The organism is Pseudomonas sp. ABa2, from assembly GCF_056676075.1.
This window is the reverse complement of the sequence record NZ_CM155239.1, coordinates 1998423-2053245: the sequence shown is the minus strand read 5'-3', so window position 1 is coordinate 2053245 and position 54823 is coordinate 1998423. Positions and strand designations below refer to the sequence as shown.

At 67.5% G+C, this 54823-nt stretch carries 55 protein-coding genes and 1 tRNA gene (2 of these 56 only partly in view); 25 read left to right on the top strand and 31 right to left on the bottom strand.

The annotated features are described in order from the left end of the window. The 3 genes in view from sdhA to sdhC are tightly spaced (at most 3 nt apart) and all read right to left on the bottom strand, a layout consistent with a single transcriptional unit that may run on beyond the window. Positions 1-1293 carry the 5' portion of a succinate dehydrogenase flavoprotein subunit gene (gene sdhA, locus AC1G9C_RS10135; RefSeq protein ID WP_480410088.1) on the bottom strand. It extends 480 nt beyond the left edge of the window, so only the first 1293 of its 1773 coding nucleotides appear in the window; the start codon lies at positions 1291-1293; its stop codon lies beyond the left edge, outside the window. 3 nt (positions 1294-1296) lie between these two features. Further along, positions 1297-1665: a succinate dehydrogenase, hydrophobic membrane anchor protein gene (gene sdhD, locus AC1G9C_RS10130; protein WP_024308045.1), complete on the bottom strand. Its 369-nt coding sequence runs from the start codon at positions 1663-1665 to the stop codon at positions 1297-1299. Beyond that, positions 1659-2045, bottom strand: a complete 387-nt coding sequence (gene sdhC / locus AC1G9C_RS10125; RefSeq protein WP_177342876.1) for a succinate dehydrogenase, cytochrome b556 subunit — start codon at positions 2043-2045, stop codon at positions 1659-1661. The genes sdhD and sdhC overlap by 7 nt, the downstream gene beginning before the upstream one ends. 350 nt (positions 2046-2395) lie before the next feature. Between sdhC and gltA the strand changes: the two genes are divergently transcribed. Continuing rightward, positions 2396-3676: a citrate synthase gene (gene gltA / locus AC1G9C_RS10120; RefSeq protein ID WP_021442749.1), complete on the top strand. Its 1281-nt coding sequence runs from the start codon at positions 2396-2398 to the stop codon at positions 3674-3676. A gap of 116 nt (positions 3677-3792) precedes the next feature. Here gltA and AC1G9C_RS10115 read toward each other — a convergent pair whose 3' ends face one another. The 3 genes from AC1G9C_RS10115 to AC1G9C_RS10105 all read right to left on the bottom strand — a co-directional run bounded on the left by AC1G9C_RS10115 (position 3793) and on the right by AC1G9C_RS10105 (position 5630). Next, complete coding sequence (locus tag AC1G9C_RS10115; RefSeq protein ID WP_480410087.1) at positions 3793-4410, bottom strand: START domain-containing protein; 618 nt, start codon at positions 4408-4410, stop codon at positions 3793-3795. A gap of 15 nt (positions 4411-4425) precedes the next feature. Then, positions 4426-4683: a YkgJ family cysteine cluster protein gene (locus AC1G9C_RS10110; RefSeq protein ID WP_031303652.1), complete on the bottom strand. Its 258-nt coding sequence runs from the start codon at positions 4681-4683 to the stop codon at positions 4426-4428. A 74-nt stretch (positions 4684-4757) separates the two neighbouring features. Then, positions 4758-5630, bottom strand: coding sequence for an NAD(P)-dependent oxidoreductase (locus AC1G9C_RS10105; RefSeq protein ID WP_480410086.1), 873 nt, complete (start codon positions 5628-5630; stop codon positions 4758-4760). Positions 5631-5726: 96 nt separating this feature from the next. On the opposite strand from AC1G9C_RS10105, the gene AC1G9C_RS10100 reads away from it, so the two are divergent. The 3 genes from AC1G9C_RS10100 to rhtA all read left to right on the top strand — a co-directional run bounded on the left by AC1G9C_RS10100 (position 5727) and on the right by rhtA (position 7611). Continuing rightward, positions 5727-6275 carry a 3'-5' exonuclease gene (locus AC1G9C_RS10100; RefSeq protein WP_480410085.1) on the top strand — a complete coding sequence of 183 codons (549 nt, stop codon included), beginning with the start codon at positions 5727-5729 and terminating at the stop codon, positions 6273-6275. 64 nt (positions 6276-6339) lie between these two features. Beyond that, positions 6340-6621, top strand: coding sequence for a pyrimidine/purine nucleoside phosphorylase (gene ppnP / locus AC1G9C_RS10095; protein ID WP_003240864.1), 282 nt, complete (start codon positions 6340-6342; stop codon positions 6619-6621). 138 nt (positions 6622-6759) lie between these two features. Beyond that, entirely contained in the window at positions 6760-7611 is an 852-nt protein-coding gene (gene rhtA / locus AC1G9C_RS10090; protein ID WP_480410084.1) for a threonine/homoserine exporter RhtA, read from the top strand. Here the strand turns inward: rhtA and AC1G9C_RS10085 are convergent. The 4 genes from AC1G9C_RS10085 to AC1G9C_RS10070 all read right to left on the bottom strand — a co-directional run bounded on the left by AC1G9C_RS10085 (position 7608) and on the right by AC1G9C_RS10070 (position 11589). Beyond that, the gene (locus AC1G9C_RS10085; RefSeq protein WP_480410083.1) at positions 7608-9374 is read right to left on the bottom strand and encodes an ABC transporter transmembrane domain-containing protein; all 1767 of its coding nucleotides are present in this window, start codon (positions 9372-9374) and stop codon (positions 7608-7610) included. The genes rhtA and AC1G9C_RS10085 overlap by 4 nt on opposite strands. Positions 9375-9442: 68 nt before the next feature. Further along, entirely contained in the window at positions 9443-9877 is a 435-nt protein-coding gene (locus AC1G9C_RS10080) for a thiol-disulfide oxidoreductase DCC family protein (protein WP_480410082.1), read from the bottom strand. After that, a complete protein-coding gene (locus AC1G9C_RS10075; protein WP_480410081.1) occupies positions 9874-10464 on the bottom strand; it encodes a DUF1287 domain-containing protein in 591 nt (196 codons plus the stop codon). The genes AC1G9C_RS10080 and AC1G9C_RS10075 overlap by 4 nt, the downstream gene beginning before the upstream one ends. A gap of 9 nt (positions 10465-10473) precedes the next feature. Next, the gene (locus tag AC1G9C_RS10070) at positions 10474-11589 is read right to left on the bottom strand and encodes an ATP-NAD kinase family protein (RefSeq protein ID WP_480410080.1); all 1116 of its coding nucleotides are present in this window, start codon (positions 11587-11589) and stop codon (positions 10474-10476) included. A 147-nt stretch (positions 11590-11736) separates the two neighbouring features. On the opposite strand from AC1G9C_RS10070, the gene AC1G9C_RS10065 reads away from it, so the two are divergent. After that, positions 11737-11916 (top strand): PA1571 family protein, encoded by a 180-nt coding sequence (locus tag AC1G9C_RS10065; RefSeq protein ID WP_480410079.1) that lies wholly within the window; start codon positions 11737-11739, stop codon positions 11914-11916. 40 nt (positions 11917-11956) lie between these two features. Here AC1G9C_RS10065 and msrB read toward each other — a convergent pair whose 3' ends face one another. After that, positions 11957-12352: a peptide-methionine (R)-S-oxide reductase MsrB gene (gene msrB, locus AC1G9C_RS10060; protein WP_021442892.1), complete on the bottom strand. Its 396-nt coding sequence runs from the start codon at positions 12350-12352 to the stop codon at positions 11957-11959. A gap of 278 nt (positions 12353-12630) precedes the next feature. Between msrB and AC1G9C_RS10055 the strand changes: the two genes are divergently transcribed. The 3 genes from AC1G9C_RS10055 to htpX all read left to right on the top strand — a co-directional run bounded on the left by AC1G9C_RS10055 (position 12631) and on the right by htpX (position 15263). Next, complete coding sequence (locus tag AC1G9C_RS10055; protein WP_021442893.1) at positions 12631-13842, top strand: pyridoxal phosphate-dependent aminotransferase; 1212 nt, start codon at positions 12631-12633, stop codon at positions 13840-13842. 6 nt (positions 13843-13848) lie between these two features. Further along, on the top strand, positions 13849-14301 hold the full coding sequence (locus tag AC1G9C_RS10050) for a hypothetical protein (protein ID WP_480410078.1): 453 nt from the start codon (positions 13849-13851) through the stop codon (positions 14299-14301). Between the two features lie 89 nt (positions 14302-14390). After that, complete coding sequence (gene htpX / locus AC1G9C_RS10045) at positions 14391-15263, top strand: protease HtpX (RefSeq protein ID WP_021442895.1); 873 nt, start codon at positions 14391-14393, stop codon at positions 15261-15263. Positions 15264-15352: 89 nt separating this feature from the next. Here htpX and AC1G9C_RS10040 read toward each other — a convergent pair whose 3' ends face one another. Beyond that, a complete protein-coding gene (locus AC1G9C_RS10040; protein WP_457787109.1) occupies positions 15353-16012 on the bottom strand; it encodes a thiopurine S-methyltransferase in 660 nt (219 codons plus the stop codon). A gap of 103 nt (positions 16013-16115) precedes the next feature. Here AC1G9C_RS10040 and AC1G9C_RS10035 point away from each other — a divergent pair, with 103 nt between their 5' ends. Further along, positions 16116-16883, top strand: coding sequence for a DODA-type extradiol aromatic ring-opening family dioxygenase (locus tag AC1G9C_RS10035; RefSeq protein ID WP_480410077.1), 768 nt, complete (start codon positions 16116-16118; stop codon positions 16881-16883). 147 nt (positions 16884-17030) lie between these two features. On the opposite strand, the gene AC1G9C_RS10030 is transcribed toward AC1G9C_RS10035, so the two are convergent. Next, positions 17031-18713, bottom strand: a complete 1683-nt coding sequence (locus AC1G9C_RS10030) for a DEAD/DEAH box helicase (protein WP_122107727.1) — start codon at positions 18711-18713, stop codon at positions 17031-17033. 359 nt (positions 18714-19072) lie between these two features. Between AC1G9C_RS10030 and AC1G9C_RS10025 the strand changes: the two genes are divergently transcribed. Then, on the top strand, positions 19073-19864 hold the full coding sequence (locus AC1G9C_RS10025) for a crotonase/enoyl-CoA hydratase family protein (protein ID WP_480410076.1): 792 nt from the start codon (positions 19073-19075) through the stop codon (positions 19862-19864). Between the two features lie 116 nt (positions 19865-19980). On the opposite strand, the gene AC1G9C_RS10020 is transcribed toward AC1G9C_RS10025, so the two are convergent. Further along, positions 19981-20760 carry a spermidine synthase gene (locus AC1G9C_RS10020; RefSeq protein ID WP_021444507.1) on the bottom strand — a complete coding sequence of 260 codons (780 nt, stop codon included), beginning with the start codon at positions 20758-20760 and terminating at the stop codon, positions 19981-19983. A 137-nt stretch (positions 20761-20897) separates the two neighbouring features. Between AC1G9C_RS10020 and AC1G9C_RS10015 the strand changes: the two genes are divergently transcribed. From AC1G9C_RS10015 to AC1G9C_RS09990, 6 genes are all read left to right on the top strand, one after another. Further along, positions 20898-22226, top strand: a complete 1329-nt coding sequence (locus AC1G9C_RS10015) for a flavin-containing monooxygenase (RefSeq protein ID WP_480410075.1) — start codon at positions 20898-20900, stop codon at positions 22224-22226. Between the two features lie 2 nt (positions 22227-22228). Then, on the top strand, positions 22229-23155 hold the full coding sequence (locus AC1G9C_RS10010) for a bile acid:sodium symporter family protein (protein ID WP_480410074.1): 927 nt from the start codon (positions 22229-22231) through the stop codon (positions 23153-23155). Next, on the top strand, positions 23155-23937 hold the full coding sequence (locus AC1G9C_RS10005; RefSeq protein ID WP_480410073.1) for an SDR family NAD(P)-dependent oxidoreductase: 783 nt from the start codon (positions 23155-23157) through the stop codon (positions 23935-23937). Before AC1G9C_RS10010 ends, AC1G9C_RS10005 begins: the two co-directional genes overlap by 1 nt. Next, the gene (locus tag AC1G9C_RS10000) at positions 23937-24677 is read left to right on the top strand and encodes a sulfite exporter TauE/SafE family protein (protein WP_480410072.1); all 741 of its coding nucleotides are present in this window, start codon (positions 23937-23939) and stop codon (positions 24675-24677) included. Before AC1G9C_RS10005 ends, AC1G9C_RS10000 begins: the two co-directional genes overlap by 1 nt. Next, complete coding sequence (locus AC1G9C_RS09995) at positions 24674-26461, top strand: N-acyl-D-amino-acid deacylase family protein (protein WP_480410071.1); 1788 nt, start codon at positions 24674-24676, stop codon at positions 26459-26461. The genes AC1G9C_RS10000 and AC1G9C_RS09995 overlap by 4 nt, the downstream gene beginning before the upstream one ends. A gap of 121 nt (positions 26462-26582) precedes the next feature. Beyond that, positions 26583-27929: a class II 3-deoxy-7-phosphoheptulonate synthase gene (locus AC1G9C_RS09990; RefSeq protein WP_480410070.1), complete on the top strand. Its 1347-nt coding sequence runs from the start codon at positions 26583-26585 to the stop codon at positions 27927-27929. Positions 27930-27964: 35 nt separating this feature from the next. On the opposite strand, the gene AC1G9C_RS09985 is transcribed toward AC1G9C_RS09990, so the two are convergent. From AC1G9C_RS09985 to AC1G9C_RS09975, 3 genes are all read right to left on the bottom strand, one after another. Further along, positions 27965-29176 (bottom strand): winged helix-turn-helix domain-containing protein, encoded by a 1212-nt coding sequence (locus AC1G9C_RS09985; protein ID WP_480410069.1) that lies wholly within the window; start codon positions 29174-29176, stop codon positions 27965-27967. A 32-nt stretch (positions 29177-29208) separates the two neighbouring features. After that, entirely contained in the window at positions 29209-29691 is a 483-nt protein-coding gene (locus AC1G9C_RS09980; protein ID WP_480410068.1) for a DUF3291 domain-containing protein, read from the bottom strand. Positions 29692-29943: 252 nt separating this feature from the next. Continuing rightward, positions 29944-30177 carry a DUF1127 domain-containing protein gene (locus tag AC1G9C_RS09975; RefSeq protein ID WP_122107716.1) on the bottom strand — a complete coding sequence of 78 codons (234 nt, stop codon included), beginning with the start codon at positions 30175-30177 and terminating at the stop codon, positions 29944-29946. A 97-nt stretch (positions 30178-30274) separates the two neighbouring features. Here AC1G9C_RS09975 and AC1G9C_RS09970 point away from each other — a divergent pair, with 97 nt between their 5' ends. Next, a complete protein-coding gene (locus AC1G9C_RS09970) occupies positions 30275-31129 on the top strand; it encodes a LysR substrate-binding domain-containing protein (protein WP_021444561.1) in 855 nt (284 codons plus the stop codon). 30 nt (positions 31130-31159) lie between these two features. Here AC1G9C_RS09970 and AC1G9C_RS09965 read toward each other — a convergent pair whose 3' ends face one another. After that, positions 31160-31912 carry a sulfite exporter TauE/SafE family protein gene (locus tag AC1G9C_RS09965; RefSeq protein ID WP_397497273.1) on the bottom strand — a complete coding sequence of 251 codons (753 nt, stop codon included), beginning with the start codon at positions 31910-31912 and terminating at the stop codon, positions 31160-31162. Positions 31913-32012: 100 nt separating this feature from the next. On the opposite strand from AC1G9C_RS09965, the gene AC1G9C_RS09960 reads away from it, so the two are divergent. Then, positions 32013-32975, top strand: a complete 963-nt coding sequence (locus tag AC1G9C_RS09960; RefSeq protein WP_480410067.1) for a LysR family transcriptional regulator — start codon at positions 32013-32015, stop codon at positions 32973-32975. A 120-nt stretch (positions 32976-33095) separates the two neighbouring features. Here the strand turns inward: AC1G9C_RS09960 and efp are convergent, their stop codons facing one another. The 5 genes from efp to AC1G9C_RS09935 all read right to left on the bottom strand — a co-directional run bounded on the left by efp (position 33096) and on the right by AC1G9C_RS09935 (position 36169). Further along, positions 33096-33671: an elongation factor P gene (efp, locus tag AC1G9C_RS09955; protein WP_031303472.1), complete on the bottom strand. Its 576-nt coding sequence runs from the start codon at positions 33669-33671 to the stop codon at positions 33096-33098. Positions 33672-33705: 34 nt separating this feature from the next. Then, positions 33706-34848: an elongation factor P maturation arginine rhamnosyltransferase EarP gene (gene earP, locus AC1G9C_RS09950; protein ID WP_480410066.1), complete on the bottom strand. Its 1143-nt coding sequence runs from the start codon at positions 34846-34848 to the stop codon at positions 33706-33708. Positions 34849-34955: 107 nt separating this feature from the next. After that, the gene (locus AC1G9C_RS09945) at positions 34956-35162 is read right to left on the bottom strand and encodes a hypothetical protein (RefSeq protein ID WP_122107712.1); all 207 of its coding nucleotides are present in this window, start codon (positions 35160-35162) and stop codon (positions 34956-34958) included. Positions 35163-35766: 604 nt separating this feature from the next. Beyond that, a tRNA-Ser gene (locus AC1G9C_RS09940) sits at positions 35767-35856 on the bottom strand. A 94-nt stretch (positions 35857-35950) separates the two neighbouring features. Continuing rightward, complete coding sequence (locus AC1G9C_RS09935; RefSeq protein WP_480410065.1) at positions 35951-36169, bottom strand: hypothetical protein; 219 nt, start codon at positions 36167-36169, stop codon at positions 35951-35953. Positions 36170-36354: 185 nt separating this feature from the next. Between AC1G9C_RS09935 and AC1G9C_RS09930 the strand changes: the two genes are divergently transcribed. Continuing rightward, the gene (locus AC1G9C_RS09930; RefSeq protein WP_122107709.1) at positions 36355-37044 is read left to right on the top strand and encodes a crotonase/enoyl-CoA hydratase family protein; all 690 of its coding nucleotides are present in this window, start codon (positions 36355-36357) and stop codon (positions 37042-37044) included. A 120-nt stretch (positions 37045-37164) separates the two neighbouring features. Here the strand turns inward: AC1G9C_RS09930 and nahK are convergent, their stop codons facing one another. From nahK to AC1G9C_RS09890, 8 genes are all read right to left on the bottom strand, one after another. Beyond that, positions 37165-39810, bottom strand: coding sequence for a hybrid sensor histidine kinase/response regulator NahK/ErcS' (gene nahK, locus AC1G9C_RS09925; protein ID WP_480410064.1), 2646 nt, complete (start codon positions 39808-39810; stop codon positions 37165-37167). Further along, positions 39749-40903 carry a nitric oxide-sensing protein NosP gene (gene nosP, locus AC1G9C_RS09920; RefSeq protein ID WP_480410063.1) on the bottom strand — a complete coding sequence of 385 codons (1155 nt, stop codon included), beginning with the start codon at positions 40901-40903 and terminating at the stop codon, positions 39749-39751. The genes nahK and nosP overlap by 62 nt, the downstream gene beginning before the upstream one ends. A 231-nt stretch (positions 40904-41134) precedes the next feature. After that, a complete protein-coding gene (locus tag AC1G9C_RS09915) occupies positions 41135-42319 on the bottom strand; it encodes a porin (protein ID WP_480410062.1) in 1185 nt (394 codons plus the stop codon). 457 nt (positions 42320-42776) lie between these two features. Further along, on the bottom strand, positions 42777-45179 hold the full coding sequence (gene pqqF, locus AC1G9C_RS09910; RefSeq protein ID WP_480410061.1) for a pyrroloquinoline quinone biosynthesis protein PqqF: 2403 nt from the start codon (positions 45177-45179) through the stop codon (positions 42777-42779). A 118-nt stretch (positions 45180-45297) separates the two neighbouring features. Then, positions 45298-46095, bottom strand: a complete 798-nt coding sequence (locus AC1G9C_RS09905; RefSeq protein ID WP_021442849.1) for a transglutaminase family protein — start codon at positions 46093-46095, stop codon at positions 45298-45300. Continuing rightward, positions 46092-47042 (bottom strand): alpha-E domain-containing protein, encoded by a 951-nt coding sequence (locus tag AC1G9C_RS09900; protein ID WP_480410060.1) that lies wholly within the window; start codon positions 47040-47042, stop codon positions 46092-46094. Before AC1G9C_RS09900 ends, AC1G9C_RS09905 begins: the two co-directional genes overlap by 4 nt. A gap of 2 nt (positions 47043-47044) precedes the next feature. Next, a complete protein-coding gene (locus tag AC1G9C_RS09895; RefSeq protein ID WP_021442851.1) occupies positions 47045-48454 on the bottom strand; it encodes a circularly permuted type 2 ATP-grasp protein in 1410 nt (469 codons plus the stop codon). A gap of 443 nt (positions 48455-48897) precedes the next feature. Beyond that, complete coding sequence (locus tag AC1G9C_RS09890) at positions 48898-49587, bottom strand: alpha/beta family hydrolase (RefSeq protein WP_480410059.1); 690 nt, start codon at positions 49585-49587, stop codon at positions 48898-48900. A gap of 101 nt (positions 49588-49688) precedes the next feature. On the opposite strand from AC1G9C_RS09890, the gene ccoN (AC1G9C_RS09885) reads away from it, so the two are divergent. The 6 genes from ccoN (AC1G9C_RS09885) to ccoO (AC1G9C_RS09860) all read left to right on the top strand — a co-directional run. Further along, positions 49689-51128 carry a cytochrome-c oxidase, cbb3-type subunit I gene (gene ccoN, locus AC1G9C_RS09885; protein WP_397497297.1) on the top strand — a complete coding sequence of 480 codons (1440 nt, stop codon included), beginning with the start codon at positions 49689-49691 and terminating at the stop codon, positions 51126-51128. Further along, a complete protein-coding gene (gene ccoO, locus AC1G9C_RS09880) occupies positions 51128-51736 on the top strand; it encodes a cytochrome-c oxidase, cbb3-type subunit II (protein ID WP_397497298.1) in 609 nt (202 codons plus the stop codon). Before ccoN (AC1G9C_RS09885) ends, ccoO (AC1G9C_RS09880) begins: the two co-directional genes overlap by 1 nt. 5 nt (positions 51737-51741) lie before the next feature. Beyond that, positions 51742-51921 (top strand): cbb3-type cytochrome oxidase subunit 3, encoded by a 180-nt coding sequence (locus AC1G9C_RS09875; protein ID WP_021442855.1) that lies wholly within the window; start codon positions 51742-51744, stop codon positions 51919-51921. After that, positions 51918-52844 carry a cytochrome-c oxidase, cbb3-type subunit III gene (gene ccoP / locus AC1G9C_RS09870; protein WP_480410058.1) on the top strand — a complete coding sequence of 309 codons (927 nt, stop codon included), beginning with the start codon at positions 51918-51920 and terminating at the stop codon, positions 52842-52844. Before AC1G9C_RS09875 ends, ccoP begins: the two co-directional genes overlap by 4 nt. Positions 52845-53188: 344 nt before the next feature. Continuing rightward, the gene (ccoN, locus tag AC1G9C_RS09865; protein ID WP_031302835.1) at positions 53189-54631 is read left to right on the top strand and encodes a cytochrome-c oxidase, cbb3-type subunit I; all 1443 of its coding nucleotides are present in this window, start codon (positions 53189-53191) and stop codon (positions 54629-54631) included. After that, positions 54631-54823 carry the start of a cytochrome-c oxidase, cbb3-type subunit II gene (gene ccoO, locus AC1G9C_RS09860; RefSeq protein WP_021442858.1) on the top strand. 416 nt of this gene lie beyond the right edge of the window, so 193 of the gene's 609 nt are visible here — the first part of the coding sequence; its start codon is at positions 54631-54633; its stop codon lies beyond the right edge, outside the window. Before ccoN (AC1G9C_RS09865) ends, ccoO (AC1G9C_RS09860) begins: the two co-directional genes overlap by 1 nt.

The following is a 54823-nucleotide window of genomic DNA, read 5'->3' as shown; positions in this document are numbered from 1 at the left end:
GACTTCCACGCCTTCTTTCAGCGCTTTTTCCAGGTGCAGGCCGGCGGCACGGCCGAATACCACCAGGTCGAGCAGCGAGTTGCCGCCCAGACGGTTGGCACCGTGCACCGATACGCAGGCCACTTCGCCCACGGCGAACAGACCTTCGATGATCTTGTCGTCGCCGTTGGCGTCCTGGGTGATGGCCTGGCCATGGATGTTGGTGGCCACGCCGCCCATCATGTAGTGGCAGGTCGGAATCACCGGAACCGGCGCGACCACCGGATCGACGTGAGCGAAGGTCTTGGACAGTTCGCAGATGCCCGGCAGGCGGCTGTGCAGCACTTCTTCGCCGAGGTGATCGAGCTTCAGCAGCACGTGGTCCTTGTCCGGGCCACAGCCGTTGCCGGCGATCACTTCCTTGACCATGGAACGGGCGACCACGTCGCGACCGGCCAAGTCCTTGGCGTTCGGTGCGTAGCGCTCCATGAAGCGCTCGCCATGGGCGTTGATCAGGTAACCACCCTCGCCACGGCAGCCTTCGGTGACCAGTACACCGGCGCCGGCGATGCCGGTCGGGTGGAACTGCCACATTTCGATGTCCTGCACCGGCACGCCGGCACGCAGGGCCATGCCCACGCCGTCGCCGGTGTTGATCAGGGCGTTGGTGGTGGAGGCGTAGATACGGCCGGCACCGCCAGTGGCCAGAACCACGGCCTTGGAACGGATGTAGACGGTTTCGCCGGTCTCGATGCAGATGGCGATGATGCCGACGATGGCGCCGTCCTGGTTCTTCACCAGGTCGACGGCGTACCACTCGTTGAGGAACGAGGTGCCGGCCTTCAGGTTGGCCTGGTACAGGGTGTGCAGCAGGGCGTGACCGGTACGGTCGGCCGCAGCGCAGGTACGGGCCGCCTGGGTCGGATTGTCCGGACCCTTGGACTGGCCACCGAACGGACGCTGATAGATGCGACCCTGCTCGGTACGGGAGAACGGCAGGCCCATGTGCTCGAGCTCGAACACGGCTTCCGGGCCGACGGAGCACATGTATTCGATGGCGTCCTGGTCACCGATGTAGTCGGAGCCCTTGACGGTGTCGTACATGTGCCAGCGCCAGTCGTCGTTCGGATCGGCCGAGGCGATGGCGCAGGTGATACCGCCCTGGGCGGACACGGTGTGCGAACGGGTCGGGAACACCTTGGTGACCACGGCAGTCTTGTGACCGCCCTGGGCCAGTTGCAGCGCAGCACGCATGCCGGCGCCGCCGCCACCCACGATGATGGCGTCATAGGAGAGAGTACGGATGCTAGCCATGAATCAGAAACCCCACAGAATCTGCACGCCCCAGACGAACATCGCGAACATGGCGATGCCGCACACGGCCTGGAACAGGAAACGCACACCGGTCGCCCACTTGCCCAGCGCCATCGGCGTCAGGTAGTCGGTGGAGATGGTCCACATGCCGACCCAGGCGTGCACGCTCAGTGCAACCAGGGCCAGCAGGCTGAAGATGCGCATTGCGGTATGCGAGAACAGGCCGTGCCATTCGGCGTAGCCCATGCCCGGATTGCAGATCACATAGCCCAGCAGAAACAGCGTGTAAGCCGCGAGAACGACCGCAGAAACGCGTTGCGCCATCCAGTCATAGAGGCCCGAACGCGAGAAATTCGTGACATTAGTTACCATATCCACACCCCCAGCAGCACGATCACGACCGCCGAGACGGCGATGACGATTTGCGAGCCCAGCTTGCCGCCTTCCAGCGTCTCGCCGATGCCCATGTCCATGATCAAGTGGCGTACACCGGCCACCAGGTGGTACAGCAGAGCGGACAGCAGACCCCAGATCACGAACTTGGCCAGCGGGCTGGCCAGACATTCTTTCACCTGGGCGAAGCCCTCTTCGGAGGTCAGCGACTTGTCGAGGCCGAACAGCAGGATGGCGATACCGACAAAGAGGATGACACCGGAGATGCGGTGCAGAATGGACGTGTAAGCGGTGATTGGGAGCTTGATAGTCCTAAGGTCTAGGTTTACAGGTCGTTGGCTATTCACGGCTTTTATCACACTGAGAGCCCCTAACTATCAGGGCAAAGTTGTTGGGAAGTGCACTGGTCAGGTACCCATCACCCAAGGAGTGACGACCGCCATGATTATGGCCGCAAAGCCCCTGGCGGTCGGGCGCAGAGTATAGACAGTTAGCAGACTAATGACAATGCAATGGCCTACCCCAAAAAGCGCATTGCAGGCGCTAAACAAATGGCGTAAATAGCGGCCTTTTTTCGCGGAAAAACCCGCCGAAACCCTTCTGCCGCCTGGGTTTTCGCAAATTGACTTTCGGATTTATCCCACTATAGTGGTGCGGGCCCTGCGTGGGGGGCTGTCTGATGATTTCAAGCATAACTAGGAGGCCACATATGGCTGACAAAAAAGCGCAGTTGATCATCGAGGGCAATGCCCCCGTCGAACTGCCCGTTCTGACCGGCACCATGGGTCCCGATGTAATCGATGTGCGGAGCCTGACCGCCACGGGTCGGTTCACCTTTGATCCTGGCTTTATGTCGACCGCCTCTTGCGAGTCGAAGATCACCTACATCGACGGCGACAAGGGCATCCTGCTGCACCGCGGCTACCCCATCGAACAGCTCGCCGAGCAATCGGACTACCTGGAAACCTGCTACCTGCTGCTCAACGGCGAACTGCCGAGCAAGGAAGAGAAGGCCAAGTTCGTCGGCACCATCAAGAACCACACCATGGTTCACGAGCAGCTGAAGAGCTTCTTCAACGGTTTCCGCCGCGATGCCCACCCGATGGCCATCATGTGCGGCGTGGTCGGCGCCCTCTCCGCCTTCTACCACGACTCGCTGGACATTAATAACCCACAGCACCGCGAAGTCTCGGCCATGCGCCTGGTGGCCAAGATGCCGACCATCGCCGCCATGACCTACAAGTACTCCATGGGCCAGCCCATGATGTACCCGCGTAACGACCTGAACTACGCGGAAAACTTCCTGCACATGATGTTCAACACCCCGTGCGAGATCAAACCGATCAGCCCGGTGCTGGCCAAGGCGATGGACAAGATCTTCATCCTCCACGCCGACCACGAGCAGAACGCCTCCACCTCCACCGTACGCCTGGCCGGCTCTTCCGGCGCCAACCCCTTCGCCTGTATCGCCGCCGGTATCGCCGCGCTGTGGGGCCCGGCGCACGGCGGCGCCAACGAGGCGGTGCTGAGCATGCTGGACGAGATCGGCAGCGTCGAGAACATCGACAAGTTCATCGCCAAGGCCAAGGACAAGAACGACCCGTTCAAGCTGATGGGCTTCGGTCACCGCGTGTACAAGAACTTCGACCCGCGCGCCAAGGTGATGAAGCAGACCTGCGACGAAGTGCTGGCCGAGCTGGGCATCAACGACCCGCAGCTGGAACTGGCGATGAAGCTCGACGAGATCGCGCGCAACGATCCGTACTTCAAGGAACGCAACCTCTACCCGAACGTCGACTTCTACTCGGGCATCATCCTCAAGGCCATCGGCATCCCGACTTCCATGTTCACCGTGATCTTCGCCCTGGCGCGTACCGTCGGCTGGATCTCGCACTGGAAGGAAATGCTCTCCAGCCCGTACAAGATCGGCCGTCCGCGCCAGCTGTACACCGGCTACGAGCAGCGCGACCTGCCGAGCGGCCGCGACTGATCGCCAGCGCGACGCAAAAAAGGCTGCCTGATGGCAGCCTTTTTTATTGGCTCGCAGTAAATACGGCGATATTTCTCAAAAATGGCGGATTTATCCGCGAACTTCGCGGATAACACCTACTTCCGCCCAGAACCCTCGACCAGCGCCTGGAGCGCTTTCAGCGTCTGCAGCGGTGCATCAACGACGAAGCTGTTGGCCAGCCAGGACGGCACGCTGCCGCCCGGCTCGGTATGCGCCTGGTAGACCACCTCCACCCGACCCTCGCCCAGCGGCCGCAAGCGCCAGATGCCCTCCAGCTTGCGCACCCGCACATAGCCGCGCTGCTCCGGCAGGCGCGTCGGCGCCGCCGTGAGCCGACGGGTGACGCTGCCGTCGGCGCCGACCTCGGTGGCGACCTGCAGCACCGAATCGCGCGGCGTCACCGGCCAGGGCGTGGCGTAACGGCTGTAGATCCAGCTCAGCGCGCCTTCGCTGCCGAGCAGGCGCTGCTCGCTGCAGGCGTAGATCCAGGCGCAGGAGGCGGCGACGTCCTCCTGCAGGGCGAGCAGGGTCGGCATATCCGTGCGCAGGGTGACCACGCCGCGATAGGCCTGGTAGCGCGAACCCGGCACCTCGGCCAGGTACACGCGCACACCGCCCTCCTCCCGGGCCAACCGCCATTGCAGCTCCGCGGCCGGCGCGCTCGCGACCAACAGCAGCAGGCCCAGCAGAGCGCCTCGCACGCCTCCCTTCATCGACACTCCCAGCGTTCAGGGCACCGCCGTGGCCTGTTCCAGCCACCCCAGCAGACGGATGGCGGCCTCGCGGCTATCGCCGCAGACCTGTTCGTCGGCGCTGAAGCCGACGCACACCGCCGGCCGCTCCGGGCGTCCGAACAGGGCACAGAGATGCTCGGCGGACAGATGGATGCAACGCACGCCGGCCGGCTTGCCCTGGGGCATTCCGGGAATCGGCGAGCTGATGGAAGGCGCGATGCAACAGGCACCGCAGCCTGCACGACAGTCCATGACAAACCTCGACATGCGGATAGAACGGCGGCGATGCTAATTTCGCGCGCGCCGCCAGTCGAGGCCTTTCGCGATCAGCGGCCGCGCTGCAAGCGCGCCAGCAGGCTGGACGTATCCCAGCGTCCGCCGCCCATGGCCTGCACCTCGGCGTAAAACTGGTCGACCAGTGCGGTCACCGGCAGCTGCGCGCCATTGCGCCGCGCCTCGTCGAGCAGAATCGACAGGTCCTTGCGCATCCAGTCCACGGCGAAGCCGAAGTCGAACTCGCCGGCCAGCATGGTCTTGTGGCGATTTTCCAGCTGCCAGGACTGCGCCGCGCCCTTGCTGATCACCTCCATCGCGCCGTGCGCGTCGAGACCGGCGCGCTGGGCAAAATGCAGCGCCTCGGCCAGCCCCTGCACCAGGCCGGCGATGCAAATCTGGTTGACCATCTTGGTCAGCTGGCCGCTGCCGGCAGCACCCATCAGACGGATCATCCGCGCGTAGCTCTGGATCACCGGCTCGGCGCTGGCATAGGCCTCGGCCTCGCCGCCGACCATCACCGTCAGCACGCCGTTGACCGCGCCGGCCTGGCCGCCGGACACCGGCGCATCGAGAAAGCCCAGGCCGCGCTCGGCGGCAAGCGCCGCCAGCTCGCGGGCGACATCGGCCGACGCCGTGGTGTGATCGACCAGGATGGCGCCCGGCGCCATGCCGGCGAAGGCGCCCTGCTCGCCCAGCACCACACCGCGCAGGTCATCGTCGTTGCCCACGCAGCACATCACCAGCTCGGCGCCCTGGGCCGCCTCGCGCGGCGTCGGCGCGCTGCTACCGGCGTATTCGGCCATCCATTGTTCGGCCTTGCCCGGCGAACGGTTGTACACCGTCACCCGATGACCGTTGCGGGCCAGATGCCCAGCCATCGGATAGCCCATCACGCCCAAGCCGATAAACGCAACCTTCGCCATAGCTACCTCCTCCAGACATAGGCGGCAGAGCCTAACACGGGGTTTGCCCTGGCCGGAAAGCCCTTCCATACTGCCTGCGCACGCAAGGGAGGGCCTATGGGACATTGGTTGGTCATCGACCTGGAAGCCACCACCGACGAGGGCGGCTGGCCAGTAGAGGAAATGGAGATCATCGAGATCGGCGCCAGCCTGGTCGGCGCCGACGGCCACGAGCGCGATCACTTCCAGCGCTTCGTCAAACCGCAACGACGCCCCTGCCTGACCGCCTTCTGCCGCGAGCTGACCCATATCGCCCAGGCCGAGGTCGACGCCGCGGCGCCCCTGCCTCAGGTCTGGGCGCAGTTCGAGCGCTGGCTCGGCCAACACGCACCGCGGCTGGTGGGCTGGAGCAGCTGGGGCGACTACGACCGCCGCCAGCTGGAGCAGGAATGGCGCCGGCACCAGCTCGCCAGCCTGCTCGCCGCGGTGCCGCACCTGAACCTCAAGCAGGCCTTCGCCAAGGCCCGTCAGCTGCCGCGGCCGATCGGCCTGCACAGCGCCCTGCAACTGGCCGGCCTGCAGTTCCAGGGGACGCAACATCGCGCGCTGACCGACGCGCGCAACACCGCTCGCCTGTTGCCGCTGGTGCTGCCGCTCAAAGACTGATGACGAAGAAAAGGCGCTTGGGCATACTGGCGGCCCCTTTTTAAACCCTCCCGAGGAATCGCAGATGTTCAAGGTCAACGAGTACTTCGACGGCACCGTCAAATCCATCGGTTTCGCCATGGCCGAAGGTCCTGCCACCATCGGCGTGATGGCCCCGGGCGAGTACGAATTCGGCACCAGCCAGCTGGAAGTGATGCACGTGGTCGCCGGCGCCCTGACCGTGAAGCTGCCGGGCAGCGACAGCTGGAGCACCTTCGAGGCCGGCAGCAACTTCACCGTACCGGCCAACAGCAAGTTCCAGCTGAAGGTGGCAGTGGACACCGCCTACCTCTGCGAATACCGCTAAGCTGCCGCAGCGCCTCGAAGAACCGGCCCTCGCGGCCGGTTTTTTCTTGCTCCCGCAGAAGTTCGAAGCCCTCGGTGCGCACGGAGCACCTACGCTCAGATGCACCTGAAAGCCTATTAACCCGCCAAGGACCGCCCCATGCCCCGCACCGCCCTTCTCGCGCCCATCGGCCTGCTGCTGGTGGCGATGATCTCGATCCAGAGCGGTGCCTCGCTGGCCAAGAGCCTGTTCCCGCTGGTCGGCGCCGAGGGCACCACGGCGCTGCGCCTGGTGCTCGGCGCGATCATCCTGTCGCTGGTGATGCAGCCCTGGCGCACCCGCCCGAACCTGGCCGCCTACCGCCCGCTGCTGGCCTACGGCCTGGCCCTGGGCGGGATGAACCTGCTGTTCTACATGTCGCTGCAGAGCATTCCGCTGGGCGTCGCCGTGGCCCTGGAGTTCACCGGGCCGCTGGGCCTGGCGCTGCTGTCGTCGCGGCGCTTGCTGGATTTCGCCTGGATCGCCCTGGCGGCCTTCGGCCTGTGGCTGCTGCTGCCCAGCGATCTGGCGCAGACCCAGCTCGACCCGCTGGGTATGGCCCTGGCCCTAGGCGCCGGGCTGTGCTGGGCGCTGTACATCGTCTTCGGGCAGAAGGCCGGCGCCGCCCACGGCCGCCAGACCGTGGCCCTGGGCACCTGGGTCGCCGCCCTGCTGGTGCTGCCCATCGGCCTGTGGCAGGCCGGCGGCAGCCTGTTCTCGGTGGATCTGCTGCCCATCGCCCTGGGTGTGGCGGTGCTGTCCTCGGCGCTGCCCTACAGCCTGGAGATGGTCGCCCTGACCCGCCTACCGGCGCGCACCTTCAGCATCCTGATGAGCCTGGAGCCGGCCATCGCCGCGCTTTCCGGGCTGCTGTTCCTCAGCGAGCAACTGAGCTGGAACCAGTGGCTGGCGATTGGCGCCATCATCCTCGCCTCGGCCGGCGCGGCCGCGACGATCAAACCCAAGAGCTAGCCGGCCTCACCGAACTGCAACTCGGCCAGGCGCGCATAGAGCGGGCTGCCGGCCAGCAGTTGTGCGTGGCTGCCGATGGCCGCCAGGCGCCCCTGCTCGATCACCGCGATGCGTTCGGCCTGCTTCACCGTGGCCAGGCGGTGGGCGATCACCAGGGTGGTGCGCCCGGCCATCAGGCGCGGCAGGGCCTGCTGGATCAGGTGCTCGCTCTCGGCGTCCAGCGCGCTGGTGGCCTCGTCGAGCAGCAGGATCGGCGCATCGGCGAGCAAGGCGCGGGCGATGGCCAGGCGCTGGCGCTGACCGCCGGAAAGCCCCAGGCCGGCATCGCCCAGGTGGGTCTGGTAGCCCTGCGGCAGGCGCTGAATGAACTCGTGGGCATGCGCCGCGCGCGCGGCCGCTTCCACCTCGGCCTGGCTGGCATCGAGGCCGCCGTAGCGGATGTTGTCCTCCACCGTGCCGTAGAACAGCGCTGGATTCTGCGACACCAGGGCGAAGCAGGCGCGTAGCTCGCGCGGGTCGAGCCGCTCGATCGGCACGCCGTCGATCAGGATGCGCCCGCCCTGCGGGTCGAAGAAGCGCAGCAGCAGGTCGAACAGGGTCGACTTGCCGGCGCCGGACGGCCCGACCAGCGCCAGGGTCTCGCCAGCGCGCACCTGCAGGCTGATGCCATCGACCGCGTAGTGCTCCGGACGCCCCGGATAGGCGAAGCGCAGATGCTGCAGCTCGATCTCGCCGCGCACCGGCTGCGCCAAATGCTGCAGCCCCTGTTGCGGCGCAGCGATCTCGTTGCGCGCGCGCAGCAGTTCGGCGATGCGTTCGGCCGCGCCGGCGGCGCGCTGTAGCTCACCGATCACCTCGCTCAGGGTGCCGAACGAGGAGCCGACGATCAGGCTGTAGAACACGAAGGCCGCCAGCTCGCCGCCGGAAATGCGCCCGGCGATCACGTCCATGCCGCCGACCCAGAGCATTACCCCGACGGCGCCGAGCACCAGCACGATGACCAGGGTGATCAGCCAGGCGCGCTGGGCGATACGCTTGCGCGCCACCGCGAACGCCGCCTCGGCGGACAGGCCGAAGCGGCGTTTGTCCTCGTCCTGGTGGTTGTAGGCCTGTACCGTCTTGATCTGCCCCAGCACCTCGCCGACGTAGCTGCCGACGTCGGCCACGCGGTCCTGCGACAGGCGCGACAGCGCGCGCACGCGACGGCCGAAGATCAGGATCGGCGCCACCACCAGCGGCAGCGCCGCCAGCACGATGCCGCTGAGCTTGGGGTTGGTCACCACCAGCAGCACGCTGCCGCCGACCAGCATGATCAGGTTGCGCAGCGCCATCGACAGCGACGAGCCGATCACCGATTGCAGCAAGGTGGTGTCGGCGGTCAGGCGCGACTGGATCTCCGAGCTGCGGTTGCTCTCGTAAAAGCCCGGGTGCAGCTCGATCAGGTGATCGAACACGCGCCGGCGAATATCGGCCACCACCCGTTCGCCCAGCCAGGACACCAGGTAGAAGCGCGTGTAGGTGCCCAGTGCCAGGGCCAGCACCAGGACGAAGAACAGCCCCAGCGACTGGCGCAACGCCGCCGGCGACTGGGTGGCCAGGCCCTGATCCACCAGCAGCTTGATGCCCTGGCCCATGGACAGGGTGATGGCGGCGGTGAACAGCAGCGCCAGCAAGGCGCCCAGCACCCGCCCGCGATAGGGCGCGATAAAGCGCCAGGCCAGGCGCAAGGCGCCGCGCTGACGGGAGGAAAGCAGCGATGTCATGGGGTTTCGGGTCGCCTCAGCAATAGATAGAAACCAGCGCCAGCCAGGCCGTCCGCACCAGCGGCCGCTCAGTCATGCAGAAAACGTTCGGCGTGGTCGGCGCTGGGCAGCAGGCATACGTCATGCCGCCCGAACAGGCGGTAGCGGTTCAGCGCAATGCGGTCGTAGCACCAGTCGCGCAGCGGTCGCGGGATCAGCCGCAACCCGGCCAGCCCCCGCCAGGGCCCGGGCAATTGGGCGAGGATGCCCAGCACGGCGTCGGAACGCAGCAGCAGGCGACCATTTTCGATCAGCGCCATGCTGTCGAAACGCTCGCTGGGCAACCCGTACCAGGCCAGCAATGCCTGCCCCTGAGCGGACTGCACCGAGGCCAGGCGAAACTGCCGCGCACGGTCGTGGCAGATGAGGAATTTCGCCCAGCCGTTGCACAGCTTGCAGACGCCGTCGAACAGCACGACGCGCTCACCCGCGACGAGACCGGGCGGCAGTACAGATTCAGTCATGGTGCGGCACTCGCCTGTCGAGCGAGCGGGCGGTAGTGGCCGGTGATGCGGTAGGCGAAGAGGATGTCTTCCTCCTGAGCGCCACGGCCGATGTTGTGCAGGATCAGCGGCGCACCGGTCTGAGCCTGGCGATCGCTGACGATGCCGATATGGGTGAGGCCGCGACCCAGATCCCAGGTGACGATATCGCCAGCCCGGTAGGTAGAAGCGTCCTGACTGACCGGCAACGACCAACCCTGGCGCTTGAACCAGGTCATCAGGTTGGGCACGCGGCGGTGGTCGATATTGGCGTCGGGACGGCTCAGCCCCCAGTTGTTCGGATAGACGGCGAAATTGCCGCGCATGTCGCGGTGCACCGCCTCCTGCAGATCCAGCCCCTGCTGGCGCAGCGCGCGGATCACCACGTCGGTGCACACCCCGGTGGCCATGGGCACGTCGCCGCCCGGATAGCTCAACTGGCGGTAAGCCGGGTCATAGCTCAGGGTCACGCCGACCTGCTGGCGCGCATCCAGCACCAACCTGTCAGCCTCGATGGCCTGCGCGGCCAGCGCCAGCGCCCAGGCCAGCAGTAGAACCAGCATGCGCATTGCGATCTCCTATCGAGCCAAGGGATACAGCAGTTCTTCCTTATACCCGGCCCAGACCCGCACGGCATCGGGAAAGGCGTCGTCCAGGGTCACCTCGCCGCTGTCCACCAGCAGCGGGCGGCCTTCCAGCGTGGCCAGCTTGCGCTTGGTGGCCACCACGCGCAGGCGCTCCAGGCCGATGGCGCGCAGCACGCGTGGGCTGATCTGCTGGTTGCCGCGGCCGAGGATATGGCCCTGGCCGCCGATGGCGGTGACCAGCAGATAGGCCGGATGCCCGTCGACCAGGGCCAGCAGCTCGGCCTCGTTGACGTCACGGGCGATCACCCGCCCATCTTCGATCACATCGACGCCCAGCAGCGTGGTGTCCAGCCCCAGGTTCTGCGCCAGGCCGTGCAGGGTCGAGCCGGGGCCGAACACATAGCGCACGCCCGACTCCCACTGCGCCTCCAGCCAGGCGGCGAGATCGGCCAGCACCAGCTCCTCGGACTCCACCCCGCCCTGCTTGACCGCCTGCACATAGCCGCCTTCCTGCGGCACGCACAGTTCGCCGTACCAGCGCGCGGTGACCCGGCCCTCGCGCAGGGCATTTTCGTCGATATCGCGCACCTCGCCGCTGGTCAGGCGCACCAGACCACCCTCGACCAGGCGCGCGGTCAGCTCGCCGGCGGCACGCGGGCTGATGGCGTAGACGCCGGACTGGATCTTCACCCCGGCCGGAATGCCCAGCACCGGTTGCCCTTGCCTGACCGCGGCGCAGACGTCCCGCGCCGTGCCATCGCCACCGGCGAACAGGATCAACGCCACCCCCGCGTCCTGCAGCTGCCGCACGGCGCGGCGGGTGTCTTCGGCGGTGGTGGCGCCTGCGCCCAACTCGCCCAGCAGGCGATGGGCGAAGCCCAGCTGCGCCAATAGATCGCCGCCCATGGCGCCCGGGTAGCTGACGAACTCGATGCGTTCGCGCAATCCCAGCAACTGCTCCAACGCGGTGCGGGTGCGCTGCGCCGCCTTCGGCTCGATACCCAGGGCCAGCGCCTGTTCGGCCACGCCGTCGCTGCCCTTGAGCGCCGCCGGGCCGCCGAGGCCGGCCAGCGGATTGATGATCAGACCTATATGGAAACGCGACATGAATTCCTCGTTCGACACAGGCTGGCACGCCGCCTGCAATACGACCTTTGCTATGTGTTTTGTGACGGAGCGGCACCGTCGCAATTGTCACCGCGCCTTCATCTAGCCGCTCTAGACTGGCGCGCATCACTGATGAGGAGACAGGCCATGAGCTTGCACGACACTGCCGCCCAACGCCCCGCCACCCCGGTCAAGCATCCGCAGATGCCGGTGGGCGGTTTTATCATCGATGGCCAGGGCCGCGAAGTGCCGATCACCGAAGGCATGATCCAGCAGGCCTGCGCCGAGCTGGAAAAGGCTCAGCAGCAGTCCCGGCGGCAAGGCTGAGGCGGCCAGGCGCCTGGCTGATCAGGCGCCCGGTGCCCCCTCAAGCGCGCGGCAGCAGTTTCAGCGACAGCGAATTGATGCAGTAGCGCAGCCCGGTCGGCCGCGGCCCGTCGGGGAACACGTGGCCGAGGTGGGCGTCGCACTTGGCGCATTTCACCTCGATGCGGTGCATGCCATGGCTGAAGTCGTCGAGCCGGGCGATCGCCTCGTCGCTGACCGGCTGGAAGTAGCTCGGCCAGCCGCTGCCGGAGTCGTACTTGGCGTCGGAATCGAACAGCGCCTCGCCGCAGCAGGCGCAGTGATAGACCCCCGGCGTCTTGCTGTCGTGATACTCACCGGTAAAGGGCCGCTCCGTGCCGCCCAGGCGACAGACATGAAACTGCTCCTGCGACAGTTCCTCGCGCCAGGCCTCCAGGGGTTTGTCGAGTTTGTCCACGGGCAGGGTTCCTCCTCGATAAAAGCCAGGCGATGCGTGACAGCGCTGGCCTTGGTTGTACGCAGGGCGCGTTGAGTTCGCGGCGGAAGCCGCTGCTACTGGCCGGGACCTGGGCGCATCCTCGCTTAAAAAAGCCGGATTGGCACCTTTGCCGCGCTCAGGCCGCCACGTATGATTCGACGCCAGTCTGTCACCCGCGTTACAGGCTGCCAAGATTCTCCGGCGCGAGACTTTTGCAGCGTGCTTCGGCGGGTTATCCATCGCTCGGGATCCCTTACATGCAGGTCAGCAAATCGAACAAGCTCGCCAACGTCTGCTACGACATCCGCGGGCCGGTGCTCAAGCACGCCAAACGTCTGGAAGAGGAAGGCCAGCGCATCCTCAAGCTGAATATCGGCAACCCGGCGCCGTTCGGTTTCGAGGCGCCGGAGGAAATCCTCCAGGACGTCATCCGCAACCTGCCCACCGCCCAGGGCTACAGCGACTCCAAGGGCCTGTTCAGCGCGCGCAAGGCGGTGATGCAGTACTACCAGCAGAAGCAGGTGGAAGGCGTCGGTATCGAGGACATCTACCTCGGCAACGGCGTCTCCGAGCTGATCGTGATGGCCATGCAGGCGCTGCTCAACAACGGCGACGAGGTGCTGATCCCGGCCCCCGACTACCCGCTGTGGACCGCCGCGGTGGCGCTGTCCGGCGGCAAGCCGGTGCACTACCTGTGCGACGAGCAGGCCGGCTGGTTCCCAGATGTCGCCGACATGCGCGCCAAGATCACCCCCAACACCAAGGCCCTGGTGCTGATCAACCCGAACAACCCCACCGGCGCGGTGTATTCGCGCGAGGTGCTGCTGGATATCGTCGAGCTGGCGCGCCAGCACAACCTGGTGCTGTTCTCCGACGAGATCTACGACAAGATCCTCTACGACGAGGCCGTGCACATCAGCACCGCCTCGCTGGCGCCGGACGTGCTGTGCCTGACCTTCAACGGCCTGTCCAAGAGCTACCGGGTGGCCGGTTTCCGTTCCGGCTGGGTGGCCATCTCCGGGCCCAAGCACAAGGCACAGAGCTATATCGAGGGCCTGGATATCCTGGCCAATATGCGCCTGTGCGCCAACGTGCCGAGCCAGCATGCGATCCAGACCGCGCTCGGCGGCTACCAGAGCATCAACGACCTGGTGCTGCCCAACGGTCGCCTGCTCGAGCAGCGCAACCGCGCCTGGGAACTGCTCAACGACATTCCCGGGGTCAGCTGCGTCAAGCCGATGGGCGCGCTGTACGCCTTCCCGCGGATCGATCCCAAGGTCTGCCCGATCCACAACGACGAGAAGTTCGTCCTCGACCTGCTGCTGTCGGAGAAACTCTTGATCGTCCAGGGCACCGCCTTCAACTGGCCCTGGCCGGATCACTTCCGCGTGGTCACCTTACCAAGGGTCGACGACCTGGAGCAGGCCATCGGCCGCATCGGCAACTTCCTCAAGGGCTACAGCCAGTAGGCCGGCATGGATCTGCAGATCGACGACTTCTACAAGGACGCCGCCGGCGGCCTGCTGCTGCTCTATCAGGCCTTCCCGCGCAAGCTGGCGCTGTACGTCGAGGACCTGATCGGCCGCGAGGAGCCCGACGAGTTCGGCCTGCCGAGCAAGCGCCACCAGGCCTGTCTCGGCGCTCTGCTGTGGCTGGCCGAGGAAGGCTATCTGCGCTTCGAGTCGACCATCGCCTACGACGCGCTGGACCAGGCGGTGCTGACCGAGAAGGGTTTCCTGCGCCTGTCGCGGGCCATTCCCCACGCCGCGGGCGAGGGCGAGGCGCTACCGCCCAGCGTGCGCCGGGTGCATGCTACCCTGGCCTTCCAACTGCGCGAGGCGCTGGCCCAGCAACACGGCGAACGTACCGCGCGCCTGACCCGCCTGCTGTTCGAGAGCAACCTGCAGGGTTCAGGCGACATAGTTTGAAATAGTCGCTGGTTGAAACCCTGGGGGGCGCGCCCTTATATAGCCCGCATTACTCGTACGTCTTTCCCCGTGAGGAGTCCGTTCACACCATGATGCGCATTATGTTGTTCCTGGCCACCAACCTGGCGGTGCTGATCATCGCCAGCATCACCCTCAAACTGCTGGGGGTCGATCGCTTCACCGGCCAGAACCATGGCAGCCTGCTGATCTTCTGCGCCGTGTTCGGTTTCGCCGGCTCGCTGGTGTCGCTGTTCATCTCCAAGTGGATGGCGAAGATGAGCACCGGCACCCAGATCATCACCCAGCCGCGTACCCGCCACGAACAGTGGCTGCTGCAGACCGTCGAGGAGCTGTCGCGCGAAGCCGGGATCAAGATGCCGGAAGTCGGTATCTTCCCCGCCTACGAGTCCAATGCCTTCGCCACCGGCTGGAACAAGAACGACGCGCTGGTCGCCGTCAGCCAGGGCCTGCTCGAGCGCTTCTCCCCGGATGAAGTGCGCGCGGTGCTGGCCCACGAGATCGGCCACGTGGCCAACGGCGACATGGTCACCCTGGCGCTGATCCAGGGCGTGGTGAACACCTTCGTGATGTTCTTCGCGCGCATCTTCGGCAACTTCGTCGACAAGGCCATCCTCAAGAACGAGGACGGCCATGGCATCGGCTACTTCGTCGCGACCATCTTCGCCGAGCTGGTACTGGGCATCCTGGCCAGCATCATCGTCATGTGGTTCTCGCGCAAACGCGAGTTCAAGGCCGACGAAGCCGGCGCCCGCCTGGCCGGTACCGGCGCGATGATCGCCGCGCTGCAGCGCCTGCGCGCCGAACAGGGCGTGCCGGTGAACATGCCGGACAGCCTGACCGCCTTCGGCATCAACGGCGGCCTGAAGAACGGCCTGGCCGGCCTGCTGATGAGCCACCCGCCGCTGGAAGATCGCATCGAGGCGCTGCGCCGCCTGGGTTGATCGCAAGCAACAAAGAAAAGGCGACCTGCGGGTCGCCTTTTGCTTCATAGGGCCGCGTGCAGCATCCCTGGCGGCGCGCGTGGCGCAGCCTACACAAGCTTCTCCAGCCGATAGACCACCTCGTCCAGCGCCTTGAGCTCGTGACGGATGAACTTCCAGTTGCCCGCCAGCACGTCCTCGCGCTGCAGCTCCTGCACCTGCCAGGCGGCGGCGAAGTGCCGCTGCACCTCGTCGTCGCCGACGGCGAAGGGCGGCCCGTCCATCTGGCTCTGGGCGTAATCCAGGGTGATCAGCAGGCCGCGGCAACCGTCCGGCAAAATCGCCGTCAAGTGCGCCGCATAGCGCTCGCGCATCGCCGGCGGCAGGGCGATCAGCGCGGCGCGATCGAACAGCGCCTGGCAATCGGCGACGTCCTCGGCGCGCAGGGCGAAGAAATCGCCGCACCACAGCTCCAGCGCGCCGGCGCGGTAGAGCTTGAACGCCCCGTGCCGGACGACCTCGGCCTGCAGGCCCTGCTCGGCGAAGAAGTCCTGCACGGCCTTTTCCGCCAGCTCCACGCCCAGCACGCGATAGCCCTGGCCGGCCAGCCAGGCCAAGTCCAGGCTCTTGCCGCACAGCGGCACCAGCACTCGCGCGCCCACAGGCACCGCCAGCGCCGGCCAGTGCCGTTGCAGGTAGGGATTGACCTGATCCAGGTGAAAACCGATCTGATCGCGCGCCCAGCGCTCCTGCCAAAAACCTTCGTGCACGCAAAACCTCCAGGTAAATCGATGATAAGGCTCAAGAATTTATGCTGGTATCGGATAGGTCCAGCCACCAAGATGGCAGCATCCTACTCCAGGAGTTAGCACCATGCTGCCTTCGCTCTTCATCTCCCACGGCTCCCCCATGCTCGCCCTCGAACCGGGCGCCAGCGGCCCGGCCCTGGCCCGCCTGGCGGCCGAGTTGCCGCGCCCGCGCGCCGTGCTGGTGGTCTCGGCCCACTGGGAAAGCGATCGCCTGCAACTGACCAGTGCCGAGCGCCCGCAAACCTGGCACGACTTCGGCGGCTTTCCGCCCGCCCTGTATGCCGTGCAGTACCTGGCCCCCGGCGCGCCTGCGCTGGCGGCAGAGATTGCCCAGCGCCTGAGCGATGCCGGCTTGCCCGCCGCGCTCGACCCGCAGCGCCCCTTCGATCACGGCGCCTGGGTGCCGCTGTCGTTGCTGTACCCGGCCGCCGACATCCCCGTGCTGCAACTGTCGCTACCCAGCCAGCTCGGCCCCGAGCTGCAGACCCGCGTCGGCCGCGCCCTGGCCGGTTTGCGCGCCGAGGGCGTGCTGCTGATCGGCTCCGGCAGCATCACCCACAACCTCGGTGAACTCGACTGGCGCGCCGGCCCCGAGGTCGTCACCCCCTGGGCCAGGGAGTTTCGCGACTGGATGGTGGCCCAACTCGAAGCCGACGACGAAGACGCCCTGCGCCGCTACCGCCAGCTGGCGCCGCACGCCGCGCGCAACCACCCCACGGACGAGCACCTGCTGCCGCTGTTCTTCGCCCGCGGCGCCGGCGGCGCTTTCAAGCTGGAGCACGCCGGCTTCACCTACGGGGCGCTGGGCATGGATATCTACCGCTTCGGCTGAACAGGCGCAGGGCCTTGCCCGGGTATCGCTGCGCTCAACCCAGGCTACGCGCCTGGCAAGCCCATCGGCCCCGGATTGCATCCGGGCTACAGGCCAGAAACGAAAAAGCCCCGCACTTGGCGGGGCTTTTCGTTTATCGCTGCGCGATCAATCCTCGCGGTAGCGGCGCAGCTTCAGGGCCTTGCCGGCAACGCGGGTATCCTTGAGCTTGCCGAGCAGGCGATCGAGGCCGTCTTCCGGCAGCTCGACCAGGCTGAAGGTCTCGCGGATCTGGATACGGCCGATGGCTTCGCGAGCCAGGCCGCCCTCGTTGAGGATGGCGCCGAGCAGGTTCTTCGCGGCGATACCGTCGCGCGTGCCCAGCGCGGTACGGCAGCGCACGCGACCTTCGGTCAGCGGCAGCGGCGCACGACGTTCGCGGTATTCACCGCGCTCAGCGCTGCGCTCGCCATCACGCTCACGACGCTCGCGCGGCGCACCACCGGCGCCCGGCACCAGCGGCTGCTCGCGCTCGACGCTGGCCAGATCCAGGGCCTGGCCGTTGGTCGCCTTGCGCAACAGGGCGGCGGCCAGCGCGCGCGGGCTGCAGCCGATCTCGGCGGTCAGGCGGTCGAGCAGCTCGCCATGACTGGCTTCGGCATCGGCCACCAGCGGCGCCAGGCTGCTGGTGAGCTTCTTGATCCGTGCATCCAGCACCTGCTGGGCGTTCGGCAGCTTGACTTCGCCGACCTTCTGCCCGGTGACGCGCTCGATCACCTGCAACATGCGGCGCTCGCGCGGGGTCACCAGCAGCAGCGCGCGACCGGTACGGCCGGCACGACCGGTGCGGCCGATACGGTGCACGTAGGATTCCGGGTCATAGGGCATGTCGACGTTCATCACGTGAGTGATGCGCGGCACGTCGAGGCCGCGGGCGGCCACGTCGGTGGCGATGACGATATCCAGGCGGCCGTCCTTGAGCGAGTCGATCACCCGCTCACGCTGGTTCTGGGCGATGTCACCGTTCAGCGCGGCGGCCTTGTAGCCCTTGGCTTCCAGCGCGGCGGCGAGGTCCAGGGTGGCCTGCTTGGTGCGCACGAAACCGATCAGCGCATCGAACTCCTCGACTTCCAGCAGGCGCAGTACGGCGGCGTGCTTCTGGTCGGCGTGGACCATCAGGTGCGCCTGCTCGATGGCAGTCACGGTCTGGGTCTTGGAGGCGATCTTGATGTGCTGCGGGTTACGCAGGTGCTTCTCGGCGATGGCGCGGATCGAGTGCGGCAGGGTCGCGGAGAACAGCACGCTCTGGCGGCTTTCCGGCATGGCTTCGAAGATCACTTCGAGGTCGTCCATGAAGCCCAGCTTGAGCATCTCGTCAGCCTCGTCGAGCACCAGGTACTGGATGGTCGACAGCACTTTCTCGTCGCGACGCAGGTGGTCGACCAGACGGCCCGGGGTGGCCACGATGACCTGCGCGCCCTGGCGGATGGCCTTGAGCTGCGGGCCCATGGGCGCGCCGCCGTAGACGGCGACCACGTTCAGGCCGGGCATCTGCTTGGAGTAGGTTTCGAAGGCGGTGGCCACCTGCAGGGCCAGCTCGCGGGTCGGGGCGAGGATCAGCACCTGCGGCTCGCGCTTGGCCGGGTCGACCTTCGACAGCAGCGGGAGGGCGAACGCGGCGGTCTTGCCGGTGCCGGTCTGCGCCTGGCCGATCATGTCGTGGCCGGCGAGGATCACCGGAATCGCCTGCGCCTGGATCGGCGAGGGCTCTTCGTAACCGACGGCGGTCAGAGCGGCGAGAATATTGGGGTGAAGTCCGAGCGCGGCGAAGCCGCCGATTTCCTGGGTCATGGGTCTGCCTCTAGTGCATCCGCAAAGACCCATGTTCCAAAGCTGCGCATGCCGTGTAAGACCTTGTGGGTCACCCTGGCAGCCTGGTTCGGCGGGGATTTGCGAAGACGTGATGAAAAGTGAATCGTCAAGGATAGTCCGCTGCGGGACTGGCTGCCGAAGTCGGGCTTCGGGCGAATTGCGCTACCTGAACGTGGCCAGAGAATTGGCCGGCGCGCACTATACCGGAAATTCCTGACGCGGGTGGCGGTTTTTGCAGTTTTCCCGGCCGTGCGCTGCCAAACGGTCGCCGCCATGGACAAGCGCGCGGCGGCCGGCTATATCCCTGCGACCTCCTCCACGAGCCAAGGATCATCCTCATGACCTCCTCCGACCGCGGCCGCGTCAGCCGCGAAAAACGCGGCCACATCCTGCTGCTCGGCCTCGACCGGGTGGCCAAGCGCAATGCCTTCGACCTCGACATGCTCGACGACCTGTGCCGGGCCTACGGCGAGTTCGAGCGCGACGACGAGGCGCGCGTGGCGCTGGTGTTCGCCCATGGCGAGCACTTCACCGCCGGCCTCGACCTGGCCAAGGTGGCCGCCCAGTTCGCCGCCGGCTGGCAGATTCCCGCAGGCGGTTGCGACCCCTGGGGCGTGTTCGGCGGGCCGCGGGTGAGCAAGCCAGTGCTGCTCGCGGTGCAGGGCTACTGCTACACCATCGGCATCGAGCTGATGCTGGCCGCGGACATCAACCTGTGCGCCAGCAACACCCGTTTCGCCCAGATGGAGGTGCAGCGCGGCATCTTCCCCTTCGGCGGCGCCACCCTGCGCCTGCACCAGCAGGCCGGCTGGGGCAACGCCATGCGCTGGCTGCTCACCGGCGACGAGTTCGACGCTCACGAGGCCTATCGCCTGGGGCTGGTGCAGGAGGTGCTGGCCAGCGAGGAACTGCTGCCCAAAGCGTTGCGCCTGGCCGAACGCATCGCCGCGCAGGCGCCGCTGGGCGTGCGCGCCACCCTGGCCTCGGCGCGCCAGGCGGTGCGCGAGGGCGAAGCCGCGGCGGCGGCAGCGCTGCACAGCACGGTCAAACAGCTGATGGCCAGCGAGGACGCCGCCGAGGGCGTGCGCGCCATGCTCGAACGGCGCCCGGGGAATTTTCAGGGGCGCTGAGCGGAACCAGTCGATGCATGACGGCCTGCAAGCCAGGCTTGCGTAGGGTGGATCGCGCGTCATCGATCCACTGCTTCTGGTGGCTGCAGACAGCGACATCCACCCAGCCCTGCGCCTCAGGTGGCCGGGCGCAACGCCTCGATCAGGGGCTGCAGCGAGTAGCCCAGGCGCGGCGCCAGCTCGCCGGCGCGCGCCTGCAGGCGGCCGCGATCCAGTTGCTGGTCGAGGTCGGCGGGGATCAGCAGCACCACGTTGCCCTCCTTCACCGGGCATTCCCAGTAGTGGCGGTGGTAGAGCCCGCGCAGCAGCGCGGCGCCGAGCGGCTTGCCGTCGTTGCCGGCCCACTGGTTGATGATCAGCCAGCCGCCGGGGTTGAGCTTTTCCCGGCAACGCTCGAGAAAGCGCCAGGCCAGGTGGCCGGCGCCCGGCCCCTGGTCGGTGTAGAGGTCGAGGAAGATCAGGTCGGCGGTCTCGGCGCTGCCGAGCAGCTCGGTGGCGTCGCCGATGCGGATGGTCAGCCGCGGGTCGTCGTCCAGGCCGAGAAACTCCATGGCCAGGCGCGGCACGTCGGGGCGTAGCTCGATGGCCTCGACGTCCTCCAGGGCCAGGAACTTGAGGCAGGCCTGGGTCAGGTTGCCGGCGCCCAGACCGAGAAACAGCGCGGTCTCCGGCGCATCGTGGCACAACGCGCCGAGCAGCATGGCGCGGGTGTAGTCGTATTCCAGCCAGCTCGGGTCGCCGGCGAACACGCAGCTCTGCTCGATGGCCTCGCCGAACTCGAGGAAACGGTAGGCGCCGATCTGCACCACGCGGATCACCCCGAAGGCATCGCGCACCTCGGCCAGCAGCACCTCGTCCTGCATCTGCAACTCGTCGCTCGGCGGCAATCCCGGCATGGCTCTCCCTCCAGCAGTGACATCCCGCACCAGAAGCGACGGGGCAAAGGCGCCGATTGTCATTGAAGCGGCCGCCCCCGGTCACGCGATAATTCCAGCACTTGCGCTGCTCACTCATAACAATAACGAGGTTCGCCATGTACGCCATCATCGGCGCCGGTCCCATGGGCCTGTGCACGGCCCGGCAATTGAAGAAGCACGGCATCGACTTCGTCGGTTTCGAGCTGCACAGCGATGTCGGCGGCCTGTGGGACATCGACAACCCGCACAGCACCATGTACCACTCGGCCCACCTGATTTCCTCCAAGGGCACCACCGAGTTCAGCGAATTCCCCATGCGCGCCGAGGTGGCGCCCTACCCGCACCACAGCGAGATGCGCCGCTATTTCCGCGACTACGCGCGGCAGTTCGGCCTGTACCCGCACTACCAGTTCGACACCCGGGTGGTGCAGCTGCAGCGCCTGGACCAAGGCTGGCAGCTGATCAGCGAGCGCCATGGCGAGCGCCGCGAATGGCGCTTCGACGGCGTGCTGATCGCCAATGGCACCCTGCATACGCCGAACCTGGCGGCGCTGCCGGGCGAGTTCAGCGGCGAGCTGCTGCATTCTTGCGCCTACAAGAGCGCCGAGCTCTTCGCCGGCAAGCGCGTGCTGGTGGTCGGCTGCGGCAATTCGGCCTGCGACATCGCGGTGGATGCCGTGCACCGCGCCGCCTCGGTGGACCTGTCGGTGCGCCGCGGCTACTACTTCCTGCCCAAGTTCATTCTCGGCAAGCCCACCGACACCTTCGGCGGCGCGATCAAGCTGCCGCGCCGGCTCAAGCAGCTGGTCGACGGCCTGCTGGTGCGCGCCCTGGTCGGCAAGCCGTCACAATACGGCCTGCCGGATCCGGACTACCGCCTGTACGAGTCGCACCCGGTGATGAACTCGCTGGTGCTGCACCACCTCGGCCATGGCGATATCCGCGCCCGCGGCGATATCGTCGCGGTGGACGGCCACAGCGTGCACTTCGCCAACGGCGAACAGGCCGAGTACGACCTGATCCTGATGGCCACCGGCTACAAGCTCGACTATCCCTTTATCGAACGCGGCGAGCTGAACTGGCCGCAGGGCGCCGGCGCGCCGCAGCTGTACCTCAACGTTTTCCACCCCGAGCGCGACGACCTGTTCATGCTCGGCATGGTCGAGGCCTCCGGTCTCGGCTGGCAGGGCCGCGACGAGCAGGCCGAGCTGGTGGCCCTGTACATCCGCCAGCTGCAGGCCGGCAGTCCGGCGGCCGAAGCCTTGCGCCGGCTCAAGCGCGAACGCGCCGGGCAGCGCCTGGACGGCGGCTACCAGTACCTGGATCTGGAGCGCATGGCCTACTACGTGCACAAGGACAGCTATCGTCAGCGCATCGCCACCCACAGCGCGGCGCTGCGCCGCGAGCTGGCCGCCGGCGCCGTGCCGGCCGCCCAGGGAGCCTGAACGTGGAAGCCGTCACTATCGCCTTCGACCCCAGCAGCCTGGTGCTGATCAACCTGATCGTCGCCCTGATGATGTTCGGCGTGTCGCTCGACCTGCGCGCCGAGGACTTCCGCCGCATCGCCCGCGCGCCCAAGGCGCCGCTGATCGGCCTGCTGGCGCAGTTCGTGCTGCTGCCGGCGCTGACCTGCCTGGCCTGCTGGGCGCTGCGCATCCAGCCGGAACTGGCCCTGGGCATGGCGCTGATCGCCGCCTGCCCCGGCGGCAGCTTCTCCAACATCATGACCTGGATGGCGCGCGGCAGCGTCGCCGTGTCGGTAAGCATGACCGCGGTGTCCAGCCTCGCCGCCAGCCTGCTGACGCCGCTGAACTTCGCCCTGTACGCCTGGCTCAACCCCTACACCCGACCGCTGCTGACGCAGATCGCCCTCGACCCGCTCGGCCTGCTCCTGCTGGTGCTGCTGGTGCTGGGTCTGCCGTTGGTGGCCGGCATGTGGGTCGGCCGGCGCTTTCCGCAGCTGACCCTCAAGGTGGAAAAACCGCTGCGCCTGCTCGCCCTGCTGGTGATGCTCGGTTTCGTCGCCCTGGCCTTCAGCCGCAACCTGGAGCAGTTCGCCACGCACTTCCACCTGTTCTTCTGGCTGGTGGTGGCGCACAACGCCCTGGCCCTAAGCATCGGCTACCTCAGCGCGCGGCTGAGCGGTCTGGCGGCCGCCGAACGTCGCGCCATCACCCTGGAGGTGGGCATCCAGAACTCGGCGCTGGGCCTGGTGATCATCTTCACCTTCTTCCCTCAGGCCGGCGGCATGCTGCTGATCGCCGCCTTCTGGGGCTGCTGGCACCTGGTCTCGGGCCTGGCCCTGGCCTGGTTCTGGTCGCGCCGCCCGCCGCCGCCACTCACCGCCCCGCTGATCGCTCTCGGAGAAAAATGATGCGAGTCGTCCTGATCACCGGCGCCGCCAGCGGCCTCGGCTGGCAACTGGCGCGCGCCTGCCACGCCCGCGGCGACGCCCTGCTGCTCACCGATATCGACGCGAGCGGCCTGGCCGCGCGTGTCGGGGAACTGGGCCCAGCCCGCGTGCTCGGCGTCGCCGGCGATATCACCGATCCGGCGCTGCACCAGCAGCTGCTGGCGACTTGCCGCGCGCAATTCGGCCGCCTCGACGTGCTGCTCAACAACGCCGGCATCACCCACCGTTCGCCCACCGTGTGCACCGCCCCGGCGGTGCTGCGCAAGGTCATGGCGGTGGACTACCACGCGCCGCTGGAGCTGACCCTCGCCGCCCTGCCGCTGCTGCGCCAGAGCCGCGGCCAGGTCGTCGCCATCGGTTCCATGGCCGGCTGGATGCCGGTGCTCGGCCGCGCCGGCTACTGCGCGGCGAAAAGCGCCCTGGGCCAGGCCTTCGAGGTGCTGCGTGCGGAGATCGGCCGCGACGGCATCGGCCTGCTGATGGTCTACCCGAGCTTTCTCGACACCCCCATCGAGCGCAACGCCCTGGGCGGCGACGGCCAGCCGGCCGGCCATGCGCGCTCGACCATCGGCCGCATTCGCGGCGCCGACTGGATGGCCGGGGAAATCCTCGAGGCCCTGGAGCAGCGCCGCGAGCGCCTGTTTCCGGATCGCGCCAGCTGGCTGGCCAGTCTGCTCTGGCGCGTCGCCCCGGCCCTCTACTACCGGCAGATGAGCCGGCGCTTCGCCGGGGAGCTGGGTTGATGGCCTTCGCCCCCTACGCCCTCGGCGCCTTTATCCTGCTGGCCTACACCCTGGAGGCGGTCACCGGGTTCGGCAGCATAGTGATCGCCCTGTCGCTGGGCGCATTGCTGCTGCCCATCGACCAGCTGCTGCCGGTGCTGGTGCCGCTGAATATCGGCATGACCGGCTACCTGGTGTGGCGCCACCGCGCGCAGATCGACCGCCCGCTGCTGCTCGGCACCATACTGCCGGGCATGCTCGCCGGCACCCTGCTCGGCTACTGGCTGCTGCCGTATCTAGACGCGGCGCTGCTCAAGCGCGGCTTCGGCCTGCTGATCCTGTGGTTCGCCGGCCGCGAGCTGTGGCGCCTGCGCCATGCCGCGGCGCTACCGCTGCGCCCGGCCTGGCTGACCCGCGCTATTACCCTCGGCGCCGGCCTCAGCCACGGCCTGTTCGCCTCCGGCGGGCCGCTGCTGGTCTACGGCCTGGCCGGCACGACGCTGGACAAGGCACGCTTTCGCGCCACCCTGGTGACGGTCTGGTTCAGCCTCAACAGCCTGCTGACCGCCGCCTTCCTGCTCGACGGCCGCCTGCAGCCGGCCCTGCCCCAGGTGCTCGCCTACGCCCCGCTGCTGCTGCTCGGCCTGTGGCTGGGCGAACGCCTGCACCGGCGCTTCGACGAGCGCCATTTCCGCCTCGCCATCTACTGCCTGCTGCTGGTCACCGGCGTTCTGCTGCTGGCCCCCTGGAGCCTCACATGAGTTTCGACATCGTCATCAACAACGGCCTGTACTTCGACGGTAGCGGCGCACCCGGCGCGCGGCGCCATATCGGCATCAAGCATGGCCGCATCGACACCCTCAGCCTCAGCCCGCTGGATGAGCGCGGCGCCGAGGTGATCGACGCCGCCGGCAAGTGGGTCACCCCGGGCTTTCTGGAAATCCACTCGCACTACGACGCCGAAGTGATCGCCGCGCCGGCGCTCAAGGAGTCGGTGCGCCACGGCGTGACCAGCGTGACCATCGGCTCCTGCTCGATCAGCATGGTGCTGGCCGACGCCGAGGACTGCTCGGATCTGTTCACCCGCGTCGAGGCGGTGCCGCGCGAATACGTGCTGCCGATCCTCCAGGAGAAGAAGAGCTGGCGCGACGCCGCCGGCTACCGCGCCTTCTACGACCAGCATGCACTGGGCCCGAACGTCAGCTCCTTCCTCGGCCACTCCGAGCTGCGCGTGGCGGTGATGGGCCTCACGCGCGCCACCAGCAAGGTGGCGCCGAGCGAGGCCGAGCTGAAGCGCATGGAGCAGTTGCTGGAGGAGGCGCTGGACGCCGGCTGCATCGGCCTGTCGGTGATGACCACGCGCCTGGACAAGATGGACGGCGAGCGCGCCTGGTCCAGCCCGCTGCCCTCGACCTTCGCCAGCTGGAAGGAATTCTCCCGCCTGTTCGCCATCCTCCGCCGCCGCGGCGCGGTGCTGCAGGGCGCGCCGAACGCGGTGACCAAGGTCAATGTGTTCGCCTTCCTCTGGCAGGCCCACGGCTGGTTCAGACAGCCGCTCAAGTGCACCATGCTCACGGCGCTGGACCTCAAGTCGCAGCCGCTGCTGCACCGCTTCACCCGCCTCTCCGGCTGGCTGGCGAACAAGGTGCTGCGCGGCCACTTCCGCTGGCAGACCCTGCCGGCGCCCTTCACCCTGCGTCTGGAAGGGCTCAACGTGAACGCCTTCGAGGAGTTCGGCGCCGGCGAGATCCTGCGCAATATCAGGGACCCGGACGAGCTCTACGCCAAGGTCAAGGAACCGGCGTTCCGCGCCCTGTTCAAGCAGCAGGTCAAGGCGGTGCTGACCAAGGGCCTGTGGCACCGCGACTTCTCCGACTGCTGGGTGACCGAGTGCCCGGATGCCAGCCTGGTCGGCCAGAACTTCAGGCAGCTCGGCGAGAGCAGCGGCCTGGACGCGGTGGACGCCTACTTCGAGCTGGCCTGCCAGTACCGCGAAGCGCTGAAGTGGAGCACCTGCTACGGCAACGATCGCGAGCCGATCATGCGCAAGCTGCTGGCCAGCCCCTGGACTCACCCTGGGTTTGCCGACTCCGGCGCGCACCTGCGCTCCATCGCCCAGTACAACTTCCCGCTGCGCTTTCTCAAGTACGTGCGCGATGCGCAGCTGGCCGGCGAGCCCTTCATGGAACTGGGCCAGGCGGTGCGCCGCTGTAGCGGCGAGCTGGCCGACTTTATCGGCGTGGACGCCGGCTATATCCGCGTCGGCGACCGCGCCGACCTGGTGATCGTCAACCCCGAGGGGCTCACCGAGGAGCTGGACGCCATCGCCGAGGCGCCGATGGAAGTGCTCGGCCTGACGCGGGTGGTCAAGCGCAACGACGCGGCGGTGGAGGCCACCCTGATCAACGGCCGCATCGCCTACCGCCGCGGCCTGGAATACCCCGAGGAGCTGGGCAAGACGCAGGATTACGGGCGCTTCCTGCCGGGCCGCGAGGTGCTGCCGCGCCGCCAGCCGGCGGCGGACCTGCAGCCGACCACCGCCTAGGCTGCGCGCGCACCGCACCTGGCCCTCGGTGCGCACGGCCTGGGCGGCCCCACACACCCTACGGCCAGCAGGCTTATCGGTTACCATGCAGGTCTGTCCGATTAGCCGATAGAGACGCCGCATGTCGCACGCCTGGAGCCCCGCAAGCTGGAGGACCAAACCCATCCAGCAGCAACCCGAATACCCCGATGCCGCCCACCTCGCCCGGGTCGAGCAGACCCTGGCCGGCTACCCGCCGCTGGTGTTCGCCGGCGAGGCGCGCGAGCTGCGCCGGCAGTTCGCCGAGGTCACCCAGGGCCGCGCCTTCCTCCTGCAGGGCGGCGACTGCGCCGAAAGCTTCGCCGAGTTTTCCGCGGCGAAGATTCGCGACACCTTCAAGGTGCTGCTGCAGATGGCCATCGTCATGACCTTCGCCGCCGGCTGTCCGGTGGTGAAAGTCGGGCGCATGGCCGGCCAGTTCGCCAAGCCGCGCTCGTCCGGCAGCGAGACCATCGATGGCGTCACCCTGCCGGCCTACCGCGGCGATATCGTCAACGCCATCGAGTTCGACGCCGCCAGCCGCGTGCCGGATCCGGAGCGCCTGCTGCAGGCCTACCACCAGGCCACCGCCAGCCTCAACCTGCTGCGCGCCTTCGCCCAGGGCGGCTTCGCCGACCTGCACCAGGTGCACCAGTGGAACCTGGACTTCATCGCCAACTCGGCCCTCTCCGAGAAGTACCACCAGTTGGCCAACCGCATCGACGAGACCTTGGCCTTCATGCGCGCGGTCGGCATGGACAGCGCGCCGCAGCTGCGCGAAGCCAGCTTCTTCACCGCCCACGAGGCGCTGCTGCTGAACTACGAGCAGGCCTTCGTGCGCCAGGACAGCCTCACCGGGCGCTGGTACGACTGTTCGGCGCACATGCTGTGGATCGGCGACCGCACCCGCCAGCTGGACGGCGCCCACGTCGAGTTCATGCGCGGCATCGAGAACCCCATCGGGGTCAAGGTCGGCCCGAGCATGGACCCGGACGAGCTGATCCGCCTGATCGACGTGCTCAACCCGGACAACGACCCGGGCCGCCTCAACCTGATCGTGCGCATGGGCGCCGACAAGGTCGAGCAGCACTTCCCGCGCCTGCTGCGCAAGGTGCAGGGCGAAGGCCGCCAGGTGCTGTGGAGCTCCGACCCGATGCACGGCAACACCATCAAGGCCTCGAGCGGCTACAAGACCCGCGACTTCGCGCAGATCCTCGCCGAGGTCAAACAGTTCTTCGCCGTGCACCAGGCCGAAGGCAGCCACGCCGGCGGCATCCATATTGAGATGACCGGGCAGAACGTCACCGAATGCATCGGCGGCGCCCGCCCGGTCACCGAGGACAGCCTGTCGGACCGTTACCACACCCACTGCGACCCGCGGATGAACGCCGACCAGTCGCTGGAACTGGCCTTTATGATCGCCGAGACGCTGAAGCAGGTGCGCCGCTAGGAGACGTCAGTGCCCTAGCCCGGCGGCAATCCGGGCTACGTTTCGAGCAAGGCCCCGCGCAAGCGCTGCGCCGGCTGCGAGCGGCAGTGCAGCGCCACCCCGTCCAGTCCCAGCCACTGCGCCAGCGCTCGCAGCGCGCCGGCCAGCGCCCATAGCGTGTCCTCGCTCGGCCACGCCGCCTCCAGATGCACGGCATGCACCGCCAGGCGACCCTGCGCCCGTTCGCTGCGCAGGTCGACGCGGGCCAGCAGGCGCTCCTGGTGCAGGAACGGCAGCACGTAGTAGCCGTGCACGCGCTTGTGCGCCGGGGTGTAGATTTCCAGGCGGTAGCGAAAGCCGAACAGCCGCTCGGTGCGCTCGCGGGCCCAGATCAGCGAGTCGAACGGCGACAGCAGCGCGCTGGCCTCGATCCTGCGCGGGATGCTCGGCTCGCCGAGGCAGTAGCCCGGCGCCTTCCAGCCCTCGACGCGCAGCGGCCGCAGTGCACCGGCCTCGACCAGCTCGGCCAGGCGCGCCTTGCAGTCGGCGGCGTCGAGCCGGTAGTAGTCGCGCAGATCCTGTTCCGTGGCCAGTCCCAGCGCCGCGGCCGAGCGCAGCAGCAGGCGGCGCTGCGCCTCGGCCTCGTCCGGCTCAGCCTGCGCGAGGATGGCGGCGGGAATCACCCGCTCGGGCAGGTCGTACAGGCGCTCGAAACCGCGGCGTCCGGCCACCGTCACTTCGCCTGCGGCGAACAGCCATTCCAGCGCGTGCTTCTCCTCGCTCCAGTCCCACCAGGGGCCGGCGCGCTGCTGGCGGCTCGACAGGCTGCCGGCGCCCAGCGCGCCCTGCTCGCGCACCGCCTGCAGCACCCGGGCGATTACCTCACCGCGTTGTGCGCCGAATTCCGCCAATTGCCGGTAGATGCCGCGTCCCTGCGCCGCGCGGCGCATGCGCCAGCGCAGCAGGGGATGGATCTCCAGCGGCAACAGCGAGGCCTCGTGGCCCCAGTACTCGAATAGCGCGCGCTGACGCGGCTTGCCCCAGGCCAACTGGTCGAGCAGCTCGGGCGCGTAGTGGCCGAGACGGGAAAAGGCCGGCAGGTAGTGCGAGCGCACCAGCGCGTTGACCGAATCGAGCTGCAGTACGCCGAGGCGCTCGACCTGGCTCAGCAACTGACGCCGGCCGACGACGCCGCGCGGGGCACGACCGAAGCCCTGGGCGGCCAGTACCAGGCGCCGGGCTTCGGCGAGGGAGAGTGAATCGGGCATGGGGCCGTCCCTGGTGTGGCGATGCGCCCAGACTAGTCGCGCGCCAGCTCCAGTGGCAACGACGGCTGCGCGTCGGGCGCCAGGAAGCGCTGGCGAAAGCTGAAGGCCGCAGGCGTCGGCCCCTCGCGGCGCAGGCGCTGCAGACGTTCGGCCGCCTCCTCCAGGCTCGGCCGCTGTCCGGCCGCCACCCACCAGAGCACCAGATGCGCCTGCGGCACCGGCTCGAACCATTCGCGGCGGCGCTTGAGCATCTCGCGATGGGCCGATTTGTAGACGTAGTCGCTCAGGCTCTCGACGTCGCGCCAGAGCGACAGATTGACCAGCACGTCCTCACCGAACGGGCGCAACGCGGTGGCGTCGCCCCCCTCGTCCGCGAGTCGCCAGACGAAGCCCGGCGAGGCCTCGGCCAGGGCGTTGATGCGCTGCAGATTGGCGACGAAATCGGCCAGCGGCGGCGAATCCAGCGGCGCCGCCAGGTTGGCGATATTCAGCTGGGCCAGGTGGTAACCGGGCATGGGCACTCCTTGTCTATCCATTACATGATGCGGGTATCGGGCTGCGCTGCCGGGCCGGCGAGCCCCACAGCGCCACGGCCTCAGAACCGGTTCAAAGTCTGCTGCGCGTCGGCACTGCTGCGTTAAAAACAGGCTCGGGCTGCTCATTTACAGCTCGTAAAGTCGAGCGCGACTCCGACCGGCCCTCGCCTGTTTTGGCGGGGCCGCCATCGGTATTGCATTGCTCTAGCTCGCGAGCCTTTGAACAGGCTCTCAGCGCTTGAGCGGATCGTCCCAGAACGGCCGCTCGCTCTCCTGCAGCGCATCGGCGCGGCTCAGGCCGATGTCCTTGAGCGCGGCATCGTCGAGCATGCCCAGACGGCGGCGCTGCTCGGCCAGCTGCCACCAGCGGCGCAACTGACGCGCCATCGACAGCAAGCGGGCGCCCAGGCGCGGAGCGGCGAAGTGCAGCGGCTGAGCGACGGCATAACCTTTTTGACCTTTCATCTCTTTGCCCTCCCTGTGGGGTTGGCGCCAGTCTCGCGCCGGGCTTAAGATCAATCCAACGAATGTTTCTTATGCACTGCATCTGGGAGATTGATGGATGGCCCTGTACCCCAGTATCGACAGCGAACTGCTGCGCACCTTCGTCGCCATCGTCGACCAGGGCGGCTTCACCCGCGCCGCCGAGGCGGTCAACCGCACCCAATCGGCGGTAAGCATGCAGATGAAGCGCCTCGAGGAAGACGTGATGCAGCGCCCGCTGTTCCAGCGCGACGGCCGCCAGGTCAGCCTGACCGCCGAGGGCCAGCTGCTGCTCGGTTACGCCCGACGCATCCTCAAGCTGCACGGCGAGCTGCTGACCACCCTGCGCGAGCCGCACATGGTCGGCACCGTGCGCATCGGCACGCCGGACGACTACGTGATGCGCTTCATGCCCGGCATCCTCTCGCGCTTCGCCCAGGCCTACCCCATGGTGCAGGTCGAGCTGCACTGCGAACCCTCGTTCCAGCTGCTGCAGCGCCAGGATCTGGACCTGACCATCGTCACCCGCGAACCGGGCAAGGAAATCGGCCAGTTGCTGCGCCAGGAGCGCATCGTCTGGGCCGAGGCCCAGGGCTTCAGCCCGCACGAACAGGAGCCGCTGCCGCTGGCGATGTTCAACTCGCAATGCTTCTGCCGCTCCTGGGCGTGCAATGCGCTGGACGCCATGGAGCGCGAGTACCGCATCGCCTACACCAGCCCCAGCCTGTCGGCGATCATGGCGGTGGTCAGCGCCGGCTTGGCGATCACCGCGCAGCTGCAGAGCCTGATCACCCCGGACATGCGCATCATCGGCGAGGCCGAGGGGCTGCCGGCCATGCCCTCGGCGAGCATCGTGCTGCTGCGCAACGAGGCCAGCCAGTCGCCGGTCACCGAGTGCCTGGCCGAGCATATAGTCGAGGGCTTTCGCCTGTAGCCGGAGGCAATCCAGCAGCGCCCGCCGCCGCTACTCCAGGGCCAGCAGCGCCGCACAGACCAGCAGAAAACCGCAGAACAGGCTGCGCAGCAGGCGCTCCGGCAACGCGTGGGCCATGCGCACGCCCCAGCTGATGCTGAGCAGCCCGCCCACCGCCAGGGGCACGCCCATCCACCAGTTGACGTGCTGGTGCAGCGCGTAGGTCAGCAGGGTCACCCCGGTGCTGGGCAAGGCCAGCGACAGCGACAGCCCCTGGGCCACCACCTGGCTGGTGCCGAACAGGCTGGTCAGCACCGGCGTGGCCACCACCGCACCACCGACGCCGAACAGCCCGCCCATGGCGCCGGAGACTCCGCCCAGCGCGCCGAACCAGCCCCAGGGATGACGCAGCTCGGCGCTGGCCGGCGCCTGGCGCATCGACATGCGCAGCAGGTTGTAGGCGGCCAGGGCCAGCAGGAAGCCGACGAAGGCCCAGCGCATGGTGCGCGCCTCCAGCCCCACCGCGTAGAGCGAGGCCAGCCAGGCGCAGAGCAGGCTGGAGCCGCCGAGCAGCAGTGCGTGGCGCGGATCGATGCGGTTGCGCTGGTGGTAGCGCCACAGCGCCAGCATCACGTTGGGCACCACCATCACCAGGGCCGTGCCCTGGGCCAGCTGCTGATCCAGGCCGAACAGCACGCCGAGCACCGGAATGGCGATCAGCCCGCCGCCGATGCCGAACAGCCCGCCCAGGGTGCCCAGACTCAGGCCCAGCAACAGATTCAGCGAAAGATCGAGCAGATTCATGGCACCTCCAGGCAATGGGCGCATGCTAATCAGGGGCGGCTGGCGCGGAAACGCATAGCCGCGCACAATGGCTGCGCTTATCACGCACAGCAGAACCGCCATGAACCCCGATGCCCTGACCGACCAGCTGCAACTCTTTCTCGACGTGCTGGAGGCCGGCAGCTTCTCCGCCGTCGCGCGCCGCCACCCGCTGACGCCCTCGGCGGTGGCGCGGCGCATCGACGCCCTGGAGCGCGGCCTCGGCAGCAGTCTGTTCAGCCGCAGCACCCACGCAGTGCGCGTCACCCCGGCCGGCCTGGCCTTCGCCGAGCGCGCCCGGCGCATCCTCGCCGAACTGCACCTGGCGCGCGCCGAGGCGGTGTCGCTGAGCAGCGCGCCGGAGGGGCTGATCCGCATCGACGCGCCCTCGCCCTTCGGCCGCCGCCACCTGGCCCCGGCCATCGCCGAGTTTCTCGGCGCCAACCCCGGGCTGGACGTGCAGCTGCGCCTGATCGACAGCTTCACCGACCTGCACGGCGAACACCTCGGCGAAGTGGACATAGTCGTGCGCATCGGCCCGCTGCCGGACAGTCGCCTGGTCGCCACGCCGCTGGCCTCGATGACCCGCATCCTCTGCGCCAGCCCGGACTACCTGCGCCGCCGCGGCATTCCGCGCAGCCCGTTGGAGCTGGAGCAGCACGACGGCCTCGACTGGGACAGCCTGGCGCCGCCCTACGCCTGGCGCTTCGAGGCGGACGGCAAGCTGCAGCTGTGCAAGCCCAAACGCCTGCGCCTGACCACCAACAACGCCGAAACCCTGCTGTTCAGCGCCCTCGCCGGCCTGGGCATCGCCCACCTGCCGACCTGGCTGAGCAGCGAGCACCTGCAGCGCGGCGAACTGCTGCCGCTGTTCTGCGAGACCGGCCTGCCGCCGGCAGAGCCGGTGAGCATCTACGCCCTGCGCCTGGAACGCGAAGCCAGCCCGCGCACGCGCCTGCTGCTGAGCTTTCTCAAGCAGCGCTTCGGCTTCCCGCCGCCCTGGGACCAGGCCCTGCAGGCCGGCCTGGCGACGCCGCAGCAATAGCACGGGGAATACGTGGGAGGAGCTTTGGCCGCGACAAAGCCGGAGCCTTGCCGCCGGCAGAGCCCGAATCCCGGGCACAAAAAACCCGGCGCAAGGCCGGGTTTTGTCTGACGCGCAGGCTTAGGCTTGCGGCGCCTGGGTGCGGCCCTTGTAGGAACCGTCACGGGTGTCGATCTCGATCCAGTCGTCGATGCCGACGAACTCGGCGACCTTGATCTCGGTGCCGTTGCGCAGCTTGGCCGGTTTCATCACCTTGCCGGAGGTGTCGCCACGGGCGGCGTTCTCGGTATAGACCACCTGACGCACGATGGTGGTCGGCAGGTCGACGGAGATCACCTTGCCTTCGAAGAACACGGCTTCGCAGACGTCGGTCATGCCTTCTTCGATGAACGGCAGGACGCTTTCCAGGTCTTCGGCGCGCAGTTCGTAGGAGTTGTACTCCGGATCCATGAACACGTAGTCCTCACCGCTGATGTAGGACAGGGTCACTTCCTTGCGCTCGAGGATCACCGGCTCCATCTTGTCGTCGGCCTTGTACACGGTCTCGGTCTTGGAGCCGTTGAGCAGGTTCTTCAGCTTCATCTTGACGATGGCGCTGTTACGGCCGGACTTGGTGAACTCGGCCTTCTGGATCAGCCACGGCTGGCCGTCGATCAGGGCCACGCTGTTGGGCTTCATTTCTTGTGCGGTTTTCATACGAATATCCGAAATATGCGGGAGGTACAGAAATCTAGGCCGCGTATGATAGCCAATTTCGGTAAAACTGTTCCAGCGCCGTGGCAAGGTCCGGCCGAGCGGCCTGCTCAACGCACCAGCGCTCGGCGTGCGCCGCCAGCTCCGGCCAGACCGGCAACAGCCTGTCCCAGGCCTCGCCCATGCCCTTGCCGGCGTTCCAGGCGCGGCACAATTCGCCCAGGGCTGCGGCCGCCGCGGGCGACAGTTCGGCGCCGTACAGCGCCAGAAAAGCTTCCAGCTTCTCCCAGTGGGCGCCCTCCTCCTGCTGATAGGTGTGCCAGAGCAGCGGTCGCCCGGCCCACTGCGCGCGGACGAAGGAATCCTCGCCGCGCACCGCATTGAGGTCGCAGCACCAGAGCAAGCGGTCGTAGTCGTCCTGCGCCATGAACGGCAGCACCTGGATCTGCAGGCTGCCGCGCTGCCGGCGGTCGCCGGGGACCAGCCCGTCCTCGCCGAGCCAGGCCTGCAGGTCGCCGAGGATCTTGCCCTGCGGCACCAGCAGCTGACTGGCCTGGCGCTCGTCCGCCAGCGCCTGCAGCCAGTCCGCCAGCCCCGGGTTCTCGTAGGCGAACAGCGAGATCAGCCGCGCGCCGGCCTGGCGCGTCACGCCGAGACGCTGGAGAAAGACCTGCTGCGCCGCCGCATCAGCCTGGAACGCGCGCCGCCGCGCCAGCAGATCGCCCTCGCACAGCAGGCCGCCGGTGCCAGCGACGAAGCCGGGGAAGAAGAAGAATTTCTGCAAGCCGCCCGGCTGCGGCGACGGCAAGCCATGGCAGCCGGCCACCCAGTCCTCGGCGCTGAGGTATTCCAGGTTCAGCCACAGCCGCCGGGCCCCGCTGGCGGCCATCGCCTCTATATAGGCGGGCGGCAGGTGGCAGGCGAAGGCCTCGATCACCACCTCGGCCGGCTCCACCGCGGGCCAGGGCGCACTCCAGTGACACAGCTCGACGCCGGCCAGCTGCTGGCGGGCGGCCGTGGTGCTCGCCTCGGGGCACAGGCGCGCGAAGGCGGCCAGCTCGTCCACCCACAGGCGCACCGCATGGCCGTGCTCGGCGGCCAGCTGACGCGCCAGACGCCAGGTCACCCCGATATCGCCGTAGTTATCCACCACGCTGCAGAAAATGTCCCACTTCGCCACGCATGCGCCCCTCGGAAAAAGGCCGCCAGTGTACCTCGCGAACAAGAAAAAGCCCGCCAGAGGCGGGCCAAGGGGAGCGCGGGAGCACGCGCAGGAAAACCATGGGATCAGGCCAGCAGCGCGGCGCCCTCGTCGCGCGCGGCGGTGCTCAGCAGCCACACCGCCTGGCAGGCCAGCGCGGCCTCGCGCGATGCGAAGGGGCCGGCCTTGGGCTGGCCGTCGACCATCAGCAGCCAGCACGCCATATGGCCGTCGGACCTGAGTTCGGCGGGTACGGCGCTGCCGACCAGGGACACCACATCGATACGGGACATAAAGACCTCCAACTGAATCTGTGTTGAGTCCACCTTAGGCGCCTGGCCGCCTGCGCGGAAATCAGTGCTTTCGATAGTCACCATGGTTATTGCCAATGGATCGCATCCGGCCGCTCAGATGCCCGCCAGATAGAGAGCCAGCACGACGGGCGCATCCGCGGCCAACTCATAACCGACGCCGGCCATCAGCATGGCCAGAGTCAACGAGCTGAGCTTGAAGCACGGCTGCCTGGGCGTATCTCTCCGCAAAAACGAAAGGACCGCTCAGCAGATGCCACGAACGCCGGGAACCTCGACAGCGCTCCGCTGCCGCCAGCCCGAATCGCAGTTCATGATATTTATGGTTATTTGCCAGTTAAGCGTATTTACAAACCATACAAATTGCCCCGCGTCACACGCACGGCTCTGGCACGCGGATAGACGGCGGAGTACCGGAAATAGAGAGTCTGCGGCGCCCTGGATTTGACCGGCCTCGGGAGCGCTCACAATGCGCAGGCCAGCACGCCCGAAGCCGCTAGCGAGCGGTGCCTGCCGAGCGCAGGCGCCGTGCAGATCGGCCAGGCGAAAACGAAAAAGCCCAGCGCAAGGCTGGGCTTTTTGAAAGTGGCGGTGAAGAAGAGATTCGAACTCTTGATACGGTTTCCCGTATACACACTTTCCAGGCGTGCTCCTTCAACCACTCGGACACTTCACCGGATCTCGACGTTTTTGCGTGTAGCCCGTCGAGGCGCGCTAATGTAGTCGAATGTTTTCCCGATGGCAAATTTTTTTTCAGAAGATTCATGCGCTTAAGAGCAGGACGGGTCTTCGCCGCGGCGCTCGCCGAGCATCTCGTCGAAGCGCATGTGGCCGAACAGCAGAAAACCCAGGGAGATGAACAGGCCGACGGCGAACAGGGCCAGCACGCCGAGCGGGTTGTGCAGCTGCGGGCGCTCGCCGATCAGCACCGAGACCAGCAGCAGGACGAGCGCCGCGGCGACGCAGAGGATGGACGACAGCAGATTCATGGGCGACTCCTTCGATTCGCCGCCCACTCTAGTTGCCGCCCCGATCCCTCGACCAATTGCCATCGGCCATCGCGGCAATAGGCGAAATCGCTGACCCGCCGGTCAGCCGCGGCGCTTTACCGCAGCGGTGCGGCTGAGTACCTTCTGCCCACATTCAGCCCCGCGGCCTTAATAAGGAAACTGCCATGAGCGACCTGATCAGCTACCAACTCGAAGACGGCATCGCCACCCTTACCCTGAGCAACGGCAAGGTCAACGCCATCTCCCCCGACGTGATCGCCGCCTTCAATGCCGCGCTGGATCGCGCCGAGCAGGATCGCGCCATCGTCATCGTCACCGGCCAGCCGGGCATCCTCTCCGGCGGCTACGACCTCAAGGTGATGACCTCCGGCCCGCAGAACGCGATCAACCTGGTGGCGGCCGGCTCGACCCTGGCGCGGCGCATGCTCGCCCACCCCTACCCGATCATCGTTGCCTGCCCGGGCCATGCGGTGGCCAAGGGCGCCTTCATCCTTCTCTCGGCCGACTACCGCATCGGCGTCGAAGGGCCGTTCAATATCGGCCTGAACGAGGTGCAGATCGGCATGACCATGCACCACGTCGGCATCGAACTGGCCCGCGACCGCCTGCGCAAGTCGGCCTTCCACCGCTCGGTGATCAACGGCGAGATGTTCGATCCGCAGGGCGCGGTGGACGCCGGTTTCCTCGACAAGGTGGTGCCGGTCGGCGAGCTGATGGCCGTTGCCAACGCCGTGGCGCAGCAGATGAAGAAGATCAACATGACCGCGCACCGCAACACCAAGCTGAAAGTGCGCAAGGCGCTGCTGGAGACCTTGGACGCGGCCATCGAGCTGGACAAGCAGCATCTGATCTGAGTCCGTCCCGCTTTATCCGAGCCCGGCCTGATGCCGGGCTTTTTGTTGGCTATGCCCCGCTATGTGTCGATGCTCCGATCCGGCGTTTTTATGGCGGGGCCACGGGCGAAGCGCCTGCTCCTAGGCGCCCAAGCCGCCGCGTTCGAGCAGATGACTCATCGCCGCCTTCAGCTTCATCGGCCTTACCGGCTTGTGCAGCAGGCTGTGGCCCAGCTCGCGCATCTGCTGCTTGAGCTCGTTGCTGTAGTTGGCGGTGATCATCAGCGCCGGTAGCGCGGCGCTGCGCCGGGCGTTGATCTGCGCCACCGCGTCGACGCCGTTGCGCTCGTCGTCGAGGTGGTAGTCGGCGATCAGCAGGTCGGCCTCGGCGTGGTAGTTGTCCACCTGGCGCGCCAGGTCTTCTTCGCTCAGCGCCGTGACCACTCGGCAGCCCCAGCCTTCGAGCAGAGTGCGCATGCCGGCGCAGATCGCCGCGTCGTTATCCAGCACCCACACCCGCGCGCCGGAGAGGCGCTCCAGCAGCTGGTCCGGGCTGTCGTGCAGCGCCCGCGCCTTGGGCGCCAGGCGAGTCAGCGGCACCTCGACGGCGAACATCGAGCCCCTGCCCGGCTGCGAGGCCACGCGGATGCGGTGGCCGAGCATGCGCGCGATCTTGTCGACTATGGCCAGGCCCAGGCCGAGGCCGCGGTCCTGCTTGCGCTGTACCGTGTCGCCGCGCTTGAACTCCTGGAAGATCTCGCCGAGCTTGTCCGGCGCGATGCCGATGCCGCTGTCCCACACCTCGATCGACAGGCTGTTGCCGCGCCGCCGGCAGCCGAGCAGGATGCGCCCGCTGGCGGTGTAGCGGATGGCGTTGCTCAAGAAATTGCGCAGGATCCGCGCCAGCAACTGCACGTCGCTGCGCACCAGCACCGAGCTGGGCAGGTAGTCCAGGCGCAGGCCCTCGCTACCGGCGATCTGATGGTATTCGGCGGCCAGATTTTCCAGCAGCTCGCTGACGGCGAACGGCGCGATATCCGGCTTGATCACCCCCGCGTCGAGCTTGGAGATATCCACCAGGGTGCCGAGCAGGCTCTCGACGTCCTCCAGCGAGTTGCTGACGTTGCGCACCAGCGGCGCGCAGCCGGACAGGTCGTCCTTCTCCAGCAGCGCGCTGGTGAACAGCCGCGCGGCGTTGAGCGGCTGCAGCAGGTCGTGGCTGACCGCGGCGAGGAACTTCGTCTTCGACAGGTTGGCCTGTTCGGCCTCGCCCTTGGCCTCGCGCAGGCGCGCCGCCATCTGCGTGCGTTCGTCGATCTCGCGGCGCAGCTGCTCGTTGACCGTGGTCAGCTCGGCGGTGCGCTCGCGCACGCGCTGCTCCAGGTGCTGGTAGGCCTGGTGCAGGGCCTCGGCGGTGCGCCGGCGCTCGGTGATGTCGCGGATCAGCACGAAGATCCCCACCACCTCGCCGCTGGCCTGGCGGTTGGGCACGTAGGAACGCAGCATGTAGCGCTCCTGGCCGCTGTGGTTGGTCTCGGCGAACTCGAAGGTCACGCTTTCGCCGGACAGCGCCCGCTCGACGTAGGGCTCCAGGCGCCGGCAGTGCTCCTCGCTGTGCACCTCGCGCAGGCTCTGGCCGAGCATGGCGCCGCGCGGCCAGCAGTACCATTCCTCGTAGACCTTGTTGGTGAACTCGTAGACCAGATCGGCCGACAGGTAGGCGATCAGCGCGGGCACGTGGTCGGTGATCAGGCGGATCCAGCGCTCGCTGTCGCTCAGCGCCTGGGCCTGGCGGTGGCGCTCGGTGATGTCGGTGAAGGTGTTGACGAAGCCGCCGGTGGGCAGCGGATGGGTGCGCACCTCGAGCATGCGCCCGTCGAACAGACGCACCTCGACCTGGCGCAGCGGCTTGCCAGCGATATCGCGGCTGGCCGGGGTCAGCGGCTCCAGCTCGCTCTCGGCCATCACCTCGGCGAAGGGCCGATGCGCGCTGATCGGCGCCAGGCCGCAGAGCTCGAGGAAGCGGTGGTTCCACAGCTCCAGCGCGCCCTCGGCGTTGACCATGGCCATGCCCTGCGACAGGTTGTCCACCGCGCGCTGCAGCAGGCGCGATTTCTGCGCCAGGGCCTGTTCCCGGCGCAGCGCCTCGCTCTGCTTGACCTCGGTGATGTCGGTGTAGAGGATCACCAGCCCGCCCTCGCGGGTCGGCCGCTCGCTGACCTGCACCCAACGGCCGTCCTGCAGACGGAACAGGCTCGGCTCGCCCTCCTTGCCCAGCTGCGCCTCCACCACCAGGCCGGTGCTGCGACTCAGGCGCCTGATCTCCTCCAGCCGCGTGCCGGTGCCGATGCGCGCCCGGCTGCGTGCCCACAGCGCCTTGAAACGGCTGTTGAACAGCACGATGCGCTGGCGATCGTCGAACAGCACGAAGGCGTCGGAGATGCTCTCGATGGCGTCGATCAGGTGCTGATGGGCGGTCTCGGCGCGCAGCCGCGCGTCGCTGAGCAGCTGGTTGCTGGATTTCAGTTCGGCCATCGCCTGGTTCAGCGCGTCGGTGCGTTCGCGCACCTGCTCGGCCAGCACCACCGAGTGCTGGAAGGCGGCGTAGGCGTCGTCGCCGCGCGAGTGGATCGACTCCACCCGCTCGATCAGCGCGGCGTTGATCCGCCTGAGCTTGGCGTTCTCGCCTTCCAGCGCGGCCAGGCGCACCTGCAGCTCGGCGCCATCAGCCGCGACCAGGGCGGCCAATGGCGACTCCGGTGAAGGTCTGGTTGATGTGCATGCCATTGAACTGCTCTCCGTAGGAGTTGAAGCCGATCACCCGCTGCCGACGCAGAAAGGCCGACACCGGCAGGCTGCCGCCGGCGTTCTCGATCTCCAGGCGGCGCAGGAAACAGTCGCAGCCGATGGTCAGCAGCAATGGACCGAGGCGCTGCTCAAGGCCGGCGAACAGCTGCTCGAGATTCGGCAGCAGCGGCCCGGGGCGCATCGCGGTGAGGACGATGCCGTTCTCCACCGCGCAATAGAAGCTCAGGCTGAGGTCGTCGTGCACCTGCTGGATCGAGCGCACGTAGTAGTGATCGCTGATGCGCACCGCCAGCGGATAGGCGGCGAACACCCGGTGGTCCAGGGCATCGAGCGGCACGCCGATCAGCTCGGCGTATTCCTGCGCAGCCGGCGCGGCGTTGAGCTCGTAGACGCGGCGGCTGGCGCTGTCGGCGCGGGTCACCACCAGTTTCTCGCCGCTGGGCTGGATGTGGTGGGTGCTGAACACCTCGAAGTCGAGCCAGGTGTTGAACAGCACCACCACCGCCGCGCCGCTGTGAAAGCGCCCACCGTGGTAGACGTGGGTGTGGGTCAGGTGGTTGTCGTCGCCGGCCGAGCCGCCGAAGTGCGGGATGCTGCCCAGCGCCGCACTGAGCGCGCCGAGCACCAGTTCCTCGCGGCTGGACAGCCCGTCGAGCAGGGTCAGGGCGAAGCTGTGACCCTTGATCGAGGCCAGCTCGTTGCTGCGACAGTCGCGCACCAGGCCGTCGACCAGCTGCTGCGCATCGAGCAGGTTGAAGCGCTCCATCTCGTCGATCAGCGCACTGGCGATGGAGAAGCAGCGCAGGTCGAAGCCCAGCGCCACCACGCAGCCGCGGCCGTAGCCCTGCGGGGTGATCTCGCCGGCGCTGGTGCAGCCGACCAGGCTGACACCGCCGAAGTGCTGCTCCAGGGCCCGGCCGAGGGCTTCGAGGTCGTACTCGGCCGAGCAGAAGAACAGCACGAAGCCGAGGTAGGGATGGATCAGCTGGCGCGCCAGCTCCTGGGCGGCCTGCTCCACATCCTTTGCGCTGGAAACGGCGCTGAGCACGCCTTCCGACTGTTCCAAGGCCATAAGACGCCCCAATACACCTGCTGGATAGGGGGAAATTCTACGAAGCGGAGGATGGCTGCCCCATGCTACTTGAGTACTGGGTCGGGCCTTCCTAGGTAGGGTGTCGCGGGGCCGCCAGGCCGGGCGCAGCAGCGGTAACCGGGAACCTGGTGCGCACGGCGCATCTTACGAAGCGCAGGCAAAAAAAGACCGGGCAGCGGTCGCCCCCTGCCCGGCCCTGTGCAACGGTGTTTACCAGCTGAGCACGGCGCCCACGGCGAAGGTGTCGGTGTCCTCGTTCAGACCGCTGCCCTCGGCGGCATCGATCTCGTACTGGTTGTACTCGGCGACCAGCTTGAGGTTGTCGTTGATGGTGCGAAAGTAGGCCAGACCGCGGGTCTCGTAGTCGGCCGCCACGCCCAGGCCGTTGCCGTCGTCCTCGGTCTTGCCGTAGGACAGTGCCACGCGGTTCTTGCCCCAGGTGTAGGAGCCCTGCAGCAGGTAGCCGTCGCTGTCGATGTCGCGCAGGGTCGGCTCGCCCAGGTTGTTGGTGAAGAAGGGGTTGATGCCCTTGGCCTGGAAGCCCGAGCCGGTCAGCGAGAGGCCGTCGAACTTGGCCTGCACGCCGTAGCCGAGGCCCTTGGAGGTCACGGTATCGACGCTGTCGTCGGTGTTTTCCGAGGTCTGGTAGGCGCCGTTGATCCAGGTGTAGATGGTCGAACCACCCAGGTCGAACTGGTAGCTGACCTCCGATTCGAAACGCGGCTCTTCCTGGTAGGCCTTGCCCACGGCGCTGTCGTCGTTGGTGTCCACCGGGTCCATGATGCCGACCGCCAGGCGCAGGCCCTCGGCCAGGTGGTTGTTGCGGTAGGTGATCTGCGAGGTGGGGAACGGGTACGGATAGCCGGTGCCGATGTTGCCGAAGGACACCCCGGTGCCGTCGACCAGGCCGAGGGTATCGGAGACGTTGCCGTAACCGGCCAGCAGTTCGTCGAGGAAGATGTTGGAGCGCGAGAACAGGCCGAAGTCCTTGCCCACCAGCACCTCGCCCCACTCCGGGTTGGCCACGGTGCCGTAGAACTGGCGCACGTCGATGGCGGTGTCGGTGCCGTTCTGCTCGCTGTCGTTGATGGTCACCCAGAACGAGGAACGCCCGCCGAGCTTGAGATCGTCGATCTGCTTGCCGAAGTTGAAGCCGATCCAGTTGGGCAGAAAGCCCATTTTCACCCGCGACTGGCGGCGGTCGAACTGCTCGCCTTCGCGATCCACGTCGCTGTTGACGTAGAAAGCGTTGATATAGCCGTCGGTGGAGAAGGTGGTGTCGTCCTGGTCGTACAGGACGATCTCGGCGGCGGCCTGCTGGGCGCCGGCCAGGGCGACGGCCGCAGTCAAGGCAAGGGGCAGAAACCGGGGGTTGGCGATCTTCTTGTTGTGCATAACGCTCTCCGCTTGAGTGGCGACCGCCAGGGCAGTCAGGTCGGAGGCGATTATCGAAAGGCGCCGGGAGCGGCCATACGCTGCCTTGGCAGCGTTTGCCCGCTGCTTTGGCGCGCCCTGCCCGACTTGCCCCGGGCGGCCCGCGACCGACCCGCTACCGGTAGCGGGCGAAAGGTCGTAGTACCGGGACAATCCTTGGGCGTAGAAGCGCAGGGCGCACCGACTACCGGCGGCAAACCCTAAGGTGCGCCGCGAAGACCATCGAAAAGAAGGGGAAAGAAAAAGGCTATGTCTGCGTTAAGTGTTGGGAGTGGGTGCAAAGGCCCGTAGGGTGGGCTTTAGCCCACCACCGGTGGTTGGCGTGGGCTAAAGCGGATCGCCGCCCGGCCCACAGGCCCCCGAGCCTTCCTTGGAGCCCCAGCAACGGCTAGCAGGGGCATAGCCAAGAAATGCACGCTTAGACGTGCGGCCCTGCTCCACTGGCCAGTACGCGCCAGTGGCCGCTATGCAACAACTGCGCATAAGCCGCCTGCAGCTCGTCCGGCGTCAACTCGGCCAGCGCCTGGCGCACCCGTTGCGGGTGCGCCTCGCTCAGCCCGGCCAGCTGCAGCTGCCACAACTGTTCGGCGCGGGCCAGGTTGCTCTTGGGCGGGCGCAGGGCCTGCGCCAACTCGTCGCGGCAGCGGGCGAACTCCGCCGCCGACAGCGCGGCGAGGCGCTGGCGCTGCTGATCGAGAAAGGCGTGGATATGCTCGAAGATGCCGGCCGCCTCGCACACCGGCGACTGCAAGGCGAACAGCAGCGCGCGCTCGCCCTGCACCTGGCGATAGCCGGCAAACAGCGCATAGCCCAGCTGCAGCTCGCCGCGCAGGCGGCGGTAGAAGGCCCCCTGCAGCAGCTGCCCGAGCAGGCGCCAGGCCGCTTCGCGGCCGGCATCGGCATCGGCATCCGGCAATGGGCACAGCAGCACCAGCGCCGCCTCGCTGCCCGGCTGCTCCACCTCGCGCCACAGCAGCTCGTGGTTTCGCGCTGCTGGCGGTTGCCCGGCGGGCAAGGGTTCGACCGCGGCGAACAGCGCGTCGAGCTGTGCCCGCTCGCCCGGCCCCAGGCCCACGCTCAGCCCCTGCAGACCGCCACCACTGTTGCCGACGCCCAGCTGCGGCAAGTGCTGCAGCAACTGGCGCAGCAGCAGGCCACCGGTGGCCGGTTCGGCCGCCTCGGTCGGCGGCGCCAGCAACAGCGGCAACAGCCGCGCGCTGCAGGCCGGCAACAGGGCCGCGGCGCCCTGCAGCGCCAGGTTCCAGCCGCCCGCCTGCACCTCAAGCTGCAGGGCGATGCCCAGGCGTTCGCAGCCGCGTTGCAGATCGGCGATGCGTGCCTGCAGCAGGGCCTGCAGCTCGCCAGGCCCATGCTGCCCGGCCACCTCGCCGCGCCAATGCAGCGCCGCCGGCCCGCCAGCGGCCGCGCCGGGATGGTGACGCAAGCGCGCGAGCGGCAGGCTGGATGAGGCCGCCTCGGGCAGCGTCAGCAGCGACTCGACCGGTGCCAGCCCCACGCTCAGCTGCGCTGCAGGCAGCTCGCGCGCCGGCAATGCGGCCAGCGGCAGCGCCAGGCCGGTGGCCGGCCACGGCGGTCGCGCCTGGTTGTCGCACGCCAGCTCGATCAGCCCGGCGCCACCGGCCAGCTGGGCGAGCAAGGCGCCCAGGGTCTGCAGCAGGCGGGCGTCGTCCAGCTCCGCTTCGGCGTCCTGCAGGCTGCGCGCCAATGCCAGCGGCCCCATGCCGAACTGGCGCAAGGCCTGGGCCTGACGCCAGTCGGCCAGACGCGCCGGCCAGGCGGGGTCGCCCCGCACCTGGCGCAGCCAGCCCAGCAGTTCGGCGATCAGCGCGGCGCCCCGAGCCGCTGCGGTGCAGTCAAGGCGCAGCAGGCACTGCCCGGCGTGGCAGTACAGCACTCGCGCCCGCAACTGCCGGCACAGCCGCGCCTGGCGCAGGCCGGCGAGCAGCCCGCCAGGCGCCGGGTCCTGCAGCACGTCCAGCAGCAGCGCCAGCGCCGACGCCAGGCCGGGATCGCTCAGTTGCACGGCAAAGCCCAGGTGCAGCGCTGCGGCGCGCTGCTGCAAGCCCAGGCGCGGCGCCCGCAGCGGCAGCATGGGCGGCGGGGATTCGCCGATGGTCGGCGAGTCGGCAGCGGGCAACTGCCCCAGCAGGGCCTCACCGATGGCCAGCAAGTCTTCCGGCGGCTGCGGCCCGACCAGCGTCAGGCGCATATTGCCGGCCTGGTAATGGCGCCGGTGATAGCCGTGCAGCGCCTGCTGAAAGGCGGCCTGCTCGACGGCCAGGCTGGTGCGATCACCGGCGAGGAAGTCGCCGCAGCGGTGCCCTGCCGCCAGCGCCTGGCCCAGGGCGTGCTCGATGCGGCTGTCGGCGTCGGTGCTGCGCGCCTGGTATTCGGCCTGCAGCACCTCGCGCTCGCGCAGCTGCGCGGCGCTGTCCAGCAGCGGCCGGCACAGCATGTCGAACAGGCGCGCCAGCGCCGGCTGCAGGCGCTCGGCCGGCAGCTCGCAGAGGAAATCGGTATGGCGCGCCTGGGTCGACGCGTTGACCTGGCCGCCGCAGCCCTGGGCGTAGGCCATTAGCCCCTGTTCGGGGCCGTAGTCGCGGCTGCCGAGAAACAGCAGGTGCTCGAGAAAATGCGCCAGCCCGGGATAGGCGACCGGCTCGTCGTGACTGCCCGCCGCCACCCGCAGGCAGATGCCGGCCCGCTCGGCCCAGGGCTGCTGCGCCACGTCCAGCGTGGCGCCATTGCTCAGGCGCAGGCGGTGGCGGCCGGCGGAGAAAGAAGGTGAAACGCCATGCATCGCAGCTACTCGGGGCAGTCCGCGCCCAGAGTCGGCCCGGCGCGAGGCGCCGACAATACTGCTTTCGCCCGGTCCGACCGGCACTTTGGTCGTAGGGGCGAGCCAGCGCGCAACGCGGCTACTGCTGCTGCACCTGCAGCAGCGGCGCCACCTGCACCAGGGCGTGCATCTGTTCGCCGCCACCACCGCGGCGCATGCCGCGTACCGGGCAGGCGTCGAGGTAATCCAGGCCGACCGCCAGCTTGAGGTGGCGCTCCGGCTTGGCCAGGCAGTTGGTCACGTCGAAGCTGTACCAGGCGCCGTCCAGCCAGGCTTCGGCCCAGGCGTGGCTGGCCAGGTGCGCGGCGTTGTCGGTGTACAGGTAGCCGGACACGTAGCGCGCCGGCACGCCCAGGCTGCGCGCACAGGCGAGGAAGGCGTGGGTGTGGTCCTGGCACACGCCGCGGCGCCCGGCGAAGGCTTCGGCGGCACTGGTGTCGACCGCGGTGATGCCCGGCTGGTAGGCGATATGGGCGTTGAGCGCGTGCATCAGCTCGATCAGCGCGTTGCGGTCGCTGCGCGCCTTGCTCTGCTGGCTGGCGAACTCGCGCAGGGCGTCGTCGGCCTCGGTCAGGCGAGTGAAACGCAGGAAGGGCAGCGCCGACTGGCGTTCGTGTTCGGCCTCACGCGCCTCGTCGATATCGACCTGGCCGCGGGCGCCGATGACGATGGCCTCGTGCGGCTCGTCGAGGGTCAGCACATGGAGGATATTGCCGTAGGGGTCGAGCTGCGCACGCACCGGGCGCGGCAGGTCGAGCTGCCAGCTGAGCACCTGCTGGCGCTCGCTGTCGTGCGGGGTCAGGCGCAGGTACTGGATGCTCGCGCGCACCTGGTCGTCGTAGCGGTAGGTGGTGTCGTGGCTGATCGAGAGTCTCATGCGACCTCCAGGTAGGACGTGTGGATGGTGTTGCCCAGCTGGCGCACCAACAGGATGAAGTCGGTGAGCCAGGCGTGCAGGCCTTCGTCGAGCACCTCGTCGATGCCGGTGTAGCGCAGCCGTGCATCCAGTTCGGCGGCCAGGCGCTGCGCCAAGCGGCCGTTGTCGCCGGGCAGGCCGGCGAGCATCAGGTTGAGTTCCTCCATGCAGGCGCGCAGCGACCGCGGCACCTCGGGGCGCAGCAGCAGCAGTTCGGCGACCTTGCGCGTGCGCGGCGAGCCGCGGTAGATCTCGGCGAAGGCCTCGGACGACGACAGCGCACGCAGCAGCGCATTCCACTGGTAGTAGCTGCGCGCGGTGCGTTCTTCCAGCTCGTCGATCTCCTCGCCGAGCATCTCGTAGCGCGCATCGAGCAGCCGCAGGGTGTTGTCGGCGCGTTCGATGAAGGTGCCCAGGCGGATGAAGCGGTAGGCCTCGCCGCGCATGATGGTGCCGAAGGTGGCGCCGCGGAACAGGTGCGAGCGCTCCTTGACCCACTCGCAGAAGCGGCTGATGCCGTAGCGGCCCAGGCCCTGCTCGGCGATGCCGCGCACCTCCAGCCAGGTGGCGTTGATGTTCTCCCACATGTCCGCGGTGATCCGCCCGCGCACCGCGTGGGCGTTGGCCCGCGCGGCCTGCAGGCAGCAGTAGATGCTCGCCGGGTTGCTCGCGTCGAGGGCGAAGAAGTGCAGCATGCGCTCGGCGTGCAGCGGGCCGTGACATTCCAGGTAGGCGTCCAGGGTGCCGGTGATCAGCAGCGGCATGGCCAGTTCATCGAGGCCGTCGCCGCGGCCGTCCTGCGGCATCAGCGACAGCGAGTAGCTGACGTCGAGCATGCGCGCGAGGTTCTCGGCGCGCTCCAGGTAGCGCGACATCCAGTACAGATCGGAGGCAGTTCTCGACAGCATGTTCAGTCCTCCACCACCCAGGTGTCCTTGGTACCGCCGCCCTGCGACGAGTTGACCACCAGCGAGCCTTCGCGCAGCGCCACGCGGGTCAGGCCACCGGGCACCAGACGGGTTTCGCGCCCGGACAGGACGAAGGGGCGCAGGTCGATATGGCGCGGGGCGATGCCGCGCTCGACGAAGGTCGGGCAGGTCGACAGGCTCAGCGTCGGCTGGGCGATATAGGCCTCGGGCTTGGCCATCAGCCGCGCGCGGAAGGCCTCGATCTCGGCCTTGCTCGCCGCCGGCCCGACCAGCATGCCGTAGCCGCCGGAGCCCTGGGTTTCCTTGACCACCAGCTCGGGCAGGTGGGCCAGCACGTGGGACAGTTCCTCCGGCTTGCGGCACTGCCAGGTCGGCACGTTGTTCAGGATGGGCTCCTCGTCCAGGTAGAAGCGGATCATGTCGCCGACGAAGGGGTAGACCGACTTGTCGTCCGCCACCCCGGTGCCGATGGCGTTGGCCAGCACCACGTTGCGCGAGCGGTAGGCGGCCAGCAGGCCGGGCACGCCGAGCATGGAGTCGGGGTTGAAGGCCAGCGGGTCGAGGAAGGCGTCGTCGAGGCGGCGGTAGATCACGTCGACCTGGCGGGCACCGGCGGTGGTGCGCATGTACACCTTGTCGTCGCGGACGAACAGGTCGGCGCCCTCCACCAACTCCACGCCCATCTCGCGGGCGAGGAAGGCGTGCTCGAAGTAGGCGCTGTTGAAGCGCCCCGGGGTCAGCACCACCACCGTGGGGTTGTCCAGCGCACTGGAGCTCTTCAGGGTGTCGAGCAGCAGGTTCGGGTAGTGGTCCACCGGCGCCACGCGCTGCGCGGCGAACAGCTCGGGGAACAGGCGCATCATCATCTTGCGGTCTTCGAGCATGTAGCTGACGCCGCTGGGGGTGCGCAGGTTGTCTTCCAGCACGTAGTAGCTGCCGTCGCCGTCGCGCACCAGGTCGACCCCGGCGATGTGCGCGTAGATGTCGCGGTGCAGGTCGAGGCCCTGCATGGCCATCTGATAGCCCTCGTTGGCCAGCACCTGCTCGGCCGGGATGATGCCGGCCTTGATGATGCGCTGGTCGTGGTAGAGGTCGGCGAGGAACAGGTTGAGCGCCTGCACGCGCTGGATGCAGCCGCGCTCGACCATGCGCCATTCGCTCATCGGAATGCTGCGCGGGACGATGTCGAAGGGGATCAGGCGCTCGGTGCCCTGATCGTCGCCATAGAGGGTGAAGGTGATGCCGGCGCGGTGGAACAGCAGGTCGGCTTCGCGGCGGCGCTGGGCCAGCAGTTCGTCCGGCGTCTCTGCCAGCCAGCGGGCAAATTCACGGTAGTGCGGGCGGACTGCGCCGCTCGCGTCGTACATCTCGTCATAAAAGGTGCGGGCCATGCCGTACTCCTTGTCACCCGGACTTGCAGGGAGCTTTGCAAGGCCCGAGCCAGCGAAGTAATTCCTTTTATTTCAATGACTTGACAAAAAAACCCGAGCCCCGCGCACCAACGAGGTGCAACGCCGTGACCCACGGGTCGCACGCCGCCCCGTTAGGTGGCAGCTGCCTTGTCTATGAGGCAGATAGGCAGAAGCGATTTCCCCGCAGCCGGCGCACTGCCCATACTCGCCGGCAGTTGTCGCCGCCGAGCCGGAGCCGATTGACTGCGGCGGTTCGGCCCTGGCGACTTGCGCCAGGCCACGCAAGGCCAGCAGCGCACGCCCTCTCTCCTGGTCGAAGTCTTCGACCGATGTTCTGCACCGCCCGTATGGGCGGTTTTTTTTGCCCGGGTAGCCGCTATGGCTGGTACGCGCGGCGCTCCACCAGGCCGCCTCTTTCGCAACTAAAGCCGCGGCTGCGACGCCCCGGCAAGAAAGTCCGCCACCGCCTGCGCCGCGTCGGCCAGGTGCTGCTCATGACTGCAGCCCGAGCTTTTCAGCGGCTTGAGGTCGTGGTCGGCTGCCGTCAGCCAGTGCAGGCGGATCGCCGGCGCCAGGGCATAGCCGGCCACCGCCTCACGATTGCCCAGGGCGTCGCGCTCGCCCTGCACGATCAGCGTCTTGGTGCGCAGCTCGGCCAGGTGCGCGACCCGCGGTTTTTCCGGCTTGCCGGCGGCGTAGAAGGGATAGCCCAGACAGACCAGGGCGTTGGCGCCCAGTTCGTCGGCCAGCAGACTGGCCATGCGTCCGCCCATCGACTTGCCGCCGATGGCCAGCGGCCCTGCGACCTGTTGGCGCACCCGGGCATGCACATCGCGCCATTGCTGCAGCAGTTGCGCCTGTGGATTGGGCGGACGTTGCTTGCCGTCCACACGCCGTGCGGCCATGTAGGCGAACTCGAAGCGCACTACTGCAATGCCGCGCGCGACAAGGCCTCTGGCCATCTGCTGCATGAACTCGCTGTCCATCGGTGCCCCGGCGCCGTGGGCGAGGATCAGCGTCGCGCGCGCCTCGCCCGCCGGCCTGTCCCACAGCCAGGGCAGCCCCTGCGCGCATTGATCGGCGTCAATAAACCCGGATGGCCCTTTGCTCATGCTTGCCTCGCGTCGATATCCGTGGCGGTCGTGGCTTGCCCATGCCTGCGCACGCCAGGGTTATCGGCCGCTCTGCCATAACCGTGGATGGAAACCCAGACATGAACACAACAACCCGTTCCGCCTACAACTACAGGGTGGTTCGCCAGTTCGCCATTATGACGGTGGTTTGGGGCATCGTCGGCATGGGACTCGGCGTTTTCATCGCCGCCCAGCTGGCCTGGCCCGACCTCAACTTCAACCTGCCGTGGACCAGCTTCGGCCGCCTGCGGCCGCTGCACACCAACGCGGTGATCTTCGCCTTCGGCGGCTGCGCGCTGTTCGCCACCAGCTACTACGCGGTACAGCGCACCAGCCAGGCCGCGCTGTTCGCGCCCAAGCTGGCCGCCTTCACCTTCTGGGGCTGGCAACTGGTGATCGTCCTGGCCGCCATCAGCCTGCCGCTGGGCTGGACCAGCTCCAAGGAATACGCCGAACTGGAATGGCCGATCGACCTCCTCATCACGGTGGTCTGGGTCGCCTACGCCATCGTCTTCTTCGGCACCATCGTCAAGCGCAAGGTCAGCCACATCTACGTGGGCAACTGGTTCTTCGGCGGCTTCATCCTCACCGTGGCGATCCTGCACGTGGTCAACAACCTGGAGATCCCGGTGACCCTGACCAAGTCCTACTCGCTGTACGCCGGCGCCACCGACGCGATGATCCAGTGGTGGTACGGCCACAACGCCGTGGGCTTCTTCCTCACCGCCGGCTTCCTCGGGATGATGTACTACTTCGTGCCCAAGCAGGCCGAACGCCCGGTCTACTCCTACCGCCTGTCCATCGTCCACTTCTGGGCGCTGATCGCGGTGTACATCTGGGCCGGCCCGCACCACCTGCACTACACCGCCCTGCCGGACTGGGCACAGAGCCTCGGCATGGTGATGTCGCTGATCCTCCTGGCGCCCAGCTGGGGCGGCATGATCAACGGCATGATGACCCTCTCCGGGGCCTGGCATAAGCTGCGCACCGACCCGATCCTGCGCTTTCTGGTGGTGTCGCTGGCGTTCTACGGCATGAGCACCTTCGAGGGCCCGATGATGGCGATCAAGACCGTCAACGCCCTGTCGCACTACACCGACTGGACCATCGGCCACGTCCACGCCGGCGCGCTCGGCTGGGTCGCCATGGTGTCGATCGGCTCGCTCTATCACCTGATTCCCAAGGTGTTCGGCCGCGAGCAGATGCACAGCGTCGGCCTGATCAACGCCCATTTCTGGCTGGCCACCATCGGCACCGTGCTGTACATCGCCTCGATGTGGGTCAACGGCATCACCCAGGGCCTGATGTGGCGCGCGGTGAACGAGGACGGCACCCTCACCTACTCCTTCGTCGAGGCGCTGGAAGCCAGCCACCCCGGCTTCGTGGTGCGGGTGATCGGCGGCGCCATCTTCTTCGTCGGCATGCTGCTGATGGCCTGGAACACCTGGCTGACCGTGCGCGCGGCGAAACCGGCCGAGGTGCAAGCCGCCGCGCAGTTCTCGGTTGAAGGAGCGCACTGATGAAACACGAGATTCTCGAGAAGAACATCGGCCTGATGGCGCTGGTGATGATACTCGCGGTGAGCATCGGCGGCCTGACGCAGATCGTCCCGCTGTTCTTCCAGGACGTCACCAACGAGCCGGTGGAGGGCCTCAAGCCCTACACCGCGCTGCAGCTGGAAGGTCGCGACATCTACATCAAGGAAGGCTGCGTCGGCTGCCACTCGCAGATGATCCGTCCGTTCCGCGCCGAGACCGAGCGCTACGGCCACTACTCGGTCGCTGGCGAAAGCGTCTGGGACCACCCGTTCCTGTGGGGCTCCAAGCGTACCGGCCCGGACCTGGCACGGGTCGGCGGCCGCTACTCGGACGAGTGGCACCGCGCTCACCTGTACAACCCGCGCAACGTCGTGCCCGAGTCGAAGATGCCGTCCTACCCCTGGCTGGTGGAGAACAAGCTCGACGGCCAGGACACCGCCAGGAAGATGAGCGCCCTGCGCACCCTCGGCGTGCCCTACAGCGACGCGGATATCGCCGGCGCTGGCGAGGCAGTGAAGGGCAAGAGCGAGATGGACGCCCTGGTCGCCTATCTCCAGGTGCTCGGCACCGCCGTGAAGAACAAGAGGTGAGCGCCATGTTCGAGCTGATCGATGTCGGCACCCTGCGCGGTCTGGGCACCGCCCTGGTACTGATCGCCTTCACCGCCGTGACCCTCTGGGCCTACAGCGGCAAACGCCGCGACGCTTTCGCCGCTGCGGCCAACCTGCCCTTCGCCGACGAAGCCAAGCCCGCCGTTTCGAGGACTGACGCATGACCCCCTTCTGGAGCTGGTACATCACCCTGCTGACCATCGGCACCCTGGTCGCCCTGTTCTGGCTGATCTTCGCCACCCGCAAGAGCGAGGTGCACAAGAACCCCACCGAGCAGACCATGGGCCATGCCTTCGACGGCATCGAGGAATACGACAACCCGCTGCCCAAGTGGTGGTTCATGCTGTTCCTCGGCACCCTGCTGTTCTCCATCGCCTACCTGCTGCTCTACCCCGGCCTGGGCAACTTCAGGGGCTGGCTGCCGGGCTACGAAGGCGGCTGGACCCAGGTCGCCCAGTGGCAGCGCGAGATGGACCGCGCCGACGAGGAGTACGGGCCGATCTTCGCCAAGTTCGCCGCCATGCCCATCGAGGAAGTAGCCAAGGACGAGCAGGCGCTGAAGATGGGCGGCCGCCTGTTCGCCTCCAACTGCTCGGTCTGCCACGGCTCCGACGCCAAGGGCAGCTACGGCTTCCCCAACCTGGCCGACGGCAGCTGGCGCTGGGGCGGCGCGGCGGAGACGATCAAGACCAGCATCCTCAAGGGCCGCATCGGCATGATGCCGGCGCAAGGTCCGGCCATCGGCGAGGACGGCGTGCGCAACGTCGCCGCCTACGTCCTCAGCGAACTGGGCGGCCGCGAGCTGCCGGACGATGCGCAGGCCGACCTCACCGCCGGCCAGCAGATCTTCGCCAGCACCTGCTCGGCGTGCCATGGCCAGGACGGCAGCGGCATGGCGCTGATGGGCGCGCCCAACCTGCGTCAGCCCGGCGCCTTTATCTACGGCAGCAGCTTCGCCCAGCTGCAGCAGACCATCCGCTACGGCCGCAGCGGCAACATGCCCGCCCAGGAAGACTTCCTCGGCAACGACAAGGCCCACCTGCTGGCGGCCTACGTGCTCAAGCTGAGCCAGGGCGACGCCGAGTAACCCTCAGCCTGCCGGCGACCGCAAGCGGGTCGTCGGCCCTTCCTTTATATGTCTGCGACCCAGTGTCGCACCCGCCGACCAATAGCCCGGCAATTCCCTTGAACTGGGCTAAGCTGCCTTTCAGTCGCCATCTGCCACAACTCCAAGGCGATCCCTTCTTAGCGCCGCGCAAACTGGTTGCGCAAAAGTCTGCCAACGCCACTACCAAGGCCCCGGCCAAGGCACGCGAAAGGCTCTGAAACCCTAATCGCGTCGGTATGTTGCGTTGCAATGGCTACCTGCTTTCTCCATACTTGCCGCCGATTTTTGCCCCATAAAACTCCATTAACCGTGGAACCCCTAGCATGAGCACAGCAATCAGTCAGACTGCTTATAACTATAAGGTGGTCCGCCAGTTCGCCATTATGACGGTGATCTGGGGGGTCATTGGGATGGGTCTAGGTGTGTTCATCGCCGCACAACTCGTGTGGCCGGAACTCAACCTGAACCTGCCGTGGACCAGCTTCGGCCGTCTGCGCCCGCTGCACACCAACGCGGTGATCTTCGCCTTCGGCGGATGCGCACTGTTCGCCACCTCGTACTACGTGGTTCAGCGCACCTGCCAGGCGCGCCTGATCTCCGACGGTCTGGCTGCCTTCACCTTCTGGGGTTGGCAAGCGGTGATCGTGCTCGCCGTGATCACCCTGCCCATGGGCTACACCAGCTCCAAGGAATACGCCGAGCTGGAGTGGCCGATCGACATCCTCCTGGGCGTGGTCTGGGTGACCTACCTGGTGGTGTTCTTCGGTACCATCGTCAAGCGTCGGACCAAGCACATCTATGTGGGCAACTGGTTCTTCGGCGCCTTCATCCTGGTCACCGCCATGCTGCACATCGTCAACAGCATGGAAATGCCGGTCAGCCTGTTCAAGTCGTACTCCATGTACGCCGGCGCCACCGACGCGATGATCCAGTGGTGGTACGGCCACAACGCCGTGGGCTTCTTCCTGACCACCGGCTTCCTCGGCATGATGTACTACTTCGTACCCAAGCAGGCCGAGCGTCCGATCTACTCCTACCGCCTGTCCATCGTGCACTTCTGGGCGCTGATCACCCTGTACATCTGGGCCGGTCCGCACCACCTGCACTACACCGCGCTGCCGGACTGGGCCCAGTCCCTGGGCATGGCCATGTCGGTGATTCTGCTGGCACCGAGCTGGGGCGGCATGATCAACGGCATGATGAGCCTGTCCGGCGCCTGGCATAAGCTGCGCACCGACCCGATCCTGCGCTTCCTGGTCGTGTCCCTGGCGTTCTACGGCATGTCGACCTTCGAAGGCCCGATGATGGCGATCAAGACCGTCAACGCCCTGTCGCACTACACCGACTGGACCATCGGCCACGTCCACGCCGGCGCGCTCGGCTGGGTCGCGATGATCTCCATCGGCTCGCTCTATCACCTGATTCCCAAGGTGTTCGGCCGCGAGCAGATGCACAGCGTCGGCCTGATCAACGCCCACTTCTGGCTCGCCACCATCGGCACCGTGCTGTACATCGCCTCGATGTGGGTCAACGGCATCACCCAGGGCCTGATGTGGCGCGCGGTGAACGAGGACGGCACCCTCACCTACTCCTTCGTCGAAGCGCTGGAAGCCAGCCACCCCGGCTACATCGTGCGCATGATCGGCGGCGCCTTCTTCGTCACCGGCATGCTGTTGATGGCCTACAACACCTACCGCACCGTGCGTGCCGCCAAGCCGGCTGAATACGAAGCGGCTGCGCAGTTCACCGCGGGGAGCGCTCACTGATGAAACACGAAATCATCGAGAAGAATATCGGCCTGATGGCGCTGCTGATGGTGATCGCCGTCAGCATCGGCGGCCTGACCCAGATCGTCCCGCTGTTCTTCCAGGACGTCACCAACGAGCCGGTGGAGGGCCTCAAGCCCTACACCGCGCTGCAGCTGGAAGGTCGCGATATCTACATCAAGGAAGGCTGCG

Excerpts from the sequence above, each read along its gene's own strand:
- sdhD (WP_024308045.1), bottom strand. The coding sequence starts at position 1,665 with ATGGTAACTAATGTCACGAATTTCTCGCGTTCGGGCCTCTATGACTGG.
- gltA (WP_021442749.1), top strand. The coding sequence starts at position 2,396 with ATGGCTGACAAAAAAGCGCAGTTGATCATCGAGGGCAATGCCCCCGTC.
- AC1G9C_RS10115 (WP_480410087.1), bottom strand. The coding sequence starts at position 4,410 with ATGAAGGGAGGCGTGCGAGGCGCTCTGCTGGGCCTGCTGCTGTTGGTC.
- AC1G9C_RS10110 (WP_031303652.1), bottom strand. The coding sequence starts at position 4,683 with ATGGACTGTCGTGCAGGCTGCGGTGCCTGTTGCATCGCGCCTTCCATC.
- AC1G9C_RS10105 (WP_480410086.1), bottom strand. The coding sequence starts at position 5,630 with ATGGCGAAGGTTGCGTTTATCGGCTTGGGCGTGATGGGCTATCCGATG.
- AC1G9C_RS10100 (WP_480410085.1), top strand. The coding sequence starts at position 5,727 with ATGGGACATTGGTTGGTCATCGACCTGGAAGCCACCACCGACGAGGGC.
- ppnP (WP_003240864.1), top strand. The coding sequence starts at position 6,340 with ATGTTCAAGGTCAACGAGTACTTCGACGGCACCGTCAAATCCATCGGT.
- rhtA (WP_480410084.1), top strand. The coding sequence starts at position 6,760 with ATGCCCCGCACCGCCCTTCTCGCGCCCATCGGCCTGCTGCTGGTGGCG.
- AC1G9C_RS10085 (WP_480410083.1), bottom strand. The coding sequence starts at position 9,374 with ATGACATCGCTGCTTTCCTCCCGTCAGCGCGGCGCCTTGCGCCTGGCC.
- AC1G9C_RS10080 (WP_480410082.1), bottom strand. The coding sequence starts at position 9,877 with ATGACTGAATCTGTACTGCCGCCCGGTCTCGTCGCGGGTGAGCGCGTC.
- AC1G9C_RS10075 (WP_480410081.1), bottom strand. The coding sequence starts at position 10,464 with ATGCGCATGCTGGTTCTACTGCTGGCCTGGGCGCTGGCGCTGGCCGCG.
- AC1G9C_RS10070 (WP_480410080.1), bottom strand. The coding sequence starts at position 11,589 with ATGTCGCGTTTCCATATAGGTCTGATCATCAATCCGCTGGCCGGCCTC.
- AC1G9C_RS10065 (WP_480410079.1), top strand. The coding sequence starts at position 11,737 with ATGAGCTTGCACGACACTGCCGCCCAACGCCCCGCCACCCCGGTCAAG.
- AC1G9C_RS10055 (WP_021442893.1), top strand. The coding sequence starts at position 12,631 with ATGCAGGTCAGCAAATCGAACAAGCTCGCCAACGTCTGCTACGACATC.
- AC1G9C_RS10050 (WP_480410078.1), top strand. The coding sequence starts at position 13,849 with ATGGATCTGCAGATCGACGACTTCTACAAGGACGCCGCCGGCGGCCTG.
- htpX (WP_021442895.1), top strand. The coding sequence starts at position 14,391 with ATGATGCGCATTATGTTGTTCCTGGCCACCAACCTGGCGGTGCTGATC.
- AC1G9C_RS10035 (WP_480410077.1), top strand. The coding sequence starts at position 16,116 with ATGCTGCCTTCGCTCTTCATCTCCCACGGCTCCCCCATGCTCGCCCTC.
- AC1G9C_RS10030 (WP_122107727.1), bottom strand. The coding sequence starts at position 18,713 with ATGACCCAGGAAATCGGCGGCTTCGCCGCGCTCGGACTTCACCCCAAT.
- AC1G9C_RS10025 (WP_480410076.1), top strand. The coding sequence starts at position 19,073 with ATGACCTCCTCCGACCGCGGCCGCGTCAGCCGCGAAAAACGCGGCCAC.
- AC1G9C_RS10020 (WP_021444507.1), bottom strand. The coding sequence starts at position 20,760 with ATGCCGGGATTGCCGCCGAGCGACGAGTTGCAGATGCAGGACGAGGTG.
- AC1G9C_RS10015 (WP_480410075.1), top strand. The coding sequence starts at position 20,898 with ATGTACGCCATCATCGGCGCCGGTCCCATGGGCCTGTGCACGGCCCGG.
- AC1G9C_RS10005 (WP_480410073.1), top strand. The coding sequence starts at position 23,155 with ATGCGAGTCGTCCTGATCACCGGCGCCGCCAGCGGCCTCGGCTGGCAA.
- AC1G9C_RS10000 (WP_480410072.1), top strand. The coding sequence starts at position 23,937 with ATGGCCTTCGCCCCCTACGCCCTCGGCGCCTTTATCCTGCTGGCCTAC.
- AC1G9C_RS09995 (WP_480410071.1), top strand. The coding sequence starts at position 24,674 with ATGAGTTTCGACATCGTCATCAACAACGGCCTGTACTTCGACGGTAGC.
- AC1G9C_RS09990 (WP_480410070.1), top strand. The coding sequence starts at position 26,583 with ATGTCGCACGCCTGGAGCCCCGCAAGCTGGAGGACCAAACCCATCCAG.
- AC1G9C_RS09985 (WP_480410069.1), bottom strand. The coding sequence starts at position 29,176 with ATGCCCGATTCACTCTCCCTCGCCGAAGCCCGGCGCCTGGTACTGGCC.
- AC1G9C_RS09980 (WP_480410068.1), bottom strand. The coding sequence starts at position 29,691 with ATGCCCGGTTACCACCTGGCCCAGCTGAATATCGCCAACCTGGCGGCG.
- AC1G9C_RS09975 (WP_122107716.1), bottom strand. The coding sequence starts at position 30,177 with ATGAAAGGTCAAAAAGGTTATGCCGTCGCTCAGCCGCTGCACTTCGCC.
- AC1G9C_RS09970 (WP_021444561.1), top strand. The coding sequence starts at position 30,275 with ATGGCCCTGTACCCCAGTATCGACAGCGAACTGCTGCGCACCTTCGTC.
- AC1G9C_RS09965 (WP_397497273.1), bottom strand. The coding sequence starts at position 31,912 with ATGAATCTGCTCGATCTTTCGCTGAATCTGTTGCTGGGCCTGAGTCTG.
- AC1G9C_RS09960 (WP_480410067.1), top strand. The coding sequence starts at position 32,013 with ATGAACCCCGATGCCCTGACCGACCAGCTGCAACTCTTTCTCGACGTG.
- efp (WP_031303472.1), bottom strand. The coding sequence starts at position 33,671 with ATGAAAACCGCACAAGAAATGAAGCCCAACAGCGTGGCCCTGATCGAC.
- AC1G9C_RS09945 (WP_122107712.1), bottom strand. The coding sequence starts at position 35,162 with ATGTCCCGTATCGATGTGGTGTCCCTGGTCGGCAGCGCCGTACCCGCC.
- AC1G9C_RS09935 (WP_480410065.1), bottom strand. The coding sequence starts at position 36,169 with ATGAATCTGCTGTCGTCCATCCTCTGCGTCGCCGCGGCGCTCGTCCTG.
- AC1G9C_RS09930 (WP_122107709.1), top strand. The coding sequence starts at position 36,355 with ATGAGCGACCTGATCAGCTACCAACTCGAAGACGGCATCGCCACCCTT.
- nahK (WP_480410064.1), bottom strand. The coding sequence starts at position 39,810 with ATGGCATGCACATCAACCAGACCTTCACCGGAGTCGCCATTGGCCGCC.
- nosP (WP_480410063.1), bottom strand. The coding sequence starts at position 40,903 with ATGGCCTTGGAACAGTCGGAAGGCGTGCTCAGCGCCGTTTCCAGCGCA.
- AC1G9C_RS09915 (WP_480410062.1), bottom strand. The coding sequence starts at position 42,319 with ATGCACAACAAGAAGATCGCCAACCCCCGGTTTCTGCCCCTTGCCTTG.
- pqqF (WP_480410061.1), bottom strand. The coding sequence starts at position 45,179 with ATGCATGGCGTTTCACCTTCTTTCTCCGCCGGCCGCCACCGCCTGCGC.
- AC1G9C_RS09905 (WP_021442849.1), bottom strand. The coding sequence starts at position 46,095 with ATGAGACTCTCGATCAGCCACGACACCACCTACCGCTACGACGACCAG.
- AC1G9C_RS09900 (WP_480410060.1), bottom strand. The coding sequence starts at position 47,042 with ATGCTGTCGAGAACTGCCTCCGATCTGTACTGGATGTCGCGCTACCTG.
- AC1G9C_RS09895 (WP_021442851.1), bottom strand. The coding sequence starts at position 48,454 with ATGGCCCGCACCTTTTATGACGAGATGTACGACGCGAGCGGCGCAGTC.
- AC1G9C_RS09890 (WP_480410059.1), bottom strand. The coding sequence starts at position 49,587 with ATGAGCAAAGGGCCATCCGGGTTTATTGACGCCGATCAATGCGCGCAG.
- ccoN (WP_397497297.1), top strand. The coding sequence starts at position 49,689 with ATGAACACAACAACCCGTTCCGCCTACAACTACAGGGTGGTTCGCCAG.
- ccoO (WP_397497298.1), top strand. The coding sequence starts at position 51,128 with ATGAAACACGAGATTCTCGAGAAGAACATCGGCCTGATGGCGCTGGTG.
- AC1G9C_RS09875 (WP_021442855.1), top strand. The coding sequence starts at position 51,742 with ATGTTCGAGCTGATCGATGTCGGCACCCTGCGCGGTCTGGGCACCGCC.
- ccoP (WP_480410058.1), top strand. The coding sequence starts at position 51,918 with ATGACCCCCTTCTGGAGCTGGTACATCACCCTGCTGACCATCGGCACC.
- ccoN (WP_031302835.1), top strand. The coding sequence starts at position 53,189 with ATGAGCACAGCAATCAGTCAGACTGCTTATAACTATAAGGTGGTCCGC.